52 protein-coding genes (2 of these 52 cut by a window edge) are annotated in these 56,247 nt (G+C 71.5%); 38 read left to right on the forward strand and 14 right to left on the reverse strand.

Annotated elements, in window-relative coordinates:
- Positions 1 to 260 carry the start of an isocitrate lyase/phosphoenolpyruvate mutase family protein gene (locus AB0O21_RS17280; RefSeq protein ID WP_365171918.1) on the reverse strand. The gene continues 559 nt to the left of window position 1, outside the view, so the window shows 260 of its 819 coding nt (coding positions 1-260); it begins with the start codon at positions 258 to 260; its stop codon lies beyond the left edge, outside the window.
- A gap of 97 nt (positions 261 to 357) precedes the next feature.
- Here AB0O21_RS17280 and AB0O21_RS17285 point away from each other — a divergent pair, with 97 nt between their 5' ends.
- A complete protein-coding gene (locus AB0O21_RS17285; protein ID WP_365171920.1) occupies positions 358 to 564 on the forward strand; it encodes a hypothetical protein in 207 nt (68 codons plus the stop codon).
- 14 nt (positions 565 to 578) lie between these two features.
- On the opposite strand, the gene AB0O21_RS17290 is transcribed toward AB0O21_RS17285, so the two are convergent.
- A complete protein-coding gene (locus tag AB0O21_RS17290) occupies positions 579 to 1,691 on the reverse strand; it encodes a pyridoxal-phosphate dependent enzyme (RefSeq protein ID WP_365171922.1) in 1,113 nt (370 codons plus the stop codon).
- A gap of 224 nt (positions 1,692 to 1,915) precedes the next feature.
- Between AB0O21_RS17290 and AB0O21_RS17295 the strand changes: the two genes are divergently transcribed.
- The 9 genes from AB0O21_RS17295 to AB0O21_RS17335 all read left to right on the forward strand — a co-directional run bounded on the left by AB0O21_RS17295 (position 1,916) and on the right by AB0O21_RS17335 (position 13,102).
- Positions 1,916 to 3,493 carry a S8 family peptidase gene (locus AB0O21_RS17295; protein WP_365171924.1) on the forward strand — a complete coding sequence of 526 codons (1,578 nt, stop codon included), beginning with the start codon at positions 1,916 to 1,918 and terminating at the stop codon, positions 3,491 to 3,493.
- 185 nt (positions 3,494 to 3,678) lie between these two features.
- A complete protein-coding gene (locus AB0O21_RS17300; protein ID WP_365171926.1) occupies positions 3,679 to 4,839 on the forward strand; it encodes a DUF4190 domain-containing protein in 1,161 nt (386 codons plus the stop codon).
- A gap of 138 nt (positions 4,840 to 4,977) precedes the next feature.
- Positions 4,978 to 5,730, forward strand: a complete 753-nt coding sequence (locus AB0O21_RS17305; RefSeq protein WP_365171928.1) for a GntR family transcriptional regulator — start codon at positions 4,978 to 4,980, stop codon at positions 5,728 to 5,730.
- A gap of 269 nt (positions 5,731 to 5,999) precedes the next feature.
- Entirely contained in the window at positions 6,000 to 7,694 is a 1,695-nt protein-coding gene (locus tag AB0O21_RS17310; RefSeq protein ID WP_365171929.1) for a hypothetical protein, read from the forward strand.
- A 160-nt stretch (positions 7,695 to 7,854) separates the two neighbouring features.
- Positions 7,855 to 8,040, forward strand: a complete 186-nt coding sequence (locus AB0O21_RS17315) for an SPOR domain-containing protein (protein WP_360900784.1) — start codon at positions 7,855 to 7,857, stop codon at positions 8,038 to 8,040.
- A 28-nt stretch (positions 8,041 to 8,068) separates the two neighbouring features.
- Complete coding sequence (locus AB0O21_RS17320; RefSeq protein WP_365171931.1) at positions 8,069 to 8,491, forward strand: (deoxy)nucleoside triphosphate pyrophosphohydrolase; 423 nt, start codon at positions 8,069 to 8,071, stop codon at positions 8,489 to 8,491.
- Positions 8,492 to 8,648: 157 nt separating this feature from the next.
- Positions 8,649 to 9,077, forward strand: a complete 429-nt coding sequence (locus AB0O21_RS17325; protein ID WP_365172029.1) for an ATP-binding protein — start codon at positions 8,649 to 8,651, stop codon at positions 9,075 to 9,077.
- Positions 9,078 to 9,223: 146 nt separating this feature from the next.
- Positions 9,224 to 11,839 carry a SpoIIE family protein phosphatase gene (locus tag AB0O21_RS17330; RefSeq protein WP_365172030.1) on the forward strand — a complete coding sequence of 872 codons (2,616 nt, stop codon included), beginning with the start codon at positions 9,224 to 9,226 and terminating at the stop codon, positions 11,837 to 11,839.
- Positions 11,840 to 11,881: 42 nt separating this feature from the next.
- On the forward strand, positions 11,882 to 13,102 hold the full coding sequence (locus AB0O21_RS17335; protein WP_365171933.1) for a hypothetical protein: 1,221 nt from the start codon (positions 11,882 to 11,884) through the stop codon (positions 13,100 to 13,102).
- Positions 13,103 to 13,239: 137 nt separating this feature from the next.
- On the opposite strand, the gene AB0O21_RS17340 is transcribed toward AB0O21_RS17335, so the two are convergent.
- Together AB0O21_RS17340 and AB0O21_RS17345 are read right to left on the reverse strand one after the other, a co-directional pair.
- Positions 13,240 to 13,959: a PspA/IM30 family protein gene (locus AB0O21_RS17340; protein WP_365171935.1), complete on the reverse strand. Its 720-nt coding sequence runs from the start codon at positions 13,957 to 13,959 to the stop codon at positions 13,240 to 13,242.
- A gap of 52 nt (positions 13,960 to 14,011) precedes the next feature.
- On the reverse strand, positions 14,012 to 16,057 hold the full coding sequence (locus AB0O21_RS17345; protein WP_365172031.1) for a TPM domain-containing protein: 2,046 nt from the start codon (positions 16,055 to 16,057) through the stop codon (positions 14,012 to 14,014).
- A gap of 153 nt (positions 16,058 to 16,210) precedes the next feature.
- Between AB0O21_RS17345 and AB0O21_RS17350 the strand changes: the two genes are divergently transcribed.
- Complete coding sequence (locus tag AB0O21_RS17350) at positions 16,211 to 16,450, forward strand: hypothetical protein (protein ID WP_365172032.1); 240 nt, start codon at positions 16,211 to 16,213, stop codon at positions 16,448 to 16,450.
- A gap of 61 nt (positions 16,451 to 16,511) precedes the next feature.
- Here AB0O21_RS17350 and AB0O21_RS17355 read toward each other — a convergent pair whose 3' ends face one another.
- The 4 genes from AB0O21_RS17355 to AB0O21_RS17370 form a co-directional block, all read right to left on the reverse strand.
- The gene (locus AB0O21_RS17355; RefSeq protein WP_365171937.1) at positions 16,512 to 17,288 is read right to left on the reverse strand and encodes a succinate dehydrogenase/fumarate reductase iron-sulfur subunit; all 777 of its coding nucleotides are present in this window, start codon (positions 17,286 to 17,288) and stop codon (positions 16,512 to 16,514) included.
- Positions 17,285 to 19,189: a fumarate reductase/succinate dehydrogenase flavoprotein subunit gene (locus AB0O21_RS17360; RefSeq protein ID WP_365171939.1), complete on the reverse strand. Its 1,905-nt coding sequence runs from the start codon at positions 19,187 to 19,189 to the stop codon at positions 17,285 to 17,287. The genes AB0O21_RS17355 and AB0O21_RS17360 overlap by 4 nt, the downstream gene beginning before the upstream one ends.
- 1 nt (position 19,190) lies before the next feature.
- A complete protein-coding gene (locus AB0O21_RS17365) occupies positions 19,191 to 20,021 on the reverse strand; it encodes a hypothetical protein (protein WP_365171941.1) in 831 nt (276 codons plus the stop codon).
- 106 nt (positions 20,022 to 20,127) lie between these two features.
- Positions 20,128 to 20,358 (reverse strand): hypothetical protein, encoded by a 231-nt coding sequence (locus AB0O21_RS17370; RefSeq protein WP_365171943.1) that lies wholly within the window; start codon positions 20,356 to 20,358, stop codon positions 20,128 to 20,130.
- Between the two features lie 348 nt (positions 20,359 to 20,706).
- Here AB0O21_RS17370 and AB0O21_RS17375 point away from each other — a divergent pair, with 348 nt between their 5' ends.
- The 13 genes from AB0O21_RS17375 (at position 20,707) to AB0O21_RS17435 (ending at position 38,504) form a co-directional block, all read left to right on the forward strand.
- A complete protein-coding gene (locus AB0O21_RS17375; protein WP_365171945.1) occupies positions 20,707 to 23,175 on the forward strand; it encodes an ABC transporter family substrate-binding protein in 2,469 nt (822 codons plus the stop codon).
- A 347-nt stretch (positions 23,176 to 23,522) separates the two neighbouring features.
- On the forward strand, positions 23,523 to 25,427 hold the full coding sequence (gene typA, locus AB0O21_RS17380; RefSeq protein ID WP_365171946.1) for a translational GTPase TypA: 1,905 nt from the start codon (positions 23,523 to 23,525) through the stop codon (positions 25,425 to 25,427).
- A 450-nt stretch (positions 25,428 to 25,877) separates the two neighbouring features.
- Positions 25,878 to 27,497 (forward strand): ABC transporter substrate-binding protein, encoded by a 1,620-nt coding sequence (locus tag AB0O21_RS17385; RefSeq protein WP_365171948.1) that lies wholly within the window; start codon positions 25,878 to 25,880, stop codon positions 27,495 to 27,497.
- A 93-nt stretch (positions 27,498 to 27,590) separates the two neighbouring features.
- Positions 27,591 to 28,535: an ABC transporter permease gene (locus AB0O21_RS17390; RefSeq protein WP_365171950.1), complete on the forward strand. Its 945-nt coding sequence runs from the start codon at positions 27,591 to 27,593 to the stop codon at positions 28,533 to 28,535.
- Entirely contained in the window at positions 28,528 to 29,493 is a 966-nt protein-coding gene (locus AB0O21_RS17395; protein WP_365171952.1) for an ABC transporter permease, read from the forward strand. The genes AB0O21_RS17390 and AB0O21_RS17395 overlap by 8 nt, the downstream gene beginning before the upstream one ends.
- 13 nt (positions 29,494 to 29,506) lie before the next feature.
- Entirely contained in the window at positions 29,507 to 30,562 is a 1,056-nt protein-coding gene (locus AB0O21_RS17400) for an ABC transporter ATP-binding protein (protein ID WP_365171954.1), read from the forward strand.
- Positions 30,555 to 31,607 carry a dipeptide ABC transporter ATP-binding protein gene (locus AB0O21_RS17405; RefSeq protein ID WP_365171956.1) on the forward strand — a complete coding sequence of 351 codons (1,053 nt, stop codon included), beginning with the start codon at positions 30,555 to 30,557 and terminating at the stop codon, positions 31,605 to 31,607. Before AB0O21_RS17400 ends, AB0O21_RS17405 begins: the two co-directional genes overlap by 8 nt.
- A gap of 197 nt (positions 31,608 to 31,804) precedes the next feature.
- On the forward strand, positions 31,805 to 32,752 hold the full coding sequence (locus AB0O21_RS17410; RefSeq protein WP_365171958.1) for a GNAT family N-acetyltransferase: 948 nt from the start codon (positions 31,805 to 31,807) through the stop codon (positions 32,750 to 32,752).
- 105 nt (positions 32,753 to 32,857) lie between these two features.
- Entirely contained in the window at positions 32,858 to 34,486 is a 1,629-nt protein-coding gene (locus tag AB0O21_RS17415) for an ABC transporter substrate-binding protein (protein WP_365171960.1), read from the forward strand.
- Between the two features lie 29 nt (positions 34,487 to 34,515).
- Entirely contained in the window at positions 34,516 to 35,439 is a 924-nt protein-coding gene (locus AB0O21_RS17420; protein WP_365171962.1) for an ABC transporter permease, read from the forward strand.
- A gap of 85 nt (positions 35,440 to 35,524) precedes the next feature.
- Positions 35,525 to 36,451 carry an ABC transporter permease gene (locus AB0O21_RS17425; protein ID WP_365172033.1) on the forward strand — a complete coding sequence of 309 codons (927 nt, stop codon included), beginning with the start codon at positions 35,525 to 35,527 and terminating at the stop codon, positions 36,449 to 36,451.
- A 12-nt stretch (positions 36,452 to 36,463) separates the two neighbouring features.
- Entirely contained in the window at positions 36,464 to 37,465 is a 1,002-nt protein-coding gene (locus tag AB0O21_RS17430) for an ABC transporter ATP-binding protein (RefSeq protein ID WP_365171964.1), read from the forward strand.
- Positions 37,458 to 38,504: a dipeptide ABC transporter ATP-binding protein gene (locus AB0O21_RS17435; protein ID WP_365171966.1), complete on the forward strand. Its 1,047-nt coding sequence runs from the start codon at positions 37,458 to 37,460 to the stop codon at positions 38,502 to 38,504. The genes AB0O21_RS17430 and AB0O21_RS17435 overlap by 8 nt, the downstream gene beginning before the upstream one ends.
- Positions 38,505 to 38,511: 7 nt before the next feature.
- On the opposite strand, the gene AB0O21_RS17440 is transcribed toward AB0O21_RS17435, so the two are convergent.
- Positions 38,512 to 38,943: a cupin domain-containing protein gene (locus tag AB0O21_RS17440; RefSeq protein WP_365171967.1), complete on the reverse strand. Its 432-nt coding sequence runs from the start codon at positions 38,941 to 38,943 to the stop codon at positions 38,512 to 38,514.
- A 471-nt stretch (positions 38,944 to 39,414) separates the two neighbouring features.
- Here AB0O21_RS17440 and AB0O21_RS17445 point away from each other — a divergent pair, with 471 nt between their 5' ends.
- The 8 genes from AB0O21_RS17445 (at position 39,415) to AB0O21_RS17480 (ending at position 46,745) form a co-directional block, all read left to right on the forward strand.
- Positions 39,415 to 39,609: a hypothetical protein gene (locus AB0O21_RS17445; protein ID WP_053677094.1), complete on the forward strand. Its 195-nt coding sequence runs from the start codon at positions 39,415 to 39,417 to the stop codon at positions 39,607 to 39,609.
- Positions 39,610 to 39,631: 22 nt separating this feature from the next.
- Positions 39,632 to 40,528, forward strand: coding sequence for an N-acetyl-1-D-myo-inositol-2-amino-2-deoxy-alpha-D-glucopyranoside deacetylase (gene mshB / locus AB0O21_RS17450; RefSeq protein WP_365171968.1), 897 nt, complete (start codon positions 39,632 to 39,634; stop codon positions 40,526 to 40,528).
- Positions 40,525 to 40,908: a DUF6113 family protein gene (locus tag AB0O21_RS17455; protein ID WP_365171969.1), complete on the forward strand. Its 384-nt coding sequence runs from the start codon at positions 40,525 to 40,527 to the stop codon at positions 40,906 to 40,908. Before mshB ends, AB0O21_RS17455 begins: the two co-directional genes overlap by 4 nt.
- A 315-nt stretch (positions 40,909 to 41,223) precedes the next feature.
- Positions 41,224 to 43,119, forward strand: a complete 1,896-nt coding sequence (locus AB0O21_RS17460) for a peptidoglycan binding domain-containing protein (protein WP_365171970.1) — start codon at positions 41,224 to 41,226, stop codon at positions 43,117 to 43,119.
- A 147-nt stretch (positions 43,120 to 43,266) separates the two neighbouring features.
- The gene (locus tag AB0O21_RS17465; RefSeq protein WP_365171972.1) at positions 43,267 to 44,202 is read left to right on the forward strand and encodes an ABC transporter ATP-binding protein; all 936 of its coding nucleotides are present in this window, start codon (positions 43,267 to 43,269) and stop codon (positions 44,200 to 44,202) included.
- Complete coding sequence (locus AB0O21_RS17470) at positions 44,199 to 44,939, forward strand: ABC transporter permease (protein WP_365171974.1); 741 nt, start codon at positions 44,199 to 44,201, stop codon at positions 44,937 to 44,939. The genes AB0O21_RS17465 and AB0O21_RS17470 overlap by 4 nt, the downstream gene beginning before the upstream one ends.
- Positions 44,940 to 44,943: 4 nt before the next feature.
- On the forward strand, positions 44,944 to 46,131 hold the full coding sequence (locus tag AB0O21_RS17475) for a sensor histidine kinase (protein ID WP_365171976.1): 1,188 nt from the start codon (positions 44,944 to 44,946) through the stop codon (positions 46,129 to 46,131).
- Positions 46,128 to 46,745 carry a response regulator transcription factor gene (locus tag AB0O21_RS17480; RefSeq protein WP_365171978.1) on the forward strand — a complete coding sequence of 206 codons (618 nt, stop codon included), beginning with the start codon at positions 46,128 to 46,130 and terminating at the stop codon, positions 46,743 to 46,745. Before AB0O21_RS17475 ends, AB0O21_RS17480 begins: the two co-directional genes overlap by 4 nt.
- A 341-nt stretch (positions 46,746 to 47,086) precedes the next feature.
- Here the strand turns inward: AB0O21_RS17480 and AB0O21_RS17485 are convergent, their stop codons facing one another.
- On the reverse strand, positions 47,087 to 47,878 hold the full coding sequence (locus AB0O21_RS17485) for a transglutaminase-like domain-containing protein (RefSeq protein WP_365171980.1): 792 nt from the start codon (positions 47,876 to 47,878) through the stop codon (positions 47,087 to 47,089).
- Positions 47,875 to 48,867: a GNAT family N-acetyltransferase gene (locus AB0O21_RS17490; RefSeq protein ID WP_365171982.1), complete on the reverse strand. Its 993-nt coding sequence runs from the start codon at positions 48,865 to 48,867 to the stop codon at positions 47,875 to 47,877. The genes AB0O21_RS17485 and AB0O21_RS17490 overlap by 4 nt, the downstream gene beginning before the upstream one ends.
- Positions 48,868 to 48,984: 117 nt before the next feature.
- On the opposite strand from AB0O21_RS17490, the gene fdxA reads away from it, so the two are divergent.
- A complete protein-coding gene (fdxA, locus tag AB0O21_RS17495) occupies positions 48,985 to 49,314 on the forward strand; it encodes a ferredoxin (RefSeq protein WP_030868357.1) in 330 nt (109 codons plus the stop codon).
- A 106-nt stretch (positions 49,315 to 49,420) separates the two neighbouring features.
- The gene (dapC, locus tag AB0O21_RS17500; protein ID WP_365171984.1) at positions 49,421 to 50,518 is read left to right on the forward strand and encodes a succinyldiaminopimelate transaminase; all 1,098 of its coding nucleotides are present in this window, start codon (positions 49,421 to 49,423) and stop codon (positions 50,516 to 50,518) included.
- Between the two features lie 87 nt (positions 50,519 to 50,605).
- On the opposite strand, the gene AB0O21_RS17505 is transcribed toward dapC, so the two are convergent.
- Together AB0O21_RS17505 and AB0O21_RS17510 are read right to left on the reverse strand one after the other, a co-directional pair.
- Positions 50,606 to 50,971 carry an ATP-binding protein gene (locus tag AB0O21_RS17505; protein WP_365171986.1) on the reverse strand — a complete coding sequence of 122 codons (366 nt, stop codon included), beginning with the start codon at positions 50,969 to 50,971 and terminating at the stop codon, positions 50,606 to 50,608.
- Between the two features lie 310 nt (positions 50,972 to 51,281).
- Positions 51,282 to 52,241: a hypothetical protein gene (locus AB0O21_RS17510; RefSeq protein ID WP_365171988.1), complete on the reverse strand. Its 960-nt coding sequence runs from the start codon at positions 52,239 to 52,241 to the stop codon at positions 51,282 to 51,284.
- 86 nt (positions 52,242 to 52,327) lie between these two features.
- On the opposite strand from AB0O21_RS17510, the gene dapE reads away from it, so the two are divergent.
- Together dapE and AB0O21_RS17520 are read left to right on the forward strand one after the other, a co-directional pair.
- Positions 52,328 to 53,407, forward strand: a complete 1,080-nt coding sequence (dapE, locus tag AB0O21_RS17515; RefSeq protein ID WP_365171990.1) for a succinyl-diaminopimelate desuccinylase — start codon at positions 52,328 to 52,330, stop codon at positions 53,405 to 53,407.
- 64 nt (positions 53,408 to 53,471) lie between these two features.
- Positions 53,472 to 54,230 carry a TIGR00730 family Rossman fold protein gene (locus AB0O21_RS17520; protein ID WP_365171992.1) on the forward strand — a complete coding sequence of 253 codons (759 nt, stop codon included), beginning with the start codon at positions 53,472 to 53,474 and terminating at the stop codon, positions 54,228 to 54,230.
- A gap of 160 nt (positions 54,231 to 54,390) precedes the next feature.
- On the opposite strand, the gene folP is transcribed toward AB0O21_RS17520, so the two are convergent.
- Positions 54,391 to 55,251, reverse strand: a complete 861-nt coding sequence (folP, locus tag AB0O21_RS17525; RefSeq protein WP_365171994.1) for a dihydropteroate synthase — start codon at positions 55,249 to 55,251, stop codon at positions 54,391 to 54,393.
- 75 nt (positions 55,252 to 55,326) lie between these two features.
- On the opposite strand from folP, the gene AB0O21_RS17530 reads away from it, so the two are divergent.
- Together AB0O21_RS17530 and AB0O21_RS17535 are read left to right on the forward strand one after the other, a co-directional pair.
- Entirely contained in the window at positions 55,327 to 55,680 is a 354-nt protein-coding gene (locus AB0O21_RS17530) for a DivIVA domain-containing protein (RefSeq protein WP_365171995.1), read from the forward strand.
- Positions 55,677 to 56,247: the 5' portion of a DNA-3-methyladenine glycosylase I gene (locus AB0O21_RS17535; protein WP_365171997.1), read on the forward strand. It continues 8 nt past the right edge of the window; only the first 571 of its 579 coding nucleotides appear in the window; it begins with the start codon at positions 55,677 to 55,679; its stop codon lies off the right edge, out of view. Before AB0O21_RS17530 ends, AB0O21_RS17535 begins: the two co-directional genes overlap by 4 nt.

The following is a 56,247-nucleotide window of genomic DNA, read 5'->3' on the forward strand; positions in this document are numbered from 1 at the left end:
GCGGTGACGGGCACGGAGACGGCCGCCGCCACCCGGGAGACGAGGTCGAGGGCCCGGTCGCGGGCCAGGGCGTCCCCGTCGGGTGAGCCGAGCGACCAGGCGACGCCGGCGCTGGTGGTGGCCACGGCGGGCGCGCCGGACGCCTCGACGAGGCGGGCGGAGGCGACGTCCCAGGCGTTGGCGAGGGGGAGGGGGGAGGCGGGGGTGTGCAGGTTCGCGAACGCGGTTGCCTTGGCGGCGAGTTCAGGGTGCGTGGTCATGGGGCCACGGTGTCACGCGGGGCGGCCGGGGGCTCGCGGATTTCCGACACGTAGGCCGGGGCTCCGCCGGGGCTCCGCCGGTGGGGGTGGGAGGTGCGTGCGGCGCCGTTGCCGGGGGCGCGGCGGCCTCTACAACGTCGGCACGACGAGCCTGACGGGGAGCGCCGTCACCGGGAACCGCGCCGCCGCCGGGGGAGGCGTCTTCGAGGCCGCCGGCGCGGTCACCCTGAGCGCCACCGCCGTCGCCGCGAACACCCCGGACAACTGCGCCCCGCAGGGCAGCGTCCCCGGCTGCACCGGCTGAACGCCGGACACCCGCTACGGCGCCAGCCCCGTTTTCGCCCCCGCGCCGCACAGCGGGACGACCGCCGTGCGGCCCTGGAGGGGGTCGTCCGGGGCGCCGGGGCGCACGGCCGCCCAGCAGGCGGCGGCCGTCGGCTCGACGAACAGCCCGCGCCGGGCCAGGTCCCGCTGCGCCTCGCGGAGCCGGGCGTCCGGGACCGTCAGGAAGGTGCCGCCGGACTTGCGGACCGCGGCCAGGACCTGGCGGGCCCGCGGCGGGGCGGGGATCGCGATGCCCTCCGCCAGGGTGGGCAGCTGCGGCACCGGCTCGGCGTCCTCGGCGCCCGCCGCGAACGCGGCCGCCAGCGGCGCCACCGCCTCCGACTGGACCGCGATCAGCGCCGGCGGCCGGACCCCGCGCGCCGCGAGCTCCTCCACGGCGAGCGCGGCCCCGAGGAGCAGGGTGCCGTTGCCCACCGGGACGACCAGGGCCTCCGGGAGGCGGCGCCCGAGCTCCTCCCAGATCTCGTACACGTACGTCTTCGTACCGTGCAGGAAGTACGGGTTGAAGACGTGGCTCGCGTAGAAGACCCCCGGCTCCTCCGCGGCGGCCCGGGCCGCCTCCGCCGCGGCTTCCCGGCCGCCCGGGACGACCCGTACGACGGCCCCGTGCGCCCGCATCTGCTCGGTCTTCTTCTCCGAGGTGCCCTCGGGCACGAAAACTTCACAATCCAGCCCGGCCCGTGCGCAGTACGCCGCCACGGAGGTCCCCGCGTTGCCGCTGCTGTCCGCCACGACCCGCTCCGGCGCCAGCCGCCGGGCCACTTCCGCGAGCATCACGGCGCCGCGGTCCTTGAAGGACAGGGTCGGCATCAGGAAGTCGAGTTTGGCGTGAATCCGTTCCGCCAGCGGCACCAGCGGAGTGTGCCCCTCCGCCAGTGAGACGGAGAACGCGCCCGGCAGCGGCAGCGCGGCCGCGTACCGCCACAGCGAGTTCGGCCCGGCCGCCGGTTCCAGCGGACTGGCCGGATCCGGTACGAAGTCGAGGTCCCAGGGGCCGCCGCAGAGCGGGCAGCACCAGGGGGCCGTCCGGGCGTCGGCGCGCGTGCCGTCCTCGGAGCATGCGTAACCCGGCAATGCGTGCGTCATGTGCGGAACACCTTTGCTTGATCATGGCGGGTGTATGGCACGGATGTTACGTCTCCGCCGTCCTCTTGTGAGTGCTGCTGAGGTGGGTCAACCTTTCGGTGGCGACGGCCCGCCGGACCGAATGCTTTGTCATGGGCATGGCTAAAACCGTGATTCCTGCGGTGTGCTCCGACGGCTGCGCGCCTCACCCCCCGCAACGCACCACTCATGAGGAGGACCCCTCAATGTCCGTGCGTCACACCCGCCGGAAGATCGCCGGCATCAGCGCGACCGCCGTCGCGGCCCTCGCGCTCGGCGCCGCCGCCGCGTTACCCGCATCGGCCGCCGACACCGGCGCGCTCGGCGTCATCGAGAACGCGGGCGCCCCCGGCTCCGTGTCCGGCAGCTACATCGTGACCCTGAAGGACTCCGCCGCCCGCTCCACCGACGACAGCGGCAAGGCCGTCGCCAAGCGGTACGGCGCGAAGATCGACCGGACCTACAGCGCCGCCCTCAACGGCTACTCGGTCGAGGTCTCCGAGACGCAGGCCAGGAAGCTCGCCGCCGACCCGGCGGTCGCATCGGTCGTGCAGAACCGGGTCTTCACGGTCGACGCCGCCGACGGCACCCAGCCCAGCCCGCCCTCCTGGGGCCTGGACCGCATCGACCAGCGCGCGCTCCCGCTGAACCAGAGCTACACCTACCCGGACAAGGCCGGCGAGGGCGTCACCGCGTACATCATCGACACCGGCGTCCGCATCACCCACCAGGACTTCGGCGGGCGTGCCTCCTACGGCTACGACGCCATCGACAACGACAACACCGCCCAGGACGGCCACGGCCACGGCACGCACGTCGCCGGCACCGTCGCGGGCGGCGCCTACGGCGTGGCCAAGAAGGCCAAGGTCGTCGGCGTCCGCGTCCTCAACAACCAGGGCTCCGGCACGACCGCCCAGGTCGTCGCCGGCATCGACTGGGTGACGCGGAACGCCGTCAAGCCGGCCGTGGCGAACATGTCGCTCGGCGGCGGCGCCGACTCCGCGCTCGACACGGCCGTACGCAACTCCATAGCCTCCGGCATCACCTACGGCGTCGCGGCGGGCAACGAGTCCACGGACGCCTCGACCAAGTCCCCGGCGCGCGTCGCCGAGGCCATCACGGTCGGCTCCACCACCAACACCGACGCCAAGTCCAGCTTCTCCAACTACGGCTCGATCCTGGACATCTTCGCGCCGGGCTCCAACATCACCTCCTCGTGGGGCACCGGGGACACCGCCACCAACACCATCTCCGGCACGTCGATGGCCACGCCGCACGTCGTGGGCGCGGCCGCCCTCTACCTGTCGCAGAACCCGGCGAGCACCCCGGCCCAGGTCCGCGACGGCCTGGTGAACGCGGCCACCCCGAACGTGGTGACCAGCCCCGGCACGGGCTCCCCGAACCGGCTGCTCTTCGTCGGCGCCGGCGGCACCGTCCCGCCCGGCCCGCGCTTCGAGAACACCGCCGACTACGCGATCAACGACAACTCGACCGTCGAGTCCCCGATCACCGTCAGCGGAGTCTCCGGCAACGCCCCGGCGACCCTGAGCGTCCCGGTCGACATCAAGCACACCTACACCGGTGACCTGAAGGTCGACCTGGTCGCCCCCGACGGCACCGTCTACACCCTGCACAACCGGGCCGGCGGCAGCGCGGACAACATCATCCGGACCTTCACCGTGAACGCCTCCTCGGAGGCCGCCAACGGGGTGTGGAAGCTCCGGGTGAACGACAACGCGAACATCGACACCGGCAAGATCGACTCCTGGGCGCTCCAGTTCTGAGCGGCCGGGGCTGAGCGGGCGTACCGAACGGAGGCGCTGAGCAGGGCGCCGGGCGGGTGCGCCGAGCGGTGAACAGGGCGGGGGCGACCGATGGACCGGTCGCCCCCGCTGCGTACTATTCGCGCGTTCGTTCGCGCCCACCGCGCCACCGCGCCACCGCGCCGCCCCGGATGGAGTCCGTCCCCGTGAGCACCCCGCAGATACCGCCCCCCGGACCGGGCAACCCCTGGGCCCCGCCGTCGCCGCTCCCGGGGTGGGGCCCGCCGCCCGGGTACGGCGCCCAGCCGCCGGGGCTCAACGGGTTCGCGCTCGCCTCGCTCCTCGTCGGCCTGCTGTGCCTGCCGCCGCTCGGCATCGTCTTCGGCATTGTGGCCCTCGTACAGATCGCGAAGAAGGGCGAGAAGGGCAAGGCCCTGGCGATCGTCGGCCTGGTGGTGTCGGTGCTGATGACGGGTCTCATGGTGCTTGCCGCGGACCGGGTCGTGACGGAGCTCCGCCACCGGCTGGAGTCGGTGAGCGAACTCACCGAGGTGGAGGGCGAGCTCGCCGATGTCGACGACCTGCGGGCGGGCGACTGCTTCAACGTCCCGGGCGGCGACCTGATGGACGAGCACCCCCTCATGTACCGGATCGACTGCGCTCTGGTGCACCACGGCGAGGTGACCGAGTCGAAGCTGATGGACCCGAAGGCGGCCCCCGAGTCGGTCGAGGCGGACCTGGCCTACGAGGACGAGTGCTGGAAGGCGCAGGACGCGTACGCGATGGACACCTGGGCCCTGCCCGCCTTCGCGGAGATGTACTACTTCGCGCCCTCGCGCGAGTCCTGGCGCCAGGGCGACCGGCGGCTGCTGTGCGTGATCGGGACGACGGGCGAGGAGCACAAGGGCAGCCTGCGCCAGGACCTGGGCACGCTGAAGCCCGAGCAGGCGGCCTTCCTGCGGGCCGCGAACAGCGTCGAGTTCGTCTTGAGCCGGCCCCCCGAGGAGGTGGTCGACGAGGCCCTCGCCGAGCACCAGGCGTGGGCGCGCGAGGTGTACGCGGCCTTGGGCGAGGAGGCCAAGGTGGTGGGCGGGCACACGTCCCTGCCGGGGATGGAGAAGGCCGCCCGGGCGCAGCTCAAGGAGATCGAGGAGGCCCGCGCGGCGTGGCAGCGCGCCTCGCAGGCGAAGACGCCGGCCGACTTCGACAAGCAGTGGGACCGGGCGCTGGGCGCGTTGTCGCCGGAGACGGAGCAGGCGCTGCGCGGGGCGTACGGGCTGTCCACGCAGATCCCGCCGTGGCTGGAGGAGTACCCGGGGGACTCGGAGCCCGACTCGGGTCGGGGGCCTTCGCGCGAGGCGGCGTGAGGGCCTCTCCGGTAACGCGCGGTAACGGGTTTGAGTGACCAGGCTTCATCACTTCGGGTGAAACTCTGGCCCGTGCTTGCGGTCTACAACCGTCGGTTGCCAGGGTGTAGCTGTCTGTCAACCTGATGGGAGTGGCCAGTGACTTTCGGTGAGCAGCCGGCGTATCTGCGCGTGGCCGGGGACCTGCGACAGAAGATCGTCGACGGCTCCCTGCCCCCGCACGCCCGGCTCCCCTCGCAGGCCCGTATCCGCGAGGAGTACGGGGTCTCCGACACCGTGGCGCTGGAGGCGCGCAAGGTCCTGATGGCGGAGGGCCTCGTCGAGGGCCGGTCCGGGTCCGGCACGTACGTGCGCGAACAGCCGGTCCCGCGGCGGGTCGCCCGCTCCGGCTACCGCACGGGCGGCGCGTCGACGCCGTTCCGCCAGGAGCAGGCGGATTCGGGCGCGCGCGGCACGTGGGAGTCGAGCAGCGAGCAGGCGGCCGCACCGGCGGAGATCGCGAAGCGGCTGGGCATCGAGCCGGGCGAGCGGGTGATGCGGACGCGGTACGTCTTCCGCGACGCGGGGGAGGCGATGATGCTGTCCACCTCCTGGGAGCCGCTTGCCGTGACCGGCCGGACCCCGGTGATGCTCCCGGAGGAGGGCCCGCTGGGCGGTTCCGGGGTGGTGGACCGGATGGCCGCGATCGACGTGGTCGTGGACAACGTGGTCGAGGAGGTCGGCGCGCGGCCGGGCCTGGCGGAGGAGATCCTGCTGCTGGGGGGAGTGCCGGGGCACGTGGTGCTGGTGATCGGCCGCACGTACTACGCGTCGGGCCGCGCCGTGGAGACCGCGGACGTGGTGATCCCGGCGGACCGGTACCGCCTGTCGTACCACTTGCCTGTGCGGTGACCCCCCGCCGTGCGCTGATGCGGCGCCGCTCCCGGGGCTCCGCCCCGTACCCCGCGCCTCAAACGCCGGCGGGGCTGGATGTGGCTGATGCCGCGTGCCCGGTGCGGCTCAAGGATCCGGGGCTCCGCCCCGGCAACGGCGGCGCACCGGACAGCGGACAGGGGGTTCGGGGGGTTTAACGCCTGTGTGACGCGGGGCGCGGAGGCGTAACCCCCGGGCAACGCCGACGGGTGACGGGGCGTCATATCGCGCGCTTAGCGTCGGACGGCATGACCGACATCGCCCCCGCCCCCGCGAAGCCACAGGCGACCCGCAGCTACGCGAAGCTGGCCGCCGACGAGAGCCGTGAGGACTACTCCCTCAGATACGCGCCCCACTCCTTCCGCCGCTGGGGCCCCGGCACCGTCGCCGGCACGGCCCTCGGCGGGATCGCCTACCTCGCCGACTTCGCCATCGGCGCGTCCATCGTCTTCGCCTACGGATTCACCAGCGGCGCCGCCGCGATCCTGGCCGCCGCCGTGGTCATCTTCCTGACCGGCATCCCGATCGCCCGCGCGTGCGCCACGTACGGCCTGGACATGGACCTTGTCACCCGCGGCGCGGGCTTCGGGTACTTCGGGTCCACCCTGACCTCCCTCATCTACGCCTCCTTCACCTTCATCTTCTTCGCGCTCGAAGGCTCGATCATGGCCCAGGCCATGCACCAGGCGGTCGGCCTCCCGCTGGAGGTCGGCTACCTCCTCACCACCCTCGTCGTGATCCCGATCGTGTTCAAAGGCATGGGCGCGCTCGCCAAGGTGCAGGCCTGGACCCAGCCGGTCTGGCTGATCGGGCTCGTGCTGCCCTTCGTGGTGCTCGCCTTCGAGGCCCCCGACGCCTGGGGCGCCTTCGCCGGCTTCGGCGGGACCCAGGGCGCCGGGTCGGGGTTCTCCTGGATCGGCTTCGGCTTCGGGACCGGCATCGCGCTCTCGCTGATCGCGCAGATCGGGGAGCAGGCCGACTACCTGCGGTTCATGCCCGCCAAGACCCCCGCCAACAGCCGCAAGTGGAACCTCGCCGTGCTCGCCGCCGGCCCCGGCTGGGTGATCATCGGTGCGGCCAAGCAGCTCGGCGGCGCGTTCCTCGCCTTCGTCGCCCTCGAAGCCGTCGGCACCACGCACGCCCTGGAGCCGATCGCCCCTCAGATCGAGGCCCTGCGCCCGTGGCTCGGCGGTCTCGCGCTGCCCGCCGCCGCGCTGTTCGTGATCGTGTCCCAGATCAAGATCAACGTCACGAACGCCTACAGCGGCTCGCTGTCCTGGTCGAACTTCTTCTCCCGCGTCACCCACCGCCACCCCGGCCGGGTCTGGTACATCTTCCTCAACCTCGGCATCGCGCTGACGCTGATGGAGTTGAACATGTTCGCGATGCTCGGCAAGCTGCTGGGCTTCTACTCCAACGTGGGCATCGCGTGGATCGCCGCGGTCGCCGCCGACCTCGTGATCAACAAGCGGCTCGGGCTCAGCCCGCCGTACATCGAGTTCAAGCGGGCGTACCTCCACGCCGTCAACCCGGCGGGTTTCGGCGCGATGGTGATCGCTTCCACCGTCTCGATCCTCGCCTTCTTCGGACTCTTCGGCACCCACGCCGAGGCCTTCTCCACCTTCATCGCGGCCGGACTCGCACTCCTGCTGTGCCCGTTGATCGCCTGGATGACCAGGGGGAAGTACTACCTGGCCCGGCCGAACACGGTGAACGGCCCGGACGTCGAGGTCGAGGACGTCACCGCCACCCACGTCTGCGCCGTGTGTGAGACGGCGTACGAACTCCCCGACATCGCCGACTGCCCCGTCCAGGCGGGCCCGATCTGCTCGCTCTGCTGCTCCCTCGACGCGACCTGCGGGGACGTCTGCCGCAAGGGGGCGACGGGCGGCGGCGCGGTGATCCTGCCGATGCCCTCCGTGCGCCCCGCACGCCCCCTCTGAACCGGCGCGCACGGCCCACTCGTACACATGGCCGGATGAGTACGCCCGCGAGGTACCTCTTCGTGAAAAACCGTATCCGCTCAGTAAAGGTCGGGCGTAAGCTCGGGCATATGCGCAATGCGGTTTCCCGGGCAGGTACATCGGCGGAGGGTGAAACGCGATGAACGACAGCGGTGCCCTGCTCCCGTGGCTGGTCATACGTCAGGACGACAACGGCAACCGCTACCGGGTGGGCCGGTATCCCACCCGGGCCGAGGCCCAGAAGGTCGCCGACAGCCTCGACGACCGAGGACACAAGCAGCTCTACTGGGTCGAGCGGATCGGCCAGACCGCCACGACGAACTGAGCATCCAGCACTGGCATAGGCTCCGTCCATGACTGTACGAGTGGTCGTGGGCGGAGCCCTTTGCCATGAGGGGCGCCTGCTGGCCGCCCGCCGCAGCGCGCCGCCGGAGCTCGCCGGCCGCTGGGAGCTGCCCGGCGGCAAGGCCGAACCGGGCGAGTCAGTCCCCGAGGCGCTGGTGCGCGAACTGCGCGAGGAGCTCGGTGTGGAGACCGAGCCGCTGGAGCGGATCCCGGGGGAATGGCCGCTGAAGCCCGGCCTCGTCCTGCACGTGTGGACGGCCCGGCTGCTCTCCGGAGTGCCGGCCCCGCTGGAGGACCACGACGAACTGCGCTGGCTCGGGCCGGAGGAGCTGGAGTCGGTGGACTGGCTCGACCAGGACCGGCCCGCGGTCGCCGAGGCCGGCCGCCGACTGCGCGCCGTGAGCGGACAACGGTCCGACGGGGGCGCGTGACGCTCGCGCGCTGGGCCGTCTGCGCCACAGTGCGCCGGTGGGTGGCGGATCGGGTGGTACGACGCCTCGAATATCGGGTATGTCGCTATTAGTCCCTATCTCGTCCCTCTTTCGTCACAGACGAACCGGACTGGGGTCCGTGCTGGCGGCCCGGGAAGTGATCGGCGTGATCGACACAGACGGTGAACGTGCCGAATGGGCCTTCCCCGCCGAACCAGGTGCCGTCCGCACCGCCCGCCACGCCGTGCGCGGCACCCTCAGGGACTGGGGGCTGGAGGCCGTCGGCGACGTGACCGTCCTGCTGGTCAGCGAGCTCGTCACGAATTCCCTGCGGTACGCCTCCGGCCCCATCGGCGTCCGGCTGGTACGGCAGGTTCCGGCCGCCAGCGGCCCGGCCGGCGGGGCCGCGCTGCTCGTGGAAGTTTCCGATCCGCTTCCGGACCCGCCCCGCGAACGGGTCGCGAAAGCCGACGACGAAGGGGGCCGCGGACTGCACCTCGTCGCAGTCTCCTCGCAGCGCTGGGGGACCCGTCACGGGAAGTCGGGCAAGACTGTGTGGTTCGAGTTGGCTCTTCCTGGTGAGTAACAAGGTGAGATCACGTGACGTGGCTCGAAACTAACGGGACCTTTTTGTGATCGTGAACGCCGTGCCGAGCAGGGCCGTGGTGCTGAATACTGCGGTCATGGCCGGTCCGGTTGCGGTGAGCTGGAGGGGACGGTCGCGTGAGCGAGATACCTGCGCAGGCACAGCAGACCAGCGTGCCTCGGGAAACATGGCACGACGCCCTGTGGCACAGCAGTCCACCTGGCTCGATATATGACTACATAAAGGTCGCGTCGTTCTCGATCGGGCCCGACGGGCTCATCGACCAGTGGAGCCTGCGCGCCGAGGAACTCTTCGGGCTGCCGGCCTCCCAGGCCGTGGGCCGCGACCCCGTCGACGCCTTCATGCCGCCGGAGCTGCGCGCCGACGCGCACCGCCGGGTCTCCGAGATCCTCGACGGCAAAGAGTGGACGGGCCTGATCCCGTTCCGCATCCCCGGCGGGGGCGGTGCGCACGGGGTGGCCGAGATCTACGTGATGCCGACCCAGACCGAGACCGCCGACCGGGCCGCGCTCTGCGTCGTCGTGGACGTACGCGCGCTGCGACGCATCGAATCCGATCTTGCGGCCTCACAGGCCATATTCGGCCAATCTCCCTTCGGCTTCCTCCTCTTCGGTACGGACCTCACCGTGCAGCGGGCCAACCGCCGCTTCGCCACCGTTTTCGGCGGAGCGGCCGAGGAGCACCGGGGCCGGACCGTGCACGACTACCTGCCGCGCCACGAGGCCGACCGGATGGCCGAGGCCCTGCGCCGGGTCCTGGAGACCGGCGACTCCGTCACCGACCTCCGCATCACCGGAGCCGCCCCCGGCAGCCGGGAGAACCGCCACTGGTCCATCAACCTCTACCGCGTGCACGGCGGCACCGGCCGTCCCATCGGAGTCGCCGGCATCGGCACCGACGTCACCCGCCGCCACCTCGCCGCCCGCGAGGCCGCCGGAGTACGGCGCAACCTCGCCCTGCTCAACGAGGCCGGGCACCGCATCGGGAACTCCCTCGACCTGGAGACCACCGCCCGCGAGCTCCTCGACGTCACCGTGCCCGGCTTCTGCGACCTGGCCGCCGTCGACCTCTACCAGGGGCTGCTGCTCGGCGACGACGACCGGCCCGCCCGGCCGCAGGGCCCCGGCGTGCCGAGCCTGCCGGGCCAGGGGCCGGCCCGCACCCCGTCCGCGCCGCTGCGGCGGGTCGCCTTCGCCTCGGCGGTCTCGGACGCACCGCTGTCCGGCCCGGGCGCGCTGGTCTCCGTAGGGGACGTCCACCGCTACCCGGCCGCCTCCCCGGGCGCGCTCGCGCTGCGCACGGCCCGGCCGCGGCTGATCGAGGGCGGCGGGGCCGACGACCTCGTGCAGTCCACGCTGGTCGTGCCGATGGTCGCCCACGACACGGTGGTCGGGCTCGCACAGTTCTCCCGTACGAAGGGCAGCGAACCCTTCGGCGAACGCGACCGGGCCGTCGCCGTCGAACTGGCCGCGCGCGCCGCCGTCTGCATCGACAACGCCCGCCTCTACCGGCGCGAGCACGAGCGGGCGCTGATCCTGCAGCGCAGCCTGCTCCCGCCCGGCGACCCGGAAGCGGCCGGCCTGGACATCGCCTGCCGCTACCTGCCGGGCAACGCGGCCACCGAGGTCGGCGGGGACTGGTTCGACGTCATCGAGCTGCCCGGGCACCGCACCGCGCTCGTCGTCGGCGACGTCATGGGCCGCGGACTGCGGGCCGCCGTCGCGATGGGCGAACTGCGGACCGCTGTACGGACCCTCGCGCTGCTGGACCTCGAACCGGCGGAGGTGCTGACCGCGCTCGACGAGATCGCCCGCGGACTCGGCGCCCCCGGCGGCTCCCAGCAGGCCTCCCGGGCCGCCCTGCACTCGCGGGACGCCGACCGCTCCGAGGTGTACCTCGCCACCTGCGTGTACGCCGTCTACGACCCGGTGACCCGGCGCTGCACGATCGCCAACGCGGGCCACATGCCGCCCGTGCTCGTGGAGCCCCCGGACGAGGCGGGCAAGCCGCGGCCCGCACTCCTGCTGGAGGTGCCGCCCGGCATGCCGCTGGGCGTGGGCGGCGAGCCCTTCGAGGAGGTCGAGGTCGAACTCCCCGAGGGCGCGCTCCTCGCCCTCTACACCGACGGACTGGTCGAATCCCGCGACCACCCGCTGGAGGAGGGCCTGCGCGGGCTGCGGGAGGCCCTCGCCGACCCGGTCCGCCCGCTGGAGGACGTCTGCGACCACGTCCTGAACACCCTCGACACCCGGCACGGGGAGGACGACATCGCCCTCCTCATGGCCCGGGTGCAGGGCCTGCCGGTGGACGCCGTCGGCGACTGGCAGCTCCCGCGCGAGGCCCGCTCGGTGGGCCGCGCCCGCGAACTGGCCCGCGCGAAACTGCCGGCCTGGGGCCTCGAAGGCCTCCTGGACACCACGGAACTCCTGGTCAGCGAGCTGGTCACGAACGCCCTGCGGTACGGCGAGGGCGAGATCAGACTCCGCCTGCTCCTCGACCGGACCCTGGTCTGCGAGGTGTGGGACGCGAACCTGGTCCAGCCGAGACGGCGCCGGGCCCGCGACACCGACGAGGGCGGCCGGGGCCTCCAGCTGGTCGGCCTGCTCTCCGCCGGCTGGGGCACCCGCCGCACCCACCGGGGCAAGACGGTCTGGTTCGAGCTGCCGCTGCCCCTGCCGGGCGGGGTGGCGGAGGCGGTGTCGGAACTCTCGGCGGAGCAGCTGCTGAACATGTACGGATAACGAGTGGCGGGCCCCGTGCCGCGGCGGGCAGGGTACGGGGCGATGACCGACGAAGACGAAGACGGCCAGGCCCTGTACGCCCCCCACGACTCGCTGCACGGCCTGCTCCAGCGCGGCCGCGGCCTGGGCGCCGTACGGGCCCTGCAGGATCCGGCGGCGGCCGCCCCGCTGGTGTACGAGGTGATCCGCCGGGACTGGAGCTGGGACGGGCTCGACCAGCGCGCCCTCTACCACGCACGGCTCCTGCGGGACCTGGAACTGTCCCCCGCGCCCGTGGTGGCGCAGCTGGCGGGGCGCGAGTACGACTGCATGCGGGCGATCGAAGTCCTGGAGCTGCTCGCGCTCGCGGGATCGGACGAAGCACGGGAAGGGCTGCGGGCCCACGTGCGGGAGGGCGAGCACTGGATCCGCGTACTGGAATCGGTCGCGGACCTGTGGCCGGCCGAGTGGTGGGAGGACCTGGGGGACGTCGCACGGACCCGGATGCGCGGGGCGGCGGAGCCGCCGTGGCCCTGCGAACCGTGGATCCGGTTCGGGATCGACACGCAGGTCTTCCAGGACCTGCCCGCCGAAACGCTGGGCGACCGGACCGGTGAGGAGCTGCTCGCCCTGCTGGCCGACACCGGCGGCGCCGACGGTACGAAGACGGCCGCCCTGCGCGAACTGGCCCGCCGGCCCCCCGACGAACGGCTGATCCCGCTGGTGCCCCTGCTCGGCACCGCGAACGGCAGGCACTCGCTGCCCGTCCTGCGCCGGGCCGTCGAGGCCCTCGGCGCCCTCGCCGTGCCGGCCGCGCGGCGGTGGGCGCAGGACGAGCGGGAATGGCTGGCCCGGCTGGGGGACGACGTACTGGCCGACCACCTCGGTCCCGAGGTGATCCCGCGGCTCGTGGTGGAACTGGAGGAGCAGTGGCGGGAGCGGGACTGGTGCGGCCCGTACCTCACCGCGAAGCGGCTGGCCCGGTTCGGGCCGGACGCCTCCGAGGCCGTGCCGGCGCTGCGCCAGTTCTGGCTGCGCACCCCGCACTCCATTGAGCGGCCGGGCTATCTGGAGGCACTCGCCGCCATTGACCCGTCCGGGCTGGACTACGCGCACACGGAGTCCCTGTGGGACTGCGAGGGGGAGGCGCGGCTGCTGGGCATCGCGGAGGCACCGGACGGTCCGGAGTACCTGGCGCGGGTCGCGGTCCTGCGGGACGACCCGATGGAGTCCCAGGAGGTCCGCGCCGCCGCCGCGGCCCGCCTGGCGGATCTGCCCGGCTGAGCGCCGCTGCCGGGGCTCCGCCCCGGACCCCGCGCCTCAAACGCCGGCGAGGCTGGGGGCGCCGGCGTTTGAGGAGCGGGTCTGGGCGGAGCCCAGGGTGCCGCGCAGCGGCCACCCGGCACCCACCCCGGGAGGGACTAGGCGGCCCGCCCCTGCTTGAGCGCAGCGAGCCTGGCTTCGATTTCGGACGTCTTGCCCAGGTCCTCCAGAGACTCGAACTGCGCGTCCAGCGAGGAGGCCGCCAGCTCCTGCTTGCCCAACGCCATCGCCTCCTCCCGCCGCACCTTCTCCTCGAAGCGGTTCAGGTCGCTCGTCGGGTCCATGACGTCGATGTTCTTCACCGCGTCCATCATCGTGTTCTGCGCCTGCGCGGTCTTCGCCCGCGACACCAGCTCGTCGCGCTTCGCCTGGAGTTCCGTCAGCTTGTTCTTCATGGAGTCCAGGCCCGCCTTGAGCTTGTCCACGACCTCCGTCTGGGCGGCGATCGTCGGCTCGGCCGTCTTCGCCTCCTTCTCGGACTGCATCTGCCGGCCCAGCGCCACCTTCGCGAGGTTGTCGAACTTGTCGGCGTCCGCCGCCGAGCCCCCGGCCCGCAGTTCGTCGGCCTTCTTGCTCGCCGCGAGCGCCTTGGTGCCCCACTCGGCGGCCGCCTCCACGTCCTCCTTGTGGTCCGCCTCCAGCATCCGGAGGTTGCCGATCGTCGTCGCGACGGCCTGTTCCGCCTCCGAGATGTTGTTGGAGTAGTCGCGGATCAGCTGGTCCAGCATCTTCTGCGGGTCCTCGGCCTGGTCCAGCAGCGCGTTGATGTTGGCCTTGGCGAGCTGGGTGACGCGGCCGAGGATGGTCTGCTTGCTCATCTGGGTTTCTCCCGTTGGGTCGAGTGGGTCTGTCTGCCGAGCCGTACCCGGTTCAGAAGCGGCCGCCGCCGCCCATGCGGCCGCGGGTTCCGCCGCCGCCGAAGGAGCCCGGGCCGCGGCCCCCGCCCCCGAAGCCCCCGCCGAATCCGCCCCCGCCCCCGCCACCGAAGCCGCCCGCGCCGCCGCGCAGGATCTCGCCGAGGATGATCCCGCCGAGTACGGCGCCGCCCTGGCCGCCGCCCCCGCCGCGCCTGCCCGCGTACGGGTCCTGGTACGCCCGTACGTCCGCCTCCGCGAGGGCCTGCGCCTGCCGCGCCAGCGCATCCGCCTGCTGCGCCTCCGCCAGCGCGCCCGCCGGGTCCGAGGAGGTCAGGGAGACCGCCCGCTCCAGGTGCCGGCCGGCCTCCGCGAGCCGGGTGCGGGCCTGGCTGCCGACCGCGCCCCGGGTGGTGGTGACGTAGTCCGTCGCCGCGCCGATCGCACTGCGCGCCGACAGCATCGCCTGGTCGAGCAGGGCCACCGCCCGCTGCCGGCCCGACTCCCGCTCCCGCGCTCCGGCCAGGGCCTCGTCGAGGGCCGCGTCGGCCTCCTCGACCCGGCGCAGGGCGTCGATCGGGTCGTACCGGCCGACCGACTCCTCCTGCCGTACGTCGGCCAGTACGGCCTCCGCCCGGCCGATCCGGCCGCGCAGGTCCGCCGTGGAGGTGCCCTCGGTGGTGCCGGTCAGCAGCCCGCGGGCGTCCGCCAGGTCGGTCTCCGTCTCGTTCAGCGCGCCCGGCAGCTTCCCGGCCGCTTCCGCCAGCTCCTGCGCCCGCCGCTCGACCGCGTCGACCAGGATCGCCGCCTGGTCCACCGCGCCCTCGGCGGCCCGTACGTGCACGGCCGCCTTGCCGTTGTCACCCGCGCCGAGCGCCGCCCGGGCCTCGCCGAGGCTGGTCGTCGCGAACAGCAGCCGGTCCTCGGCCTGTTCGGCGTTGGACGCCACCGGCGCGGACGCCGAGTCGGCGTACCGCTGGGCCAGCGCGGTCAGCGTCGCCTTCGCCGTGGTGGCGCGCCCGGTCAGTGCCCTGAAGTGCTCCTCCACCGTGGCGAGGGCCTGCGGGGCGTTCTTCTCCAGGTCCCGCAGCCGGTCGAAGTCCGCGGACTCGGCGTCGAGCCGCCGGTTCGCCTCGGTGCAGCGGGCGACGATCTCGTCCAGCATCCGGCGCCGGGTCGCGTCGTCCTCCGGGTAGGCGTCGTCGAGCTGCTGGCGCAGCCGGAACGCGTGCGTCAGCTCGGACTTCGCGTACTCCACGGCCTCGGTGAAGGGGCCCACCGCCTCCTCGCCGAACTGGGCGGAGGCGAAGCCGAGTTCCTCGGTGCTCGTGCGGACCGCGTCGTCGGTCTGCACCAGCAGGGCCTTGGCCTTGTCGTCCAGTTCCGGCAGCGGGAGCCGGTCCGGCGCGCCCTCGGGCCAGCCCGGCCCGGTCTTCGCCGTACGTCCGCCGCCGGACACCCAGCGCTTGCGGCGCGTGTACGCGTACACCCCGAGCGCCCCGGCCGCGCCGACCGCGACCACCGGGAGCACGAAGTCCCCGGCGCCGCTCTCCCCGCTCGCCTTGCCGCCGGGATCGGCGGGGCCGGGGGTGACGGCCGGCACCGGTACGGGCTGCCCGCCGAGCACCGCGTCGTAGCCGTTGGCCGCGCCGATCGCCGCGCCCGCCCAGTCGTTCTCCCGCAGGGCCGGCTCGATGGCGACCCGGGCCACCTCCGCCAGCTGCTGCTCGGTGAAGCCGGAGTCGACGGCGGCCGAGTAGGCGTACTGGCGGGCCCCGGTCGCCACGGCCAGCAGGACGTCGTTCTGACCGAGCCCGTTCTTCTCGGCGGTGGCGTCGGCCCAGCTCTGGGGGGAGCGCCCGGAGAAGTCGCGTACGTACGTCACGAAGAGCTGGACCTTGCGGTCCGCGTAGAGCTTGTCGAGGGCGGCGGTGACGGCCGGCTTGCGGTCGCCCAGTGCTCCGACGCGGTCGGTGATCTGCCCTTGCTGCGACAGGGTGACGGGATCGTCCGCCCGCGCGGGCGGCGCCTGCGCCAGCCCCCAGCCGCCGACGGCCAGCATTCCGGCGGCCAGGGCGAGCCCGGCCCGGACGACTATCTCGCTTCTCGACTTGCTTCTCGGCGGGATCACATTTGGGAGGTTATGGGTGGTTACCGGCCCCCGCACCCGGAGGAACCGGGCGTGACCGGCGGGCTGCGGCTTCGTTGGCAGCGCATGAAGAAGATCATCTCTGCCGCCGCGCTCACCGTGGCCGCCCTCGCCCTCGCCGCTCCCGCGCACGCCGACGACAACGACAGCAACTTCGGCGGCGGGGTGAACGCTGCCAACAACTGGAACTTCACCGCCGCGGACGTGTGCCTGCAGGAGGTGGCGGTGGTCCCGGCCCTCGGTGACTGGGTGGGCGACCACGCCAACAACTGCTCCAACGGGAACGTCATCGACCACTCCCGCTGATGACCCACCGGGGCCGACCGCGCCCTGCGGTCGGCCCCGGCCACGCCCTCGCGGCCCCGGACTACCGGGGCCCGGACCGGCGGCCGATCTTGTTGCCCAGCCACACCAGCGGGTCGTACTTGCGGTCCACCGCCCGCTCCTTCAGCGGGATCAGCGCGTTGTCGGTGATCTTGATGCCTTCGGGGCAGACCTCCGTGCAGCACTTGGTGATGTTGCAGTAGCCCAGCCCGTGCTCCTCCTGCGCCGTGCGCTTGCGGTCCAGGCCCGCCTCCGCCGCCGCGTCCAGGGGGTGCATGTCCAGCTCCGCCACCCGCATCAGGAAACGCGGACCGGCGAAGGCGGGCTTGTTCTCCTCGTGGTCGCGCACCACGTGACAGGTGTCCTGGCACAGGAAGCACTCGATGCACTTGCGGAACTCCTGCGAGCGCTCCACATCGATCTGCTGCATCCGGTACGCGCCCGGGGCCACCCCCTCCGGCGGTACGAAGGCCGGGACCTCGCGCGCCTTCTGGTAGTTGAAGGACACGTCCGTGACCAGGTCCCGGACGACGGGGAACGCGCGCAGCGGGGTGACCGTGATCGTCTCGGACCGCTCGAAGACCGACATGCGCGTCATGCACATCAGCCGGGGCCGGCCGTTGATCTCCGCGCTGCACGAGCCGCACTTGCCGGCCTTGCAGTTCCAGCGCACCGCGAGGTCCGAGGCCTGGGTGGCCTGGAGCCGGTGGACGATGTCCAGGACCACCTCCCCGTCGTGCACCTCGACGGTGAAGTCCCGCAGTTCCCCGCCCTCCGCGTCGCCCCGCCAGATCCGGAAGCTCGCGTCGTACGTACTCATTCGTACAGCTCCTCTTCGGCGAGGTACTTGACCAGCTCTTCCTTCTCGAAGAGCGCGAGCAGGTCGGAACGGATGGGGTCGGTGCGGACCTTCGTGAGCTCGATCCGGTCGGCCGCCGGATCCTCCGGCACCGGGGCGACCGGGCGGCACAGCAGGTTCACCGGGCGCCAGCTGCGCTCCATCGCCGGGCAGTCCTCGCGGGTGTGCCCGCCCCGGCTCTCGGTGCGTTCCAGGGCGGCGCGGGCCACGCATTCGCTGACCAGCAGCATGTTGCGCAGGTCCAGGGCGAGGTGCCAGCCCGGGTTGAACTGCCGGTGCCCCTCGACCCCGGCCCGGGAGGCCCGCTCCCGCAGGCCCGCCAGCTTCTCCAGGGCCTCGGACATCTCGCCCGCCCGGCGGATGATGCCGACCAGGTCGTTCATGGTCGTCTGGAGTTCCTGGTGGAGGGTGTACGGGTTCTCCGCGCCATCGGCGGCGTGGAAGGGGGCCAGCGCCTCCTCGGCCGCCGCGTCGATCTCGGCCTGGGAGACGGCGGCCCGGGCGTCGCCGGCAGCGGCCGCGTGCTCCGCGGCGTGCAGCCCCGCCCGGCGGCCGAAGACCAGCAGGTCGGACAGGGAGTTGCCGCCCAGCCGGTTCGAGCCGTGCATCCCGCCCGCGACCTCGCCCGCCGCGAACAGCCCGGGGACGCCGAGGGTGGCCGCGGTGTCGGACTCGACCGCGATCCCGCCCATCACGTAGTGGCAGGTCGGGCCCACCTCCATCGGCTCCGCCGTGATGTCCACGTCCGCCAGCTCCTTGAACTGGTGGTACATGGACGGCAGCCGCCGCTTGATCTTCTCGGCGGGCATCCGGGTCGACACGTCGAGGAACACCCCGCCGTGCGGGGAGCCGCGGCCCGCCTTGACCTCCGAGTTGATGGCCCGCGCCACCTCGTCGCGGGGCAGCAGCTCGGGCGGGCGCCGGTTGTGGTCCGGGTCCTCGTACCAGCGGTCGCCCTCCTCCTCCGACTCGGCGTACTTCTCCTTGAACACGTCGGGGACGTAGTCGAACATGAACCGCTTGCCCTCGGAGTTGCGCAGCACCCCGCCGTCGCCGCGGACGGATTCCGTGACGAGGATCCCCTTCACCGAGGGCGGCCAGACCATGCCCGTCGGGTGGAACTGCACGAACTCCATGTTCAGCAGGGGGGCGCCCGCGAGCAGCGCCAGCGCGTGGCCGTCGCCCGTGTACTCCCAGGAGTTCGAGGTGGTCTTGAAGGACTTGCCGATCCCGCCGGTGGCGAGGACCACGGCCGGGGCCTCCAGGACGAAGAAGCGGCCGGACTCGCGTTCGTAGCAGAAGGTCCCCGAGACCCTCTCTCCGTGCTTCAGGACCCGGGTGACCGTGCACTCCTGGAAGACCTTGAGCCGGGCCTCGTAGTCCCCGTACTCCTTGAAATCCTCCTGCTGGAGCTGGACGATCTTCTGCTGGAGGGTGCGGATCAGCTCCAGGCCGGTGCGGTCGCCCACGTGCGCGAGGCGCGGGTACTCGTGCCCGCCGAAGTTGCGCTGCGAGATCTTCCCGTCGGGCGTCCGGTCGAAGAGCGCGCCCCAGGTCTCCAGCTCCCAGACGCGGTCCGGGGCCTCCTTGGCGTGCAGCTCCGCCATCCGCCACTGATTGAGGAACTTGCCCCCGCGCATGGTGTCGCGGAAGTGCACCTGCCAGTTGTCGTGCTCGTTGACGTTGGCCATGGAGGCGGCGATCCCGCCCTCGGCCATCACCGTGTGGGCCTTGCCGAAGAGGGACTTGCAGATCACGGCCGTACGGGCGCCGCGCTCGCGCGCCTCGATCGCGGCCCGCAGCCCGGCGCCGCCCGCGCCGACCACGACCACGTCCCACTGCTGCCGGTCGACTTGAGCCATGTCAGAAAAACCTCGGGTCTGTGAAGGCGCCGGTGGCGAGCAGGTACACGTAGAAGTCGCACAGGGCCACGCTGATCAGGGAGGCCCACGCCAGCTGCATGTGGCGGGTGTTGAGCCGGCTGACCCAGCCCCACAGCCGGTAGCGCACCGGATGCCTGGAGAAGTGCTTGAGGCGGCCGCCCATGATGTGCCGGCAGGAGTGGCAGGACAGCGTGTACGCCCAGATCAGCGCGATGTTGACCAGGAACAGCAGCGTCCCGAGGCCCATGTGGCCCCACGCGTAGTTCTCGTCGCGGAAGGTGAGCACGGTGTCGTACGTGAGGATGCCCGCGACGGGGATGGCCGCGTAGAAGAAGTACCGGTGCGCGTTCTGGAAGATCAGCGGGAAACGGGTCTCGCCCGTGTACTTCGCGTGCGGTTCGGCGACCGCGCAGGCCGGCGGCGAGGCCCAGAAGCCCCGGTAGTAGGCCTTGCGGTAGTAGTAGCAGGTCAGCCGGAAGCCGAGCGGGAAGATCAGGATCAGCAGGGCGGGGGAGAGGGTCCACCAGCTGCCGAAGATCTCCCAGTTGGGCCCGCCCTTCATCGGGACGCAGTTCTCCGCGAGACACGGGGAGTAGAAGGGGGAGACGTACGGGGCCGCGTAGTAGTCGGCGTTCGCGAAGGCCCGCCAGGTCGAGTAGACGATGAAGGCGAGCAGCCCGGCCGCGGTGCCGGCGGGGGCCAGCCACCACCGGTCGGTCCGTAGGTGCCGGGCAGAGATCGCGGCCCGCGAGGCGTCGTGGACGCCGGCGGGCCGCCGCTGCTGCTGGGGTGGTTCCGTGCCTGTGGCCAAGGGTGACTCCGGGTGGAGTGATGAGGGGTGGCCCAGGAGGCCCGGCCGCGGGGCGGCCGGGCCAGATGGGGTGTGCGGGGGTCGTGTGCGGGGTCGTGCGCGCCGGTCAGGGTGCGCGACGGTCGCGGGCGCCGAGGCCCTCGTCGTCGACGTCCTGCCACAGCGAGCTGTCGTACGGGGTGTCCGGCACCGTCACCATCCGGGACGGGTCCGGAGCGGCCGCCGGCGTGGAGCTCCCGGGCTTCTGGCGCTTGGCCTGCTGTTCCAGCTGCTCGACCTTGCGCGTCAGCTCGTCCAGGTTGCGTCGTACGGCAGTCAGATCGTCTTGCAGGGACATGATGTGACCTCGATTCCGCAAGTGCGGTGGCAACGCTCATGTGCGCCTGCGAGTGTCGCGCTTCCCGTCCCCGGTTGTGAAGGGACGTGCAGCGATTGCGGGCGCGCAGGCGTGAACTGTGCGCCCCTCCCTGCCCCCCATTCTCATCCCTCTCCCGGGGGAACGCTCCTCCGGCACGCAAGCGGGATTGGTCCGCACGGGTGGGGTTCGCGGCGTGGCGAGGGGCTGCTGCGAGGGGTGCGGCAGGACGTCGATTTCAGTGGTTTTCGGCAACCGGTGTGATCAGCTCCATATACCGCCGAACGTGATCATGCATCCCCCCACGCCCCGCCCCCGGAGGTACCACCCATGTCCCAGAGAAGGCGCAGGTCCTTGGCGCTGCTGACCTCGGGAGTCCTCGCGCTGCCGCTGCTCGCGGGCTGCGGTGCGGGCGACGACGAGGGCGGCCCGGCCGCCGCCGGACAGGACATCGCCACGACCGCCCGCGACAAGGTCGCCGACGGCGGCACGCTGCGCTGGGCGGTGGACGGCCTCCCCAACACCTTCAACACCTTCCAGGCCGACGCCGACGCCACCACCACCCGGATCGCCGGGGCGGTGCTTCCCCAGCTGTTCGTGCTGGACGCCAAGGGGCGGCCGGTGGCCAATCCGGACTACCTGGAGAAGGCCGAGGTCGTCGAGCGGGAGCCCAAGCAGGTCGTCCTGTACAAGCTGCACCAGCAGGCCGTGTGGAGCGACGGCCGCGAGATCGGCGCGGCGGACTTCGTGGCGCAGTGGCGGGCCCTGAACGGCAAGGACTCCGCGTACTGGACCGCCCGCAACGCCGGCTACGAGCGGATCGAGAAGATCGAGCGGGGCAAGACCGACCTGGAGGTCAAGGTCACCTTCGTCAAGCCGTACGCGGACTGGCGCTCCCTGTTCTCACCCCTCTACCCCAAGCAGATCACCGGCACCCCCGACGCCTTCAACGAGGGCGCCCGCGGCACCCTGAAGGTGACTGCCGGGCCCTTCTCGCTCGGCGCGGTCGACAAGAAGACGGGCACGGCGGCCCTGACCCGCAATCCGCGCTGGTGGGGCGCGCCGGCCAAGCTGGACACGCTGATCCTGACGGCCGTGCCCCGGGCGGAGCGGCCGGCCGCGCTCGCCGCCGGGAAGCTCGATCTGGCGGAGATCGACCGGGCGGGCGCCGACCGGATCGCACTGGCCCACCGGGACGCCCCGGGCAAGGGAGCCCCCGGCGACGGCGCCCCGGGCGGCGCGGGCTCGGGCGGGGCCCCGGCGCACGGCCCGGGCGCGGCGCTGACCCCGGCGCAGGCCACCCTGTCGTGGGCGATCGCCTTCGGCGCGGACGAGGGCAAGGCCACGGCCGAGAAGGAGAGCCGCCAGAAGCACGCCGAGGCGGTGAAGCGCTACGCCGACGAGCAGACGGCCCTGCGGACCTTCACCGTGCGCAAGTCCCTGGAGCCGGCGTACACCCAGCTCGCCATGAACGGGGCCTCCGGCCCGCTCGCCGACGAGCGGGTGCGCCGGGCGGTGGCCCGGGCCCTGGACCGCAAGGAGCTCGCCGAGATCGTGCTGAAGCCGCTCGGCCTGCCCGCGAAGCCCGTCGGCAGCCATGTGGCCCTGGCCGGCCAGCAGGCGTACGCGGACAACAGCGACTCCCTCGGCGGCCTGGACACCAAGGCGGCGCAGGCCCTGCTCGCGGACGCCGGCTGGCGCCTCGGCGGGAAGATCACCGAGCCGCCCGGCGCCAAGGCCGGCCCGGAGAGCGAGCAGCAGGACGACTCGAAGACCCCCTCGGGCCCCGGCACCGGCAACGACGGCCTCTACATCGTGGGCCAGGACGACCAGCGCAACGGCGAGCTCCGCTCCGCCACCGCCGACCTGCGGGCCGTGACCACCGGCACGGCGCGCCGTGACCCGCGGGGCACGCTCGGCAGCCGCCCCGAGGGCCCCGAGGGCCGCAGCGGCGACGGCGCCCTGGCAGGGGCGGCCCAGGGCCTGGACGCGTACGGCCCCGACGGGGAGATCGTCGACGCCGACGCCTTCGCCCCGGGCGCGCCCGGGGCCCGGCCCTCCCCGGTGCTGGCCCCGGCCCCCTTCCTGGCCCAGCAGCAGAACTCCCTCCTCGCCCAGGCCGCCGGCATCGCCACGGTCGAGGACGGGAAGCGCAGCCCGGCCCGCGACGGGGACGCGGCCGAGCCCGGCCAGGGCTCCCCGGCCCCGGCCAAGCAGGCCGGCCGCACCTCCGGCTCCGTCCTGGCCAAGGACGGCAAGCCGCTGACCCTGCGGTTCGTGGTCCCGGCGGGCCCGGGCTCCGAGGCCCTGCGCACGGTCGGCGAGCGGATCTCCCGGATGCTCCGGACGATCGGCGTGAACACCGAGACGACCAAGGTGGCCGACGAGAGCTTCTTCAAGGACCACATCGCCGCCGGCCAGTACGACCTGGCCCTCTACTCCTGGCCGGCGACCGCCTACCCCGCCACCGACGCCCGGCCCATCTTCGCCAAGCCGGAGCCGGCCGCGGACGGCTCGCTGCTCGTCGAACAGAACTACACCCGGGTCGGCACCGACCACATCGACCAGCTCTTCGACCAGGCGCTCGGCGCCCTGGACGAGGAGGAGTCCCGCGAGCTGATGCGTAAGGCGGACGCCCGGATCTGGGCGGCGGCCGGCTCCATCCCGCTCTACCAGCGCCCCGAGCTGGTGGCGGTCAAGCCGGGCCTGGCCAACGCCGGCGCCTTCGGCCTCGGCGCCCCCCGCTTCCAGGACATCGGCTGGAAGAAGCCGCCGACCGCCAAGGACGAGAACAAGTAGAGCGGCGTAAGAAGTGGTGACAAACGGGTGCCTGTCCGGTTGACCGGAGGGGCGCAACCTCAGATGTGACTCAAGTCCCTTGCCCGCCGGATCACCCGGCGGGCAAGGTCGTGCGTACCCATTGACTACGCCCATTGACCCGCATGATTCCGGCAGGACCGGCGCCCGAGGCACCCCACCCCGCACTCGGCCGCACTCATACGTCCAGCCTCTTGACAGACCCCCCGGCAGCCGGTTCCTGCTGCGCGACGTACCATGGGGTAAGGCCGTGGCAGGTTTTCGCCCGGCCGAGGCGAGCGTGCCGGACCGTACGCGACGCCATCCACTATCCCGGGAGAAGCGCCGAAGTGCCCACGCGCCACGACATCCGTAACGTCGCCATCGTCGCCCACGTCGACCATGGCAAGACGACCATCGTCGATGCCATGCTCAAGCAGGCCGGTGCCTTCGCCGCCCACCAGCAGCTCGACGACCGCATGATGGACTCGAACGACCTGGAGCGTGAGAAGGGCATCACGATCCTCGCCAAGAACACGGCGGTGAAGTATCACCCCAAGGACGGCGGGGCCCCGATCACGATCAACATCATCGACACCCCCGGCCACGCCGACTTCGGTGGTGAGGTCGAGCGCGGTCTGTCGATGGTCGACGCCGTCGTTCTGCTGGTGGACGCCTCCGAGGGTCCGCTGCCCCAGACCCGCTTCGTCCTGCGCAAGGCCCTGCAGGCGAACATGCCGGTCATCCTCTGCATCAACAAGACCGACCGCCCGGACTCCCGGATCGACGAGGTCGTCAACGACACGTACGACCTCTTCCTGGACCTGGACGCCACCGAGGACCAGATCGAGTTCCCGATCGTCTACGCCTGCGGCCGTGACGGCATCGCCTCGCTGACCAAGCCGGAGGACGGCACCGTTCCCGCGGACAGCGACAGCCTGGAGCCGTTCTTCTCCACCATCCTGGAGCACGTCCCCGCCCCGGTGTACGACGAGGAGGCCCCCCTCCAGGCCCACGTCACCAACCTGGACGCCGACAACTTCCTCGGCCGTATCGCGCTGCTCCGCGTCGAGCAGGGCGAGCTGCGCAAGGGCCAGACCGTCACGTGGATCAAGCGCGACGGCAGCCAGTCGAACGTCCGCATCACCGAGCTGATGATGACCGAGGCGCTCACCCGCAAGCCGGCCGAGGTGGCGGGCCCGGGTGACATCTGCGCGGTCGCCGGTATCCCCGACATCATGATCGGCGAGACCCTGGCCGACCCGGAGAACCCGATCGCGCTCCCGCTGATCTCGGTCGACGAGCCGGCGATCTCCATGACCATCGGTACGAACACCTCCCCGATGGTCGGCCGCGGCGGCACGGGCAAGGGCGCGGACGCCAAGTCCGCGGTCAAGGACCGCAAGGTCACTGCCCGCCAGGTCAAGGACCGCCTCGACCGCGAGCTGATCGGTAACGTCTCGCTGCGCGTCCTGGACACCGAGCGTCCCGACGCCTGGGAGGTCCAGGGCCGTGGTGAGCTCGCGCTCGCCATCCTGGTCGAGCAGATGCGCCGCGAGGGCTTCGAGCTGACCATCGGCAAGCCGCAGGTGGTCACGCAGGAGATCGACGGCAAGGTGCACGAGCCGGTCGAGCGCATGACGGTCGACGTCCCCGAGGAGCACATGGGCGCGGTCACGCAGCTCATGGGCGTCCGCAAGGGCCGCATGGACAACATGTCGAACCACGGCTCCGGCTGGGTCCGCATGGAGTTCGTCGTCCCGTCCCGCGGCCTGATCGGCTTCCGTACGGAGTTCCTGACGAACACCCGCGGTACCGGTATCGCCCACTCGATCCACGAGGGCCACGAGCCGTGGTTCGGCCAGCTGGTCACCCGTAACAACGGTTCGCTGGTCGCGGACCGCTCGGGTGCGGTCACGCCGTTCGCGATGATCAACCTGCAGGAGCGCGGCGTCCTGTTCACCGAGCCCGGCACCGAGGTGTACGAGGGCATGATCGTCGGCGAGAACTCGCGCGCCGACGACATGGACGTGAACATCACCAAGGAGAAGAAGCTCACCAACATGCGTGCGGCTTCCGCGGACAACACCGAGAACGTGGTGCCGCCCCGCAAGCTCTCGCTGGAGCAGTCCCTGGAGTTCTGCCGCGACGACGAGTGCGTCGAGGTGACCCCCGAGGCCGTCCGCATCCGCAAGGTCGTCCTGGACCAGAAGGAGCGCTCGCGTACCGCGTCGCGCGCCAAGTCCGGCAAGTAGCAACCCGTCCGACCCCAGCCGCCGCTTGAGCGGCGACGAGGTTGGCTGAAACACCCGTAGAACCCAGCAGCCCCTCCTGTCACGTTGTCTGTGACGGGAGGGGCTGTTCGCTTTTGTCAAGCGGATTGTTGCGTTCTGGTGTCCGCATACCGACCGTGACACTCCGGAAGATGAGCTAACCGTCCGTTTCGCACGTGTCTGTCTCCTATCCGTTTGTCCGGATTTCGGGTTTTCCGCATGAGGTGATGTTGTGAAAACGAGACCACTTAAGTGTGGTTTACCGGTTGGGCGTCCTTGAGGATGGCTCCATTGAGCTCGGGTCAATGGGTCACGCGCTGTGGGGAGCGCCGACTCACGAGCACACACGATGGGACCGGATTTCGCTGTCAGGGGTGTCAGCGGGCCGGGACCTTCACGTATCGACAGTGACTCCTGAGGAGGCAATTACCCATGCGCGGAGCAACGAGCGCCAAGTGGGTCGCGGGTGCCGTCATCGTGGCGATGGCTGCCACGGCTTGCAGCACCAGCAAGGACGATGCCGGCAACAAGGCCGGTGGCAACATCACCGTGGTGCTCGGCGAGCCGCAGCACGGCCTGGTGGGTCAGAACACCGCCGAGTCCGAGGGCGCGGAGGTTCTCAACGCCCTCTTCGTCGGCCTGGTCGAGTACGACAACAAGACCAACGAGCCGAAGCTCGCGATGGCCGAGTCCATCGAGACCACGGACTCGAAGGTCTGGACGATCAAGCTGAAGGACGGCTACACCTTCCACAACGGCGAGAAGGTCGACGCCCAGTCGTTCGTCCGCGCCTGGAACTGGGGTGCCAACCAGGCCAACGCTGCGGAGGGCCTGCCCTTCTACGACAAGATCGAGGGCTCCGAGGAGCTGGCGCCGGGCAAGGACAAGAAGCCCACCGCCACCGAGCTCAAGGGCCTGAAGGTCGTCGACGAGAAGACCTTCACCGTCACGCTGAAGGCTCCGTTCTCCCAGTTCAAGACGATGCTGGGCTACAACGCCTTCTACCCGCTGCCGAAGGCCTTCGAGGCCGACCCGCAGAAGTTCGGCGAGGCCCCCATCGGCAACGGCGCCTTCCAGATGGACGGCGCGTGGGAGCACAACAAGCAGATCAAGATCAAGCGCTACGACAAGTTCGCCGGCGACAAGGCGAAGCTCCAGGGCGTCACCTTCAAGATCTACGACAACCTGGACACGGCGTACAACGACCTGCGCGCCGACACCATCCAGATCGTCGACAAGCTCCCGATCTCGGCGATGGCCACCGTCTCCCAGGAGTTCGGCGACCGCTACCTCTACAAGCCGGAGTCGGGCGTCGGTTACATCGGCCTCCCGCTGAAGACGAACCCCGAGGCGTTCGGCAAGCTCGAGATCCGCAAGGCCATCTCGATGGCCATCGACCGGGACGCCATCACGAAGACCATCTTCAACGGCACCCGCAAGCCGGCCGATGACTTCATCAGCCCCATCATCCCGGGTTACCGCAAGGGCGCCCTGGGTGAGGTCGGTACCTACAACCCGACCAAGGCCAAGGAGCTCTACACCCAGGCCGGCGGCATCCCCGGCAACAAGCTGGAGCTCGGCTACAACGCCGACGGCGGCCACAAGGAGTGGATCGAGGCCGTCGCCAACCAGCTGAAGACGAACCTCGGCCTCGAGGTCACCGCCAAGCCGTTCACCAAGTTCGGCGACATGCTGACCGAGCTGGGCGACCAGAAGTACAAGGGCGCCTTCCGCATGGCGTGGTCCATGGACTACCCGGCGGCCGAGAACTACCTCCGTCCGATCTTCTCCAAGATCGCGATCGACAACGGCTCCAACTACGGTGCCTACGTCAACGAGGAGTTCGAGACGGTCATGGACAACGCCGACAAGGCGACCGACCCGGCCGAGGGCCTCAAGCTGTACCAGCAGGCCGATGACATCATCATCAAGGACCTGCCGTACATCCCGGTCTTCACCTACATGTCTTCTTCGGCCTACTCCAAGTCCGTGAAGAACGTTGAGATCGACGCCCAGGGCCGCATGGACCTGGCCAAGGTCGAGCTCAACTAACACCCCTCTTCACCAAGGGGACACCGGGGGCGGGCAAGCGGAATCAGGTTTCCGCTTGCCTGCCCTTTCCCCCTGCTCACTGCTGGAGGTCTGATGGGCCGCTACCTCATCCGCCGACTCATACAGGCGATCCCTGTACTGATCGGTGCCACTTTCCTGATCTACTGGCTTGCTTTCAAGCTGCCCGGCGACCCGATCCAGGCGCTGGCCGGCGAGAAGAAGGCCGACCCGCTCGTCGCGGCGATGCTTCGCGAGAAGTACCACCTCGACGACTCCTTCCTGTCCCAGTACTGGAACTACATCACCAACCTGTTCCAGGGGAACTTCGGCGAGACCCTGACCGGTCGTTCCGTGTGGGACAAGATCACCGAGGCGTTCCCGTACACGGTGAACCTCGCCCTCATCGCCTTCGCCATCGAAGCGGTCGTCGGCGTCCTCGCCGGCATCATGGCGGCCCTCCGCCGCGGCAAGTTCCTCGACCAGCTGGTGCTGCTGTCCACGCTGCTGGTCATCTCCGTGCCGGTCTTCGTCACCGGCTTCGTGCTCCAGCTCAGCCTGGGCGTGAAGCTCAAGACCGAATGGGGCATCGACTTCTTCCCGGTCTCCTTCAACGAGTCCGACGGGATCCGCGCCTACCTCCTCCCGGCGCTGGTCCTCGCCTCCACCTCCCTGGCGTACGTGGCCCGACTGACCCGTACCAGCCTGATGGAGACCATGCGCGCCGACTACGTGCGCACCGCGACCGCGAAGGGCCTGCCCCGTCGCCGCGTCGTCGGAAGCCACGCGCTGCGCAACGCGCTGATCCCGATCGTCACCTTCCTCGGCGCCGACCTCGGCTCGCTGATGGGCGGCGCGGTCATCACGGAGAAGATCTTCAACATCCACGGAGTCGGCGGCCTGCTCGCCGAGTCGGTATACCGCAAGGAAGGCACCGTGATCGTGGGCGTCGTCTCGCTCCTGATCATCGTGTACCTCGTCGCCAACCTGATCGTGGACCTGCTCTACGCCGTGCTCGACCCGAGGATCCGCTATGCGTGACACAACTACGGTGGGGGATGAGTTGACCGGCACCCAGACCACCGAAGCGCCCTCCGCGAGTGGCGCGGCCACCAAGAACGACCGCAAGAAGCCGAAGAAGGAGCGCGAGGCCAGCCTCTGGTCCGACGCCGTCTCGGACCTGCGCCGCAACCCCATCTTCCTGATCGGCTCCGCGCTGGTCGTGTTCCTGATCGTGCTGGCCGCCGTGCCGGGCTTGTTCACGCCGACCAGCCCGTTCGACGCGGGCGTCTGCCAGCTCCAGGACTCCCTCAAGACGCCGAGCGCCGGCCACTGGTTCGGCTTCGACGTCCAGGGCTGCGACGTCTACACCCGTACCGTCTGGGCCGCCCGCAACTCGATCATCGTCGGCGTCGTCACCACCACGCTGGTGATCATCGTCGGCGGCCTGCTCGGTCTGCTCGCAGGCTGGGTCGGTGGCTTCGTCGACAGCGTGCTGTCCCGCTTCACCGAGATCTTCTTCGCCATCCCGCTGCTCCTCGGCGGCATGCTGATCATGTCCGGTCTCGGCGAGGGCAACGCCTGGACGGTCTCGATCGTGCTCGCCACGCTCGGCTGGCCGCAGATCTTCCGCATCATGCGGTCCTCGGTGCTGCAGAACAAGAACAACGACTACGTGGTCGCCGCCCGCGCCCTCGGCGCCGGCACGCTCCGCATCACGATGCGGCACATCCTGCCGAACGCCATCGCCCCGGTCATCGTCGTCGGCGCGATCAGCCTCGGTGTGTACATCGGTGCGGAGGCCGCGCTGTCCTACCTGGGCATCGGCGTCCAGCCTCCCGGCATCTCCTGGGGCCTCATGATCAGCGACGCCTCCGTCCGCTGGCTCCAGGCTCCCCACGTGCTCCTCTTCCCGGCCGCCGCGCTGAGCGTCACCGTGCTCGCGTTCATCATGGTCGGCGACGCGGTGCGCGACGCCCTCGACCCGAAGCTGCGCTGAGGAAGGGCGTACGTTGACCATCATCGACAAGACCTCGAACGTCCCCGCGCCCCGCTCGGCGCCGGAGGGGACCCCCCTGCTCGAAGTGCGCGACCTGCACGTCGAGTTCCACACCCGCGACGGTGTCGCCAAGGCCGTCAACGGCGTCTCGTACTCGGTGAACGCCGGCGAGACCCTCGCCGTCCTCGGCGAGTCCGGCTCCGGCAAGTCCGTGACGGCGCAGGCCATCATGGGCATCCTGGACATGCCCCCCGGCAAGATCCCGCACGGCGAGATCCTGTTCCAGGGCACCGACCTGCTGAAGCTCCCGGACGAGGAGTACCGCAAGATCCGCGGCTCCAAGATCGCAATGATCTTCCAGGACGCGCTGTCCTCGCTGAACCCGGTGCACACCGTCGGCGCCCAGCTCGGCGAGATGTTCCGCGTGCACCGCGGCATGTCGAAGAAGGACGCCACGGCCAAGGCCATCGAGCTCATGGACCGCGTGAAGATCCCCGCCGCCAAGGCGCGCGTGGGGGACTACCCGCACCAGTTCTCCGGCGGTATGCGCCAGCGCATCATGATCGCCATGGCGATGGCCCTGGAGCCCGACCTGATCATCGCCGACGAGCCCACCACGGCTCTCGACGTGACGGTCCAGGCCCAGGTCATGGACCTGCTCGCGGAACTCCAGCGCGAGATGAACATGGGTCTGATCCTGATCACCCACGACCTCGGCGTCGTCGCCGACGTCGCGGACAAGATCGCCGTCATGTACGGCGGCCGGATCGTCGAGAACGCCCCGGTCCACGAGATCTACAAGCGCCCCGCGCACCCCTACACCCGCGGTCTGCTGGACTCGATCCCGCGCCTGGACCAGAAGGGCCAGGAGCTCTACGCGATCAAGGGCCTGCCGCCCAACCTGCTCAACATCCCGCCGGGCTGCGCCTTCAACCCGCGCTGCCCCAAGGCGCAGGACGTCTGCCGCACCGACGTGCCGGCCCTGCACCAGGTGACCGAGCAGGACGGCACGGAGCTGCCCGGCCGCGGCAGCGCGTGCCACTTCTGGAAGGAGCAGCTCCATGGCTGAGCTCACCAAGAACGCCCCCGAGCGCGAGCCGATCCTCCAGGTGCGCAACCTGGTCAAGCACTTCCCGCTGACCCAGGGCATCCTGTTCAAGAAGCAGGTCGGCGCGGTCAAGGCCGTGGACGGGGTCTCCTTCGACCTCTACCGCGGTGAGACCCTCGGCATCGTCGGCGAGTCCGGCTGCGGCAAGTCCACCGTCGCCAAGCTCCTGATGAGCCTGGAGAAGGCCACCGCCGGCGAGGTCTTCTACAAGGGCCAGGACATCACCAAGCTGTCGGGCAAGGCCCTCAAGGCCGTCCGCCGCAACATCCAGATGGTGTTCCAGGACCCGTACACCTCGCTCAACCCGCGCATGACGGTCGGCGACATCATCGGCGAGCCCTTCGAGATCCACCCCGAGGTGGCTCCCAAGGGCGACCGGCGCCGCAAGGTCCAGGAGCTCCTGGACGTCGTGGGTCTGAACCCGGAGTACATCAACCGCTACCCGCACCAGTTCTCCGGCGGCCAGCGCCAGCGCATCGGCATCGCCCGCGGCCTCGCGCTCAACCCGGAGATCATCATCTGCGACGAGCCGGTCTCCGCGCTCGACGTGTCGGTGCAGGCCCAGGTCATCAACCTGATGGAGAAGCTCCAGGACGAGTTCAACCTGTCCTACGTCTTCATCGCGCACGACCTCTCGATCGTCCGGCACATCTCGGACCGCGTGGGCGTCATGTACCTCGGCAAGATGGCCGAGATCGGCTCCGACGCCGCGATCTACGAGCACCCCACGCACCCGTACACCCAGGCTCTGCTCTCCGCGGTGCCGGTGCCGGACCCGGAGGCCCGCGAGGGCCGCGAGCGGATCATCCTCACCGGTGACGTCCCCTCCCCGGCCAACCCGCCGTCGGGCTGCCGCTTCCGCACCCGCTGCTGGAAGGCCGAGGAGCGCTGCTCCACGGAGGAGCCGCTGCTGGCGATCCCCACGCGCTTCAAGGGCGTGGACACCCCGGCGGCGCACGAGTCGGCCTGCCACTTCGCGGAGGAGAAGGCCATCCTGGCCGTCTGATCCCCCGCCGCAGGGCATCCAGGGCGCCCGGTACCGGAGTCTCCTCCGGTACCGGGCGCCCTGGTGTTTCCCCGCGAGGCCGGGACAATTCAGCCTCGCCGGCGATTGAGGCGCGGGGTCCGGGGCGGAGCCCCGGCAGCGGCGCCGCAGTCGAAAGGGAGTTGCGTCGGCGCCGCGCGCCCCCGGACAGTGGCGGCATGCGAGAACCGCACCCGCTGACCGTCCGGCCCGCCGGGCCCGGCGACGCGACCGAGATCTGCGCCCTCCTCAACGCCGTCGACGTCATCGAGATCGGCAGACCCGAGACCGACCTCGGCACCGTCGAAGCCGACCTCAACCACCCCGACGTGGACCTCGCCACCGACTCCTGGCTCGCCTTCCGGGCCGGCCGGCTGCTCGCCTACGGCATCGTCTGGGCCGACTCCGGACCGGGCCGGATCGACGGGGACCACTACGTCCTGCCCGGTGAGGGCACGGCGGCCCTGGCGGTGCTGCGGCGGATGGAGGACCGCGCCCGGAAGATGGCCTCCGGCACCGGGCCCGGCGCCCGGCTGCGCATCCAGCTCAACGTCCGACCCACCCTCGACCTCACCCTCCTCACCGGCCGCGGCTACCGCAGCGTCCGCCGCTACCAGGTGATGACCCGCCACCTCTCGCCCGTCCTGGACCTCCCGCCCGCCCCGACCGGGGGCCTGGCCCTGCGCCACTGCGCCACCGACGAGGCCGACCGCCGCCGGGCCCACGCCCTCGTCGAGGAGACCTTCTCCGCGCACTTCGGCCATGCGCAACGCCCGTACGGGTCCTGGCTGGACCACATCGACGGCCGCGCCCTCGACTGGTCCCTGGTGTGGATCGCGAGCCTGCCCGCGCACGGCGACGTGGGCGTCCTCCTCACCCGCGACGACCGCACCAGCATGGGCTGGGTGAGCCACCTCGGCGTACGCGAGGACGTGCGGGCCCGCGGCATCGGCGGCTTCCTGCTGCGCCACGGCTTCGCCGTCTACGCGGCCCGCGGCCGGGACACGCTGGGCCTCGGCGTGGACACCCACAACGAGACCGGCGCCCTCGGACTGTACGAGTCGCACGGCATGGGCCTGCACTACGCCGTCGACACCTGGGAGCTGTCTTTGCACTCGCAGGGGTGACAGGCGGGGGGCGCGAGGGTGCAATCGGTCCAACCAGGAGTGCGCGAGACCCTACATAGGGTGACATTGACCCCAAGCGAGTCTTGGGATCATAGGAGGCACTTCATGCGCGGAGCCACCCACGCCAAGTGGGCCGCTTGTGCGGTGGCCGTCGCCCTCGCGGCGACGGCCTGCGGTGGGGACAGCGACAGCGGTGGAGGCGCCGGCTCGGCAATCGTCAGCTCCTCCTGGGGTGACCCGCAGAACCCGCTGGAGCCGGCCAACACCAACGAGGTGCAGGGCGGCAAGGTGCTCGACATGCTCTTCCGGGGTCTCAAGCGGTACGACCCGAAGACCGGCCAGGCGAACAACATGCTCGCCGAGAAGATCGAGACGACCGACAGCCAGAACTTCACGATCACGCTGAAGGACGGCTGGAAGTTCAGCAACGACGAGCCCGTCACCGCCCAGTCCTTCGTGGACGCCTGGAACTACGGCGCGGACGTGCGCAACAAGCAGAACAACTCGCCCTTCTTCTCCGACATCGTCGGCTACGAGGACGTGCACCCGGCCACCGGCGAGCCCAAGGCCAAGACGATGTCCGGGCTGGTCGTCAAGAGCCCCACCACCTTTACGGTCGCCCTGAAGGACAAGTTCTCCACGTGGCCCGAGACCCTCGGCTACCAGGCCTTCTCCCCGTTGCCCCAGTCCTTCTTCACCGACCACGCCGGCTGGCTGAACAAGCCCATCGGCAACGGCCCGTACACGGTGGACTCGTACACCAAGGGCACCGGCATGAAGCTGCGCAAGTGGGACGCGTACCCCGGTACGGACAAGGCGCAGAACAGCGGAGTGGACCTCAAGGTCTACACCGACAACAACACCGCCTACACCGACCTGATCTCCGGCAACCTCGACCTCGTCGACGACGTCCCGGCGCAGCAGCTGAAGAACGTCAAGAACGACCTCGGCGACCGCTACATCAACCAGCCGGCCCTCATCATCCAGACCCTCACCTTCCCGCTGTACGACCCTCAGTGGAACAAGGAGGGGTCGGAGAAGGTCCGCCAGGGCATCTCGCGGGCGATCAACCGCGACGAGATCACCAAGCAGATCTTCCGCGAGACCCGCACCCCCGCCAAGGACTGGACCTCCCCGGCCCTCGGTGAGCAGGGCGGCTTCTCCGCCACGCTCTGCGGCGACGCCTGCGTCTTCGACCCGGCCGAGGCCAAGAAGCTCATCCAGGAGGGCGGCGGCCTGCCCGGCGGCAAGGTCACGCTGACCTCCAACGTGGACACCGGCTCGCACCGCGACTGGATGGACGCCGTCTGCAACAGCATCAACAACGCGCTGGGCGAGGGCCCGGTCTGCACGGTCAACCCGGTCGGCACCTTCGCCGACTTCCGCAACCAGCAGAGCAGTTACAAGCTGACGGGCCCGTTCCGCTCCGGCTGGCAGGCCGACTACCCGCTGATCCAGAACTTCCTGCAGCCGCTGTACTACACCGGCGCCTCCTCCAACTACGGGAAGTTCAGCAACCCGGACTTCGACAAGCTCGTCGACGAGGCGAACCGGGAGAGCGACTCCGCCAAGGCGATCGCCACGTTCCAGGACGCCGAGAAGATCCTCGCCCAGCAGATGCCCTCCATCCCCCTCTGGTACCAGAACGGCAGCGCGGGCTATTCGGAACGGCTCTCGGACGTGACGCTCAACCAGTTCAGCGTCCCGGTGTACGACCAGATCAAGGTCAGCTGACCACCCCCGGATCGAACCTGGAGCAGTCCATGGGGCGTTATGTGATCCGGCGGCTGCTCCAGATGATCCCGGTGTTCATCGGCAGCACGTTCCTGATCTTCTTCATGGTGTACACGCTCGGCGACCCGATCGCCGCCCTCTTCGGTGACAAGGCCCCCGACCCGGCCACCGCCGCGCGCATCCGCAAGGACCTCTATCTCGACCAGCCCCTGTGGAAGCAGTACCTCCACTACATGGGGCAGATCTTCCAGGGCGACTTCGGCACGGCCTTCAACGGCCAGTCCGTCACCGAGCTGATGGCCTCGGCCTTCCCCGTCACCCTGCGCCTGACCATGGTCGCGATCTTCTTCGAGATCGTCATCGGCATCACCCTCGGCGTGATCAGCGGACTGCGCCGGGGGAAGGCCACCGACACCTCCGTGCTGGTGATGACCCTCGTGGTCATCTCCGTGCCCACCTTCGTGACGGGCTACCTGGTCCAGTTCGTCTTCGGCGTCAAACTGCACTGGGTGCGGCCCTCCGTGTCCCCGGACGCCCCCTTCAACGAGCTGATCCTGCCCGGCCTCGTGCTCGCGCTGGTCTCCCTGGCGTACGTCACCCGCCTGACGCGCACCTCCATCGCCGAGAACGTCAAGGCCGACTACGTGCGCACCGCCGTCGCCAAGGGCCTGCCGCGCCACCGGGTCATCACCCGCCACCTGCTGCGCAACTCCCTGATCCCCGTCGTCACCTTCATCGGCACCGACATCGGCGCACTGATGGGCGGAGCGATCATCACCGAGCGGATCTTCAACATCCACGGCGTCGGCTACCAGCTCTACCAGGGCATCCTGCGCAACAACTCGCCCACGGTGGTGGGCTTCGTGACCATCCTCGTCATCGTCTTCCTGCTGGCGAACCTGCTCGTCGACCTGCTCTACGCGGTCCTGGACCCGAGGATCCGCTATGCCTGATCCCGAGCGCCCCGAACCCGGCGGCTACGACCCCGTCGGCCCCCGCCCGAAGGAGGCGGTCTCGCCCACCGGCCAAGGGGGACCCATGGATCTCGCGCTGGACGAGGCCGAGAGCCTCGAAGGCATGGAGAAGACCGCCGGACCCGGCACGTCCGGGCCCAGGGAGCGGGCCCGCTCCCTGTGGTCCGACGCCTGGCACCAGCTGAGCCGCAACCCCGTCTTCATCCTCTCCTCGCTGGTGATCCTCTTCCTCATCGTCATCTCGATCTGGCCGCAGCTCATCGCGAGCGGCGACCCCCTCCAGTGCGACCTGTCCAAATCGCAAGCCGGCTCCGAGCCCGGCCACCCCTTCGGCTACGACACGCAGGGCTGCGACGTCTACACCCGCACCGTCTACGGAGCCCGCGCCTCCATCACCGTGGGCGTCTGCGCCACCCTCGGAGCGGCCCTGCTCGGCTCCGCCCTCGGCGGGCTCGCCGGCTTCTTCGGCGGCTGGGGCGACTCGCTGCTCTCCCGGGTCGCCGACATCTTCTTCGGCATCCCGGTGGTCCTCGGCGGCCTGGTCTTCCTGTCCGTCGTCACCAGCACCACCGTCTGGCCCGTGGTCGGCTTCATCGTGCTCCTCGGCTGGCCGCAGATCGCCCGCATCGCCCGCGGCTCGGTGATCACCGCCAAGCAGAACGACTACGTCCAGGCCGCCCGGGCGCTGGGCGCCGGGAACGGCCGGATGCTGCTGCGGCACGTGGCGCCCAACGCCATCGCCCCCGTCATCGTCGTCGCCACGATCGCGCTGGGCACGTACATCTCCCTGGAGGCCACCCTGTCCTTCCTGGGCGTCGGCCTGCGCCCGCCGACCGTCTCCTGGGGCATCGACATCTCCAACGCCGCCACGCAGATCCGCAACGCCCCGCACATGCTGCTCTGGCCGGCGGCCGCGCTGAGCATCACCGTGCTCGCCTTCATCATGCTCGGCGACGCGGTGCGCGACGCCCTCGACCCCAAGCTGCGCTGAGGAGCCCCGCACATGCTGCTCGAAGTCCGCGACCTGCACGTGGAATTCAAGACGCGCGACGGAGTCGCGAAGGCGGTCAACGGTGTCGACTACTCGGTGGCCGAGGGCGAGACCCTCGCCGTGCTCGGCGAGTCCGGCTCCGGCAAGTCGGTGACCGCCCAGGCGGTGATGGGCATCCTGGACATGCCCCCGGGCCGCATCACGAGCGGCGAGATCCTGTTCAAGGGCAAGGACCTCCTGAAGATGAAGGAGGACGAACGGCGCAAGGTCCGCGGCGCCGGGATGGCCATGATCTTCCAGGACGCGCTGTCCTCCCTCAACCCCGTGCTGAGCGTGGGCGCGCAGCTCGGCGAGATGTACGAGGTGCACCGCGGGCTGTCCCGCAAGGATGCCAAGGCCAAGGCCGTCGAGCTGATGGACCGGGTGAAGATCCCGGCGGCGAAGGCGCGGGTGGGGGACTACCCGCACCAGTTCTCGGGCGGCATGCGCCAGCGCATCATGATCGCCATGGCGCTGGCCCTGGAGCCCGCGCTGATCATCGCCGACGAGCCGACGACGGCCCTCGACGTCACCGTCCAGGCGCAGGTGATGGACCTGCTGGCCGAGCTCCAGCGCGAGCTGAACATGGGCCTCATCCTGATCACCCACGACCTGGGCGTCGTCGCCGACGTGGCCGACAAGATCGCCGTCATGTACGCGGGCCGGATCGTCGAAGCGGCCGCCGTCCACTCCATCTACAAGGCGCCCGCGCACCCCTACACCCGCGGCCTGCTGGACTCGATCCCGCGCCTGGACCAGAAGGGCCAGGAGCTCTACGCGATCAAGGGCCTGCCGCCCAACCTGCTCGACATCCCGCCGGGCTGCGCCTTCAACCCGCGCTGCCCGATGGCCCAGGCCGTGTGCCGCACCGACGTCCCGCCGCTGTACGAGGTGACCAGGTCGCCCGAGTCGCCCGAGTCGCCCGAGGAGCGGACCAGCGCCTGCCACTTCTGGAAGGAGTGCCTCCATGGCTGAGTCCCTGCTGGAAGTGAAGGACCTGGTCAAGCACTACCCGCTGACCCAGGGCATCGTCTTCCGCAAGCAGGTCGGCGCGGTCAAGGCCGTGGACGGGGTCTCCTTCGAGCTGCGGGCCGGCGAAACCCTGGGCATCGTCGGCGAGTCCGGCTGCGGCAAGTCCACCGTCGCCAAGATGCTGGTCAATCTGGAACGCCCGACGGCGGGCGCGATCTCGTACAAGGGCGAGGACCTCACGAAGCTGTCGGGCAAGGCCCTCAAGGCCGTCCGCCGCAACATCCAGATGGTGTTCCAGGACCCGTACACCTCGCTCAACCCGCGCATGACGGTCGGCGACATCATCGGCGAGCCGTACGAGATCCACCCCGAGGTCGCCCCGAAGGGCGACCGGCGCCGCAAGGTCCAGGAGCTCCTGGACGTGGTCGGCCTGAACCCGGAGTACATCAACCGCTACCCGCACCAGTTCTCCGGCGGCCAGCGCCAGCGCATCGGCATCGCCCGCGGCCTCGCCCTCCAGCCCGAGATCATCGTGGCCGACGAGCCGGTCTCCGCGCTCGACGTCTCCGTCCAGGCCCAGGTGGTCAACCTGCTGGAGCGGCTCCAGAGCGACTTCAACCTGTCCTACGTCTTCATCGCGCACGACCTGTCGATCGTCCGGCACATCTCCGACCGGGTCGGCGTGATGTACCTGGGCCGGATCGTGGAGATCGGCTCCGACACCCAGATCTACGACCACCCCACCCACCCGTACACCCAGGCCCTGCTGTCGGCGGTGCCCGTCCCGGACCCGGAGGCCCGCGCCCACCGCGAGCGGATCATCCTCAGCGGCGACGTCCCGTCCCCGGCCAACCCGCCGTCGGGCTGCCCCTTCCGCACCCGCTGCTGGAAGGCCCAGCCGCGCTGCACGGCGGAGGTCCCGCTGCTCGCGGTCCCCGCCGTCTTCCCCTCGGGCCCGGCGGCGCACCCCTCGGCCTGCCACTTCGCGGCGGAGAAGCAGGTGGTCCCGCCGTCGACCGCACCGCCGGAGGAGACGGCCTAGGCTGCGCTCAGCCGGCGCCGACCGGGAGCGTGCCGATGCGGGTCTCCAGCCAGTCGGGGAGGGCGAGCAGCTTCACGCCCTCCTGCTCGTCCGGGTCGGTGCGGGCCACCACGCACACCATGTCCTCGGCCCCCGTGTTCACCGGCAGGTGCGGGGTGTCCGGCGGGATGTAGAAGTAGTCGCCGGCTCCCAGCACGACGTGCTCGGCGAGCTCCTCCCCGTGCCAGACCTCGACCCGGCCGGACTCGACGAAGATGGCCGACTCGTGGCCCGCGTGCAGGTGCGGCCGGCCGCGGCTGCCCGCGGGCATCACCAGCCGGTGCAGGCACAGCCCGCGCGCCCCCACGGACTGGGCGCTGACACCCGCCCCGAACGTGCCGCCCTGGATTCCCTCGTAGCCGCCGGTCCGCACGACCGCGCAGCGCTGTTCCTCTGTCATGCCGGGCAGTACACCAGCGGTTGGATCACTCCAGGGGGCGCGTGGCCCGGCGCAGGGCGGCTGTTCGGGGCGCACGGCCGAGCGGATCCAGCCGAATGCGCCCCGCCGCGCCGCACGCCCGGGGGAGCGATCATTTCCGGCCACGCCCGGCCGGTCGGTGCGGGTGGGGAGCCCGTAGGCGCAACTCGCTTAACACGGGGGCAACTTGACCGTTTCTGCCCCGAGATCTGGGGCATGCAGCCTGTGTGACGTGCGGCCGTGCGGGTGCCGACAGCCGGCCGGAGGGGCGAAGAGGCTCTCCGGCCGGCCTTCCATGTGACCCAGCCCATGCGCGGCGTGCGCCCCTCGTGCTGCCGGAATTCGATCGATGCGCTGGTACGGATAGTTATGATCCGTAGCGGACGGTGGGTATGACTCCTGCCGAGTACGAACGCACTTACCGATGTCCGCTCGACGTGGAGGTGAACCGCCGTGGCACTCTCGATCTCGGCCGTGGTGCTGCTGGCGATCGTCGTCTTCCTGCTGGTCCGCCGGTCGGGCCTGAAGGCGGGACACGCGGTGGTCTGCGTACTGCTCGGCTTCTACCTGGCGAGCTCCACCATCGCCCCGACCCTCAGCCAGCTCACGTCCAACGTGGCGAGCATGATCAGTGGCCTCAAGTTCTGAGGTTCCCTCGTAGGGTGGGCCCATGAACGGTCTTCCCGCCCGTCGGCTGCTCCTCGTGCACGCGCACCCGGACGACGAGTCGATCAACAACGGCGTCACCATGGCCAAGTACGCGGCCGAGGGCGCCCACGTCACCCTGGTGACCTGCACCCTCGGCGAGGAGGGTGAGGTCATCCCGCCCGGCCTCGCCCACCTGGCGGCCGACCGCGACGACACCCTGGGCGCCCACCGCGTCGGCGAGCTCGCCGACGCCATGGCGGAACTCGGCGTCACCGACCACCGGTTCCTCGGCGGCCCCGGCCGCTTCCGGGACTCCGGGATGATGGGCGTCCCGCAGAACGACCGCCCCGGGGCCTTCTGGTCCGCCGACGTGGACGAGGCCGCCGCCTACCTCGTCGAGGTGATCCGCGAGGTGCGCCCGCAGGTGCTCGTCACCTACGACCCGGACGGCGGGTACGGGCACCCCGACCACATCCAGGCCCACCGGGTCGCCACCCGCGCCGCCGAGCTGGCCGCGGAGGGTGCCTACCGGCGCGACCTCGGCGCGCCGCACCGGATCGCGAAGGTCTACTGGAACCGCGTCCCGCTCTCGGTGGTCGAGGCGGGCTTCGCCGAACTGCGCGCCGCCGGAGCCGAGTCGCCCTTCCCGGGGATCGCGTCCCCGCAGGACGTACCCGGGGTGGTCCCCGACGAGCGGATCACCGCCGAGATCGAGGCCCCCAAGGACCTCGTGGAGGCGAAGGCGGCCGCGATGCGCGCCCACGCGACCCAGATCGCCGTGGACGGGCCCTTCTTCGCCCTCTCCAACGACCTGGCCCAGCCGCTGTTCATCCGCGAGTACTACGAACTCGTCGCGGGCGAGCCGGGAGCCCCGGCCGGCGAGCGCGAGCACGACCTGTTCGCGGGGGTCGGGGCATGACCGCGGCGCTGACCTCGGGACGGATCGCCGGCTGCCTGGGCCTGCTGGTCCTCGGCGTGCTGGCCGGCCTGGCCGGCTGGCTGGTGGTGGACCTGTGGTTCCCCGGCGGACTGGTGCTCGCGCTGCTGGCCGTCTTCGGACTGTTCTTCGGCGGCCGCATCGCCCTCGGGGTCGGGCTCGGGGTGGGCGGGGCCGCGGTCGGCTGGTTCCTCTCGTACGTGATGCTCGGTGTCCCGCGCCCCGAGGGCGACTTCCTGCTGAGTTCGTCCGGAATCGGCACGTACGCCTACCTTTTGGGTGGAACGGTCCTTGCTGTGATCTGCGCCACGATGCGCGACCCGGCGCAGGGGTCGGTTCCGGCCGGACGGCCCGTCAAGTGACGTGGGGTCGGACTCCGTAGAGGGCTCCGCGGAGGGGCGTACGGGGGGCTCGCGGGGCGCCCGAGGGGCGTTCGGCGGGGGCTCCGCGGAACCACTGAATCCCGGCGGTCAGTTGCGCCCGGGCGGCGGCCAGTATGGTGGACGGGCCGCCGAGCTGCCCGCGCACGGTATGACGGGCGGCGGAGCCAACCGGGAGAACCTGCCTTGAGTCGTGAAACCGACAGTTCGTCCTCCGGGCCCAAGCGGTCCGGTGGAGCCGCCTACCCCTCGGGTACGCCGCCGTATGGAACCGGCCAGTCCCCGGAGGAGAACCCTGTGACTTCGAACCCGTCCACGCCCGATTCCGACGGACCCAAGACCGAGACCACGCTGACGACCCGGATCCGGATCAACATCCCGGGTTCGCGGCCGATCCCGCCCGTGGTCGTGCGCAAGCCGGTGGGCCCCGGCTCCGGTTCGGAGGACACCGGACCGCAGCAGCAGACGCCCGACCCCGCGCCGCCGCGCACCCCGGGGGCCCCGCAGGCCCCGAGGGCCGGCCAGCCGGCCCTCCCGCCGCGGCCGAAGCCGCAGCCGACCCGGATCGAGGCCGAGCCGGAGCCCGCCGCCGAACCCGCCGAGACGGCCAGCAACTGGTTCGCCCCCCGCAAGGCGCCCGCCCCGCAGGCCGCCCCCGCGCCCGCACCGCAGCCGGCCCAGCTGCCGTCCCGGCCCGCCGGGGCCTCGGCCCCCGGCCCGATGGCGCCGCACGCGCCCGTCCCGCCGGCCGCGGGCATGCCGGCCCCGGCCATGCCGGGCGCGGGCATGCCGGGCGGCGGCTACGCGCAGCCGCCCGCGCCTCCCGCCGCGCCCGGTCCGGACCTGCGCAACGGCTTCGCCCCGGCCCAACCGGTGCCCGGCGTCGGCGGCCCGCTGCCGGGCGCGCCCCTGCCGGGCGTCCCCGCACCCGGCGCCCCGATGCCCAGCGCCCCGATGCCCGGCGCTTCCCTGCCCGGAGCCCCCGCGCCCGGCGCGTCCATGCCCGGCGCTCCGATGCCCGGGGACTTCACCCCCGCCGGCCCCACCGCCGGACCCGGCTTCGGCAGCGGCCCCGTGCCCGGCCTCCTCGGCGGCCCCGGCGTCGGCGAGCCGCCCCGCTGGCCCGGCCCCGGCCTGGACACCCCGTCCCCGGTGCGCGAACGGGCCTCCACCCCGGCCCTCCCCCGCCCCGTGCCCGGCCAGAGCCAGGCGAAGCCCACGCCGGCGCCGGCGAAGCCCGCCCCCGCCAAGAAGAAGGGCCGCTCCAAGGTGGTCCTGCTCGGCGGCGCGGTCGTCGCCCTGTTCGGCGTGGCCTACGGCGCGGGCCTGCTCCTGAACCACTCCGACGTCCCCAAGGGCACCACCGTCCTCGGCGCCGACATCAGCGGCAGCCGCGACGAGGCCGTGGCCAAGCTCCAGACGGCCTTCGGTACCCGCGCCACCGCCCCGCTCCAGGTCAGCGTCGGCGGCAAGCAGGTCGAGCTGAAGCCCGAGAAGGCCGGCCTGAGCCTCGACAGCCAGACCACCGTCCGCAACGCGGCGGGCAGCGACTACAACCCCATCACCGTCATCGGCTCGCTCCTCGGCAACGAGCGCGTCGCCGAGCCGGTGATGCCGGTCGACGAGGAGAAGCTCCGGGTAGCCCTCCAGGAGATCGCCGCCACCTCCGGCACCGCCACCGAGGCGACGATCAAGTTCGACACGGGCAAGGCCGTGGCCGTCCCCGGAAAGCCCGGAACCGCGCTCGACGTCGACGCCTCCGTCGCCCTCGTCGCCAAGGCCTTCCACGACATGGTCGCCAGTGGCAATGCGACCGCCCCCGAGCTGCCCGTCACCACCAAGGCGCCGACCATCGACCAGGCCGAGATCGACCGGGCGATGAAGGAGTTCGCGGAGCCCGCGATGTCCGCCAACGCCATCGTGAAGGTGGGCGCCAAGTCCATCGCCTTCGGCCCCAAGTCCCTGCCCAAGATCCTCAGCATGCAGCCCGTGGACGGCCACCTCGTCGAGAAGTTCGACCTCGACGCGCTCAAGGCCACGTACGGGAACACCTTCGACGGGGTCCTGATCACCCGGGGCACCGGCGACAAGACCGCCGTCACCCCGCAGGACGTGGCCGGCGCCCTCACCAAGGCCCTGCGCGGCAAGACCACCGCCGAGCGCACCGTGGTCATCGACACCAACGCAAGCTAGGCAGACACCCGCTCGCGACCGCGACCGCGCCCCCGCCCCGGATCCCGGGACGGGGGCGCCGTCACGTCCACGGCATGACATCCGTCATCCGGCGCTCACGACGGTCGACACTGCCGCGCGGCACCCCGTACCGGCGAAGCTCGACACATGACGACGACCGCGACACGCACCGCGCAGCCCGCCACCGACACCGTGGTGAGCTTCGAGAACGTGACCAAGAGCTACGGCACGGTCCGGGCGGTCGACGGCCTCTCCCTCGCGCTCCACCCGGGCGAGACCGTCGCGCTCCTCGGCCCCAACGGCGCCGGCAAGTCCACCACCCTCGACCTCCTCCTCGGCCTGCGACCGGCCGACTCCGGCTCCGTCCGGATCTTCGGCAGCACCCCGCGCGAGGCCGTGGCCGCCGGCCGGGTCGGCGCGATGCTCCAGAGCGGCGGCCTGATGGAGGAGGTGACCGTACGGGAGATCGTGGCGCTCGGCTGCGCCCTGCACCCCCGGCCGCACCCCGTCGACCAGGTGCTCTCCCGGGCCGGCATCGACAAGATCGCCGGCCGCAAGGTCGACAAGCTCTCCGGCGGCCAGGAGCAGCGGGTGCGCTTCGCGCTCGCCACGGTCGGCGACAGCGACCTCATCGTCCTCGACGAGCCGACCACCGGCATGGACGTCACCTCCCGCCAGGCCTTCTGGGCCACCATGCGGGAACAGGCCGACCAGGGCCGCGCCGTCCTCTTCGCCACGCACTACCTGGAAGAGGCCGACGCGATCGCCGACCGCGTGATCGTCCTCTCCAAGGGCCGGGTGCTCGCCGACGGCACCGCCGCCGAGATCAAGGCGAAGGCCGGCGCCCGGAAGATCTCCTTCGACCTGACCGGCCCCGCCGACACCGCGGCCCTGCGCGCGCTGCCGTTCCTGTCGTCCTTCGAACAGCACGGCGACACCGTACGGATCCAGTCGCGCGACGCCGACGCGACCGTCCACGCCCTGTACGCGCTGGGGCTCTACCCCCGCAATCTGGAGGTCGCGGGCCTCGGCCTGGAACAGGCCTTCATCGCCCTCACCGAGGCCGAGGAGGCCGCGAAGTGAACGCCTTGATCAAGCTGGAGATCGTCCGCGCCCTGCGCAACAAGAAGTACCTGTTCTTCACCATCCTCTATCCGGCCGCCCTGTTCCTGATGCTCGGCGGCACCCTCGACGGCACCACCAAGGTCATGGGCACCGAACTGACCATGCCCGCCTTCTACATGGTCGCCATGGCCTCCTTCGGCGCCCTGACCGCCGTCCTGATGGGCAACAGCGAGCGCATCGCCAAGGAACGCGAGAAGGGCTGGGTCCGCCAGCTGCGGCTGACCCCCCTCCCCGGCCGCGGCTACGTCCTCGCCAAGACCGCCGGCGCCGGAGTGCTCTCGCTCCCGGCGATCCTGGTCGTCTTCGCGGTCGCGGCGGGCGTGAAGGCCGTACGGTTCGACGCCTGGCAGTGGTTCGCCCTCACCGGGGCGATCTGGGCCGGCAGCCTCGTCTTCGCGGCGCTCGGCGTCGCCCTCGGGTACCTCGTCAGCGGGGACAGCGTCCGCCCCCTCACCATGCTGGTCTACTTCGGCCTGTCGATCCTCGGCGGCCTGTGGATGCCCACCGCGAACTTCCCGCAGTGGCTCCAGAGCATCGCCGACTGGCTCCCCACCCACGCCTACGCCGCCCTCGGCCAGGCCATCGAGCTCGGCGGCGCACCCCAGGCCAAGGACGTGGCGATCCTCGCGGTGTACTTCGTACTGTTCACCGGTGCGGCCGCCTGGCTGTACCGCAAGGACTCCCTGAAGGCGTGACGCCGTGGCTGTGACGAAGGACGACGAGGCCGCCCCCGGCGTCGGGATCGGCGTGAAGCCGCTGACCCTGCGCCAGCAGCTGGTGAAGGCCGCCTGGATCGGCATCTGGCTCTTCTACCTGAGCGCGCCCGTCACCGACCTGATCAGCGGCGGGCACGCCACCGGGCCCAGGATCCTCGGCGCGCTGGGCCTGGTGGCCTTCGTCGCCTGGTACCTGGTGCTCGTCTTCCGCACCGTCCGGCAGATGGCGGTGGCGCGGGTCCTGGTCTCCCTGGCCGTGCTCGCCGCGCAGGCCACCGTCCTGTCCCTGACCCTGGGCCGCGAATGGCTCGTGCTCTTCGTGTACGTGGCCATCTCCTCGGGCGCCGCGCTCCCCGCGCGGGTCGCCCGCTGGACGGTCCCGGGAGCGGCCGCTCTGATGACGGCCGTGGCCCTCGCGGTGCCCGGCGGGACCGCCTACCTGGCGGGCCTGCTGATCCCCGCCCTGATGGGCGGCTTCGCGATGATCGGCGTCGGCGCGATGATCCGCACCACCATCGAACTGCGCCAGGCGCGGGCCACGGTGGCGCAGCTCGCCGCCAACGAGGAACGCCTGCGGATGGCCCGCGACCTGCACGACCTGCTCGGCCACTCGCTGTCCCTGATCACGCTCAAGAGCGAGCTGGCCGGGCGGATGCTGCCGGGGCAGCCGGAGGCGGCCGCCCAGCAGGTCGCGGACATCGAGCGGGTCAGCCGGCAGGCGCTGGTCGACGTACGCGAGGCCGTCAGCGGCTACCGGCGGCCCACCCTGCCCGGCGAACTCGCGGGCGCGCGGACCGCGCTGGCCGCCGCCGGGGTGGTGGCGGTGCTCCCCCTCGGGGACCCGGTGGACCTGCCCGGGGAACTGACCGAGGAACAGGAGTCCGCCCTGGCCTGGTCGCTGCGCGAGGCGGTCACGAACGTGGTCCGGCACAGCGGTGCGAAGCGGTGCGCGGTCACCCTGGGAACGGCGCAGACCCTGGAGGGGCCGGTGGCGGAACTGACGGTGCGGGACGACGGCTCGGGGGGCCCGAGCAGCCCCGGCAACGGCCTCACGGGCCTGACGGAACGCCTGGAGGCCGTCGGCGGCAGCCTGTCCGCGGGCCCGGCGGGACCGGCCGGGAAAACGGGCTTCCGCCTGGTCGCCCGGGTCCCCCTAGGATCGCGGTCATGAGCCCACGCCCCATCCGCATCCTGCTGGCGGAGGACCAGTCGATGGTCCGCGAGGCCCTTGCCGCGCTGCTCGGGCTGGAGCCGGACATCGAGGTGCTCGCCCAGGTCGCCCGCGGCGACGAGGTGGTGGCGGCGGCCCGCGCGCACGACGTGAACGTGGCGCTGCTGGACATCGAGATGCCGGGGATGACGGGCATCGAGGCGGCGGCGGCCCTGCGGGCGGCCCTCCCGTCGATCCGGATCGTCGTCCTGACCACCTTCGGCCGCCCCGGCTACCTGCGCGGCGCGATGGAGGCGGGCGCCTCCGCCTTCCTGGTCAAGGACGCGCCGGCCGCGCAGCTGGCGGCGGCCGTCCGCAAGGTCCTGGAGGGGGAGCGGGTCATCGACCCCACCCTGGCGGCGGCGGCCCTCGCGGAGGGCGCGAACCCGCTCACCGAGCGCGAACGGGAGGTCCTGCGGGCGGCCGAATCCGGTGCGACGAACGCGGAGCTGGCGGCCGGGCTGCACCTCTCGCAGGGCACGGTCCGCAACTACCTCTCGACGGCCATCCAAAAACTGGCGGCCCGCAACCGCGCCGAGGCGGTCCGCACGGCCCGCGAAAAGGGCTGGCTCTAGCCGCACCCGCCCCCTGGGGCTCCGCCCCAGACCCCGCGCCTCAAACGCCGGCGGGGCTGGATTTTCGCCCGGCGGCATTGGATTTTCGCCCGGCGGCACCGGAATTGCGCGGCGGGCGATCCAGCCGCACATGGCGGCCTACGGGAGCGAATCCAGCCCCTCCGGCGTTTGAGGAGCGGGTCTGGGCGGAGCCCAGGGTGCCGCGCAGCGGCATCTCAGCCCCGCCGGCGTTTGAGGCGCGGGGTCTGGGGCGGAGCCCCCCACGCGGCGGAGCCGCATATCGGTACTGCGGGAAGGGGCGGGGTGGGGGAAGGCCCCGCGCAGCGGAACCGGCGGGCCGGTCAGTTCAGCAAGGCGCGCGCCGCCGCGGCCTCGGCCCGTATCCTCGCCGCGGCATCGGCGTCGATCACGGACACCACCTCCGCGTACGCCTCCAGCTCGGCCGCCCCCTCCTGGAAGGAGCCCCGCTCAACCAGCAGCCGCGCCCGGTCGTACCGCAGCGCCGCCGGATGCGACGGCAGCAGCAGCGACAGCTCGAGCGCCCACAGGGCGACCCCCGAGTGCTCGGGGCGGGCCGACGCCCACGCCCGGATGTTGTTCAGGATGCGCAGCACGATGTCCAGCGTGCGGGCCGCCTCCCGCGGCCCCGAGGCCAGCTCCGCCGGGCCCGCGCCCAGCGACGCGCCGCCCGCGAACGGGTCGACGACGACACCCTCCTCCGGGTCGCCGAAGCCCACCACGAAGTGCCCCGGCAGCCCCAGCCCGTACACCGGCGCCCCCGCCCGCCGGGCGACCTCCAGCCACACCACCGACAACAGGATCGGCAGGCCGCGGCGGCGCCGCAGCACCTCGTGCAGGAGCGAGGACGACAGCCGGTCGTAGTCGGCCGGGGTGCCGTGGAAGCCGAGCCGGCCGCCCAGCAGCTCCGTGACCGCCGAGGCCCACTCCCGCGCGCCCCGCAGCCCGTACGGCAGCATCCCGGCGAGCCGGTCCAGTTCGATCTGCGCCCAGTCCATGACGCGTTCGTCGAGGTCCGGGTCCGCCTCCGCCGCCAGCAGCAGGCACAGCACCGCCAGGTCCGGCCGCTCCGCCCGCGCCTCCGCCGCGAACTGCTCCCGCCAGGAGGACGTCACGACACCGCCCGGAAACGGTAGTGGTGGTACGCGTGGTGCGTCGCGAAGCCGAGGCGGTCGTACAGCGCCAGCGCCTCCGCATTGTCCGTCTCCACCTGGAGCCACGCCGCCGACGCGCCCTCCTCCAGGGCTTTGCGGGCCAGCGCGGCCATCACGGCCGTCGCCAGGCCCTCCCGGCGGTGCTCCGGATCGACCGTGACCGCCGCGAAACCGGCCCACCGCCCGTCGACCACCAGCCGGCCGATGGCCCGGCCGTCCGGCAGCGCCGCGAACCACACCGACGGCCCCTCGACCAGCATCCGGCGCGCCAGGTCCGGGTCGGCGACCTTGCCGTAGAGCCCGAGCCACGCCTCGTCCGGGACACGGGTCAGACGTACGGCATCGGCGGCGGGCGCCTCGACGTCGGCCACGGGGGCCAGCGCCCCGATCCGTACCTCCGCCGACACCTCGGACACCCAGCCCCGGCGCTCCAGCTCCGCGCACAGCAGCTCCTGCGTGCCGGCGGCCCCCGTCGCGGTCTGCACATAGGCCGGAAGCCCTCGTTGCGCGTACCAGGAGGTCACTCGCGCGAGTGCATCGTCCAGCGGTATCCCCGGGTCGCCGAGCGGCAGCACGGAATTGGCGCGCCGGGTGAAACCGGCGGCGGCCCGCAGCGTCCACTCGCCCAGGGGCTCGCTCTCCAGCGGCTGCCAGGCGCGCGCCGAGACCCGCGCAAGCTCCTCGAAGGAGGCCGCCGGACCCCGCCTGCGGGCGGGCGCCGGGGGCACCACCTTGCCCGCGACCAGCGAGGATTCCGCGATGCGGACGGATTGGCCGTTCTTTCGTGTGATCAGCAGCACACCTTGGTCCCAGGATGTGAGAACACCTACCGTGTCGGTGAACTCGGGTGATCCACTCAGTGCGCCCTCCACCCGTCGTACAGAGACTCGTTTACCCACGTCAGCCGGGGTGATGCGAACCTCCAGCAGTCCGCCCGCAGTGAATTCCACAGCTCTGTCCGCCCCTCCTGTTCGGATCGTGCCCGGGAACGGAGATACTAGGTGCGGGCATCGACGACGCCGCGCTCCCGCGCGATATGGACAGCCCTACCGAGGAGGAACGAGAGCGTGACCTACGTCATCGCGGAGCCTTGTGTCGACGTCAAGGACAAGGCATGCATCGAAGAGTGCCCCGTCGACTGCATCTACGAGGGCCAGCGGTCCTTGTACATCCACCCGGACGAGTGCGTCGACTGTGGCGCGTGTGAGCCGGTCTGCCCGGTCGAGGCCATCTTCTACGAGGACGACACCCCGGAGGAGTGGAAGGACTACTACAAGGCGAACGTCGAGTTCTTCGACGAGCTCGGTTCGCCCGGTGGTGCCTCCAAGCTGGGCCTGATCGAGCGCGATCACCCCTTCATCGCGGCGCTTCCCGCCGACATCAACCCTTCTCACTGAGGGTTCACGGCACGAGCGCCACTCGGTCCCGTACGGCCAGCCGCCGGACGGGACCGAGGTGTTTCCCGACCTTCGCGTCCAGCACCCAGAGAGAGCAGAGACCACCGTGGCCGCAGTATCCGACCGTCTTCCCGCCTTCCCCTGGGACAAGCTGGAGCCCTACAAGGCCACGGCGGCGGCCCACGCTGACGGCATCGTCGACCTGTCGGTCGGCACCCCCGTGGACCCGGTCCCGGAGCTGATCCAGCAGGCCCTGATCGGCGCCGCCGACTCCCCGGGCTACCCGACCGTGTGGGGCACGCCCGCCCTGCGCGACGCGATCACCGGCTGGCTGCGCGGCCGCCTCGGCGCGAGCGCGGCCGGCCACCGCAACGTCCTGCCGGTCGTCGGCTCCAAGGAGCTGGTGGCCTGGCTGCCGACCCAGCTGGGCCTCGGGGCAGGCGACAAGGTCGCCTACCCGCGGCTCGCCTACCCGACGTACGAGGTCGGCGCCCGGCTGTGCGGCGCCGAAGCCGTCGTCTACGACGACCCGACCGAGCTCGACCCGGCCGGCGTGAAGCTGCTGTGGCTCAACTCCCCGTCCAACCCCACCGGGAAGGTCCTCGCCAAGGAGGAGCTCATCCGGATCGTGGCCTGGGCGCGCGAGCACGGGATCCTGATCTTCAGCGACGAGTGCTACCTGGAGCTGGGCTGGGAGGCCGAGCCCGTCTCCGTCCTCCACGACGAGGTCTGCGGCGGCTCGTACGAGGGCATCGTCGCCGTCCACTCCCTGTCCAAGCGCTCCAACCTGGCCGGCTACCGGGCGGCCTTCATCGCCGGTGACGCGGCGGTCCTCGGCGAGCTGCTGGAGATCCGCAAGCACGGCGGCATGATGACCCCGGCGCCCGTGCAGGCCGCCACGGTGGCCGCGCTCGGCGACGACGCGCACGTCGAGGAGCAGCGCGTGCGCTACGCGGCCCGCCGCGCGGCGCTGCGCACGGCCTTGGAGCAGCACGGTTTCCGGGTCGAGCACAGCGAGGCCAGCCTGTACCTGTGGGTGACCCGGGACGAGCCCTGCTGGGACACCGTCGCCCACCTCGCGCAGCTGGGCATCCTGGTCGCGCCCGGCGACTTCTACGGCGAGGCGGGCGCGAACTTCGTGCGCGTCGCCTTCACCGCCACCGACGAGCGGGTCGAGGCGGCGGTCAAGCGCCTCGCGGGCTGAGCCCGCGCCGGATCCGTCCGTACATGCCCGAAGGGGCCGGGAGTTCGTGCTCCCGGCCCCTTCGGCGGTCCTGCGGTCGTACGCAGATCAGCCGAGCGGCAGCCCGGTCGGCAGGCCACCCGGCAGCCCGGCCGGAAGCCCACCCGGCAGGCCCCCGGGCAGCGAGCCCAGCTCCTGCGCGCCCGGTACGGGCAGCCCGCCGAGCAGGCCGCCCGGCTTGGCGACCGCGTCGGCGCCCGGGACGGCCTGGCCGGCCGTGTCCGCGGCCGCGGAGGCGGTGTCCGCGGCCGTCGCGGCGGCGTCGGCGGTGTCCGGGGCGGTCAGGGCGCCCAGCTGCTGCACGGGCTCCAGGCCGGCGGCACTGGCCGCGCCGGCCGCACCGACCACGGGCGCTGTCCCGGCTGCGACGAGCAGCGCGGCACGGGCGATCCGACGGGTCAGGGGGAGGGACATGATGCTCCTAAGCGGTAGCGGCTGAGTACGCCGTGTACAACCGCTCGGGGGGCGGGAGGAGTTGCGGAGCCGCCGGGTAAAGGATCAGTAACGCATCGTTTAATCCGCTTCCGCGAAAAGCCCATTGAATGCGCGCCGACCAGCACTTCTGTCGGTGCCGAGGGGCACCGGCCCGACCGCGGGGTCACCCCCGCAGGGGTGACCCTTCGCACGCGTGACCGGCCCCGGAGGTCACCGGCCGGCGGGCCGTCCGGCACCGGCCCCGGGGGTTACGGGCTGACCGGCCAGTGGGTCGTGCGGGTCACCGCGCTCAGCGGGCCACGAAGATCCGGACCTCGCCCGGGCCCGCGCCCAGCGGGTCGCCGGCCCCCGACTTGACCGGGGCCCTGTCGACCCAGCGGCCCTTGTTCTCGCCCGCGAGCCACGCCTTGCCGTCGTAGGCCACGCGCGAGATGTTGAGCTCGGCGGCGTTCGCGACCGCCCAGTGCGCGAGCTCCCAGCCGCGCTGCCGGTTGACCGCGCCGCTCTTGTCCGCCACCGGCACGGTGGCCTCGTTCGAGTCCACCTGCCCCGAGCGGCCCAGCGAGGACGCCGGCCCGAGCATCGGCGCCGCCTTGCCCTTGAACACCCGGGTCAGCTCCGCCTTCACCTTCTCCGGATCGCCGGACCCGGGCCGCGGGGCGGGACCGGTACAGGTCAGCGTCCCCGGCGCGGCGCCCGTGAACGCCGCCGAGAGCAGCGTCGCGTCCGGCTCGTGCTTCGCGTACGCCTGCGGGAAGCCGCTGAGCTGGACCTGCTGCGCGGCCTCGGTCAGCGGCAGCCGCGCCCACCCCCTGACCTCCTTGAGACGGTCGTAGAAGATTCCGGCCGAATACACCGGGTCCTGGATCTGCGCCGGCGTTCCCCAGCCCTGCGAGGGCCGCTGCTGGAACAGGCCGAGCGAGTCCCGGTCGCCGTGGTCCAGGTTCCGCAGCGCCGACTCCTGCATCGCGGTGGCTATCGCTATCGTCACCGCCCGCTCGGGCATCGGCTTGCCCGTGCCCACGACCGCGATCGTCGCCGCGTTCCCGGCCTGCTCGGGGGTCATCGAGTACGAACCGCCCGCACCGCCGCCGGCGGCGCGGACCGTGCAGTGCGGCGCACCCTGGCCCCCGGTCGAGTCCTGCTTGGCCGCGAAGTAACCGATCACCGCGAGCAGGACGAGCAGGCCGGCGGCGGTGCGCAGCAGGCGGCGGTGGCGACGGGGGCGGGGATGATCGCTCTTGGACACGCGGCCCACCGTACTTGAGCCAGATGACGCGTCCACCGGCCGGACGTGGAAGGTTCGCCACAGCCCGGGGCGTTAGGGTCGGGGGCATGTCCGAATCCGAGCTGGACCTCACCCTGGACGCCGCCGAGCTGACCGCCCGGCTCGTCGACATTCCGTCCGTGAGCGGCGACGAGAAGGTGCTCGCCGACCTCGTGGAACACGCGCTGCGCGCCCTTCCGCACCTCACCGTGGACCGTTTCGGAAACAACGTCGTGGCCCGTACGCACCTCGGCCGCGCCGAACGCGTCGTACTCGCCGGCCACCTCGACACCGTGCCGATCGCCGACAACGTCCCGTCCCGCCTCGACGAGAACGACGTCCTGTGGGGCTGCGGCACCACCGACATGAAGTCCGGTGTCGCCGTACAGCTGCGCATCGCGGCCACCGTGCCCGAGCCGAACCGCGACCTCACCTTCGTCTTCTACGACCAGGAAGAGGTCGCCGCCGACCTCAACGGCCTGGGCAAGGTCGCCGAGGCCCACCCCGACTGGCTGACCGGCGACTTCGCGGTGCTCCTCGAGCCCTCCAACGCCGAGGTCGAGGGCGGCTGCCAGGGCACCCTGCGGGTACTGCTGCGCACGACGGGCGAGCGCGCCCACTCCGCCCGCAGCTGGATGGGCTCCAACGCCATCCACACCGCGAGCCCGATCCTGGCGAAGCTGGCGGCGTACGAGCCCCGCAGGCCGGTCATCGACGGACTGGAGTACCACGAGGGCCTCAACGCGGTCCGCATCGAGGGCGGCGTCGCCAACAACGTCATCCCCGACGCCTGCACGGTGACGGTCAACTTCCGCTACGCCCCGGACCGCAGCGAGGCCGACGCCCTCGCCCACGTCCGGGAGGTCTTCGCGGACTGCGACATCGCCGAGTTCGTGGTCGACGACTCCTCCCCGGGCGCCCTGCCCGGCCTCTCCCACCCGGCCGCCGCGGCCTTCATGGAGGCCGTCGGAGGACACGCCATGCCGAAGTTCGGGTGGACGGACGTCTCCCGCTTCAGCGCGCTGGGCGTCCCGGCGGTCAACTACGGCCCGGGCGACGCGCTGCTGGCCCACAAGGTCGACGAGCGCGTGGAGACGAAGGCGATCCTGCACTGCGAGGAACGACTCCGTGCCTGGCTGACCGCCTGAATTCCGCTTCCCGTCACCTTCGTGCGCCTACCCTGATCCAACGATCAGCAGGAGGGAGCACATCATGGGCAACCCCGAGAATTCCGCCCGTCGTCGGCCCGAGGAGCAGCAGCTCGGGCCGGTGCTGAGGAGGCGGAGCCAGATCAAGGCGGGCAGCACGACCGACCAGCGGCTGCTGGACTCGGCCGGGCCCTCCGAGTGGGTGCACACCGATCCCTGGCGGGTCCTGCGCATCCAGTCGGAGTTCATCGAGGGCTTCGGCACGCTCGCCGAGCTGCCGCCCGCGATCAGCGTGTTCGGCTCCGCCCGCACCGCGGCGGGCACCCCCGAGTACGAGGCGGGCGTACGGATCGGCAGCGCGCTGGTCGACGCCGGCTTCGCGGTGATCACCGGCGGCGGGCCGGGCGCGATGGAAGCGGCCAACAAGGGCGCCCGCGAGGCCAACGGCATCTCGGTCGGCCTGGGCATCGAGCTGCCCTTCGAGCAGGGCCTGAACCAGCACGTCGACCTCGGGCTGAACTTCCGGTACTTCTTCGTCCGCAAGACGATGTTCGTGAAGTACAGCCAGGGCTTCGTCGTCCTGCCGGGCGGTCTCGGCACGCTGGACGAGCTGTTCGAGGCGCTGACCCTGGTCCAGACGCAGAAGATCACCCGCTTCCCGATCGTGCTGTTCGGCACGGAGTACTGGAGCGGCCTGGTCGACTGGCTGCGGGGCACGGTGATCGCCCAGGGCAAGGCGTCGGAGAAGGACCTCTACCTCTTCCACGTCACGGACGACGTGGACGAGGCGATCGCCTTGGTCACGAAGGAAGTCGGCAAGTAGCCTCCGGCGGCCAGGCCCCCTCCAGCCCCGCCGGCGTTTGAGGCGCGGGGTCTGGGGCGGAGCCCCGGTTTCGGGAAGGGGCGGGGGTGGGCGACAGGCCCCGCGCAGCGGCCCCACTCCCGCGCCCCGAGGGGCCAGGGCCGCCGGGGCCGGGCGCGCGTCAGGCCAGGCCGCGGCGGGCGACCGCCGGGGGTCGGTGGCCCTGGATCGAGGCGACCATGTCCAGGATCTGCCGGGTCTCGGCGACTTCGTGGACGCGGTAGACCTGCGCGCCCAGCCAGGCCGAGACGGCCGTCGTGGCGAGGGTCCCCAACAGGCGTTCCTTGACCGGGCGGTCGAGGGTCTCGCCGACGAAGTCCTTGTTGGAGAGGGAGACCAGCACCGGCCAGCCCGTCGCGGTCATCTCGCCCAGGCGGCGGGTGGCTTCCAGCGAGTGGCGGGTGTTCTTCCCGAAGTCGTGCCCCGGGTCGATCATGATCGCGTCCCGGCGGACGCCGAGCGAGGCGGCCCGTTCGGCGAGGCCGACCGTGACCTCCAGGATGTCGGCCATGACGTCCTCGTACTCCGTCCGGTGCGGCCGGGTGCGCGGCTCCACCCCGCCCGCGTGGGTGCAGACCAGCCCGGCGCCGTAGCGCGCGGCGACCTCCGCCAGCTTGGGGTCCACCCCGCCCCACGCGTCGTTCAGTACGTCGGCGCCGGCCTCGCACACGGCCTCGCCGACCTCGTGCCGCCAGGTGTCCACGCTGATCACCACGTCGGGGTGGCGGCGCCGCACCTCGGCGACGAAGCCGACCGTGCGCCGCGCCTCCTCGGCCGCGTCCACGTGCTCGCCCGGGCCCGCCTTGACCCCGCCGATGTCGATGATGGCGGCGCCCTCGGCGACCGCCTGCTCGACGCGGTCCAGGGCCGGCTCGTCGAGGAAGGTCGCGCCCTGGTCGTAGAAGGAGTCCGGGGTCCGGTTCACGATGGCCATGATCACCGGCTCGTGGGTGTCGAACTCGCGCCTGCCCAGTCGCAGCATCCTGCTCTTTCCTCCTTCGGCGGCCCCCCCGCCTCATCTGCGACCTTAACCTGGTGGTCGGAGTCTCTCAGGGGAGTGATCGTGTTCTTCTTCTTGATGATCGCGCTGGTCGTGGTCGTGGCAGCGGTCACCCTGGCGGTGATCGGCGGAGGCTCGGAGGCCGTCCTGCCGGAAGCGGAGCCGGACCGGGTCGCCGACGGGCTGCCGGAGACCCGGCCCGTCGTACGGGCGGACATCGACGCGCTGCGGCTGCCCGTCGCGCCGCGCGGGTACCGGATGGCCGAGGTGGACGACGTACTGGAGCGGCTGGCGGCGGAGCTGGCGGAGCGTGACGCGCGGATCGCGCAGCTGACGGCCCATGTCGCGGCCGAACCGCAGGACGCGGTACCGGCCGACCACGTCGACCTCACGAAGCACGGCGAGCGATGAGCGTCGCCGTCGCGGGCCCGGACGGGGCGCTGCGCTGTCCGTGGGCCCTGTCGACGCAGGACTACGTCTCCTACCACGACACCGAGTGGGGCCGCCCGGTCCACGGTGACGACGCGCTGTACGAGCGGCTCTGCCTGGAGGCCTTCCAGTCGGGGCTGTCGTGGATCACGATCCTGCGGCGGCGCGAGGGCTTCCGTACGGCCTTCGCCTCGTTCGAGATCGCGGCGGTCGCGGAGTTCGGGCCGGCGGACGCGGAGCGCCTGCTCGCAGACGAGGGGATCATCCGCAACCGGGCCAAGATCGAGGCGACCCTGGCCAACGCGAAGGTGCTCGCCGGGTGGGAGCCGGGCGAGCTGGACCGGCTGATCTGGTCGCACGCCCCGCAGAAGCCCGGCCCCGCCCCGCGGACGCTCACCGACGTCCCGGCGGTCACGCCCGAGTCCACCGCGCTGGCCAAGGCGCTGAAGAAGGCCGGCATCCGCTTCGTCGGCCCCACCACGGCCTACGCCCTGATGCAGGCCTGCGGCCTGGTCAACGACCACCTGGCGGACTGCGCCTCCCGCGACC

It is taken from the genome of Streptomyces sp. NPDC091371, from assembly GCF_040684275.1.
GTDB lineage: Bacteria > Actinomycetota > Actinomycetes > Streptomycetales > Streptomycetaceae > Streptomyces.

What these genes read in the sequence shown, in the direction of transcription:
- AB0O21_RS17290 (WP_365171922.1), bottom strand. Translation starts at nt 1,691, where the DNA reads ATGACGCACGCATTGCCGGGTTACGCATGCTCCGAGGACGGCACGCGC.
- AB0O21_RS17295 (WP_365171924.1), top strand. Translation starts at nt 1,916, where the DNA reads ATGTCCGTGCGTCACACCCGCCGGAAGATCGCCGGCATCAGCGCGACC.
- AB0O21_RS17310 (WP_365171929.1), top strand. Translation starts at nt 6,000, where the DNA reads ATGACCGACATCGCCCCCGCCCCCGCGAAGCCACAGGCGACCCGCAGC.
- AB0O21_RS17315 (WP_360900784.1), top strand. Translation starts at nt 7,855, where the DNA reads ATGAACGACAGCGGTGCCCTGCTCCCGTGGCTGGTCATACGTCAGGAC.
- AB0O21_RS17320 (WP_365171931.1), top strand. Translation starts at nt 8,069, where the DNA reads ATGACTGTACGAGTGGTCGTGGGCGGAGCCCTTTGCCATGAGGGGCGC.
- AB0O21_RS17335 (WP_365171933.1), top strand. Translation starts at nt 11,882, where the DNA reads ATGACCGACGAAGACGAAGACGGCCAGGCCCTGTACGCCCCCCACGAC.
- AB0O21_RS17340 (WP_365171935.1), bottom strand. Translation starts at nt 13,959, where the DNA reads ATGAGCAAGCAGACCATCCTCGGCCGCGTCACCCAGCTCGCCAAGGCC.
- AB0O21_RS17345 (WP_365172031.1), bottom strand. Translation starts at nt 16,057, where the DNA reads ATGCTGGCCGTCGGCGGCTGGGGGCTGGCGCAGGCGCCGCCCGCGCGG.
- AB0O21_RS17350 (WP_365172032.1), top strand. Translation starts at nt 16,211, where the DNA reads ATGAAGAAGATCATCTCTGCCGCCGCGCTCACCGTGGCCGCCCTCGCC.
- AB0O21_RS17355 (WP_365171937.1), bottom strand. Translation starts at nt 17,288, where the DNA reads ATGAGTACGTACGACGCGAGCTTCCGGATCTGGCGGGGCGACGCGGAG.
- AB0O21_RS17360 (WP_365171939.1), bottom strand. Translation starts at nt 19,189, where the DNA reads ATGGCTCAAGTCGACCGGCAGCAGTGGGACGTGGTCGTGGTCGGCGCG.
- AB0O21_RS17370 (WP_365171943.1), bottom strand. Translation starts at nt 20,358, where the DNA reads ATGTCCCTGCAAGACGATCTGACTGCCGTACGACGCAACCTGGACGAG.
- AB0O21_RS17375 (WP_365171945.1), top strand. Translation starts at nt 20,707, where the DNA reads ATGTCCCAGAGAAGGCGCAGGTCCTTGGCGCTGCTGACCTCGGGAGTC.
- AB0O21_RS17385 (WP_365171948.1), top strand. Translation starts at nt 25,878, where the DNA reads ATGCGCGGAGCAACGAGCGCCAAGTGGGTCGCGGGTGCCGTCATCGTG.
- AB0O21_RS17390 (WP_365171950.1), top strand. Translation starts at nt 27,591, where the DNA reads ATGGGCCGCTACCTCATCCGCCGACTCATACAGGCGATCCCTGTACTG.
- AB0O21_RS17395 (WP_365171952.1), top strand. Translation starts at nt 28,528, where the DNA reads ATGCGTGACACAACTACGGTGGGGGATGAGTTGACCGGCACCCAGACC.
- AB0O21_RS17405 (WP_365171956.1), top strand. Translation starts at nt 30,555, where the DNA reads ATGGCTGAGCTCACCAAGAACGCCCCCGAGCGCGAGCCGATCCTCCAG.
- AB0O21_RS17410 (WP_365171958.1), top strand. Translation starts at nt 31,805, where the DNA reads ATGCGAGAACCGCACCCGCTGACCGTCCGGCCCGCCGGGCCCGGCGAC.
- AB0O21_RS17415 (WP_365171960.1), top strand. Translation starts at nt 32,858, where the DNA reads ATGCGCGGAGCCACCCACGCCAAGTGGGCCGCTTGTGCGGTGGCCGTC.
- AB0O21_RS17420 (WP_365171962.1), top strand. Translation starts at nt 34,516, where the DNA reads ATGGGGCGTTATGTGATCCGGCGGCTGCTCCAGATGATCCCGGTGTTC.
- AB0O21_RS17425 (WP_365172033.1), top strand. Translation starts at nt 35,525, where the DNA reads ATGGATCTCGCGCTGGACGAGGCCGAGAGCCTCGAAGGCATGGAGAAG.
- AB0O21_RS17430 (WP_365171964.1), top strand. Translation starts at nt 36,464, where the DNA reads ATGCTGCTCGAAGTCCGCGACCTGCACGTGGAATTCAAGACGCGCGAC.
- AB0O21_RS17435 (WP_365171966.1), top strand. Translation starts at nt 37,458, where the DNA reads ATGGCTGAGTCCCTGCTGGAAGTGAAGGACCTGGTCAAGCACTACCCG.
- AB0O21_RS17440 (WP_365171967.1), bottom strand. Translation starts at nt 38,943, where the DNA reads ATGACAGAGGAACAGCGCTGCGCGGTCGTGCGGACCGGCGGCTACGAG.
- mshB (WP_365171968.1), top strand. Translation starts at nt 39,632, where the DNA reads ATGAACGGTCTTCCCGCCCGTCGGCTGCTCCTCGTGCACGCGCACCCG.
- AB0O21_RS17455 (WP_365171969.1), top strand. Translation starts at nt 40,525, where the DNA reads ATGACCGCGGCGCTGACCTCGGGACGGATCGCCGGCTGCCTGGGCCTG.
- AB0O21_RS17465 (WP_365171972.1), top strand. Translation starts at nt 43,267, where the DNA reads ATGACGACGACCGCGACACGCACCGCGCAGCCCGCCACCGACACCGTG.
- AB0O21_RS17480 (WP_365171978.1), top strand. Translation starts at nt 46,128, where the DNA reads ATGAGCCCACGCCCCATCCGCATCCTGCTGGCGGAGGACCAGTCGATG.
- AB0O21_RS17505 (WP_365171986.1), bottom strand. Translation starts at nt 50,971, where the DNA reads ATGTCCCTCCCCCTGACCCGTCGGATCGCCCGTGCCGCGCTGCTCGTC.
- dapE (WP_365171990.1), top strand. Translation starts at nt 52,328, where the DNA reads ATGTCCGAATCCGAGCTGGACCTCACCCTGGACGCCGCCGAGCTGACC.
- AB0O21_RS17520 (WP_365171992.1), top strand. Translation starts at nt 53,472, where the DNA reads ATGGGCAACCCCGAGAATTCCGCCCGTCGTCGGCCCGAGGAGCAGCAG.
- folP (WP_365171994.1), bottom strand. Translation starts at nt 55,251, where the DNA reads ATGCTGCGACTGGGCAGGCGCGAGTTCGACACCCACGAGCCGGTGATC.